Raw genomic sequence first — 55,140 nt, 5'->3', positions numbered from 1 at the left:
AACATGCGCTCGGCCGCCCCGGACATGGACCTGGTCGCCATCCGCAAGACGCTGGGCTCCTTCCTCTTCTCGGGCGACGACGTCGACAAGCCCGCCGGGGTCCTCTCCGGCGGCGAGAAGACCCGCCTCGCCCTGGCCACGCTGGTGGTCTCCTCCGCCAACGTCCTGCTGCTCGACGAGCCCACCAACAACCTCGACCCGGCCAGCCGCGAGGAGATCCTCGGCGCGCTGCACACCTTCACCGGCGCGGTGGTCCTGGTGTCGCACGACGAGGGCGCGGTGGACGCGCTGGAGCCGGAGCGGATCATCCTGCTGCCCGACGGCGTCGAGGACCTGTGGGGCCAGGACTACGCGGACCTGGTCGCGCTGGCCTGATCGGCCCGGCGCGGCCTCCCGATCACGGCCGTCCTGGTGCGCCGATAGCGCTGCAGCCGTCGCGATCACGGCGGATGGATCATGCGGTCTGGATCATTCGGCCTACGCGTGATCCATCATCTGCGTGAGAACGGCTCGTACATCGGCGAGCCTGCGCGGTACGGCCGGGCCCCGGCGGGCCCGGCCGTCACCTTTTCGGCTGTATAGCCGGTCCTCCTCCCTGACCTGCCGTTTTGCGAAGAATCCGGCGCGCGGATCGCCTCCCGGGCGGGCGGAATCTGAAATTCCGGGCGGGGCGGCGGCGGATCGGGCGGCAATTCATGTCGTACCGACCTTGCGGAATGGGTGGCCAGGAAGCCGGGGAGGGGTGATCATGAGAGTCCAGAGCGCACTTCCCACGAGGAGGCACGGGTGGCCGAGACTCTGAAGAAGGGCAGCCGGGTAACCGGCGCCGCGCGCGAGAAGCTCGCGGCAGACCTGAAGAAGAAGTACGACTCCGGAGCGAGCATCCGGGCGCTGGCCGAAGAAACCGGTCGCTCCTATGGATTCGTGCACCGGATGCTCAGCGAATCCGGTGTGGTCCTGCGCGGTCGAGGCGGAGCCACCAGGGGCAAGAAGGCCGCTTCGGCCTGACGCCCGCGACTCCGGGTGGCAACGGTTGTCCCCCCGGCCGATCGAGCAGTCGGCCGGGAGGTTACCGTTCAGTCACTTACGCACGCAGGTGCGGTCGGCTGACCCGGAGGCGCTCATGACTCTGCTCGACAAAGACGGTGTGCGGCTCACCGTGGACGACACCATCGCCACGGTGACCCTCGCCAACGGGGCCAAGCGCAATGCGCAGTCGCCGGCCATGTGGCGGGCGCTGGCCGAGGCGGGTTCGCTGCTGCCGGGAAATGTACGGATCGTGGTGCTGCGCGGCGAGGGCAAGTCCTTCTCCGCGGGTCTTGACCGGCAGGCGTTCACGCCCGAGGGGTTCGACGGTGAGCCGTCGTTCCTCGATCTGGCGCGCGGTGCGGACAGCGAACTGGACGCCACGATTGCCGAGTACCAGGAGGCGTTCACCTGGTGGCGGCGCACGGACCTGGTGTCCATCGCCGCCGTACAGGGGCACGCCATCGGTGCGGGCTTCCAGCTCGCCCTCGCCTGCGATCTGCGGGTCGTCGCCGAGGACGTGCAGTTCGCCATGCGCGAGACCAGCCTGGGCCTGGTCCCCGACCTGACCGGCACGCATCCCCTGGTCGGGCTGGTGGGTTACGCCCGTGCACTGGAGATCTGCGCCACCGGTCGGTTTGTGCACGCCCAGGAGGCCGAGCGGGTGGGCCTCGCCAACCTGGTGGTGCCCGGCGAGGAGCTCGACGGCGCGGTGGCCGACCTGGCGGCCGCGCTGATTGCCGCGCCGCGGGACGCCGTCATCGAGACCAAGGCCCTGCTGGCCGGGGCCGCGGGCCGTACGTACGAGGAACAGCGCACCGCGGAGCGGGCAGCCCAGGCGCGCCGGCTGCGCGATCTCGCCGGGCTGGGGGAGTAGCCCCGACGGCGGTACGGAACCGGGCGGCGCCCGGTCGGCGGACGTCGTGAGCGTCCGGCGGCCGGGCGCTCATCCGTTGTGGGCGACCGCGGTGACCAGTACCGCGACCGTCTCCGGGGCGTCCGGAGCGGCCGCCACCGCGGCGCGTACCGCCCGTGCGACGTCCAGTGCGCGGTGGCCGGCCGCCGTCGCCAGCTGGACGAGGGCGTGGCCGTCGTCCAGCCGCAGCGGGCGGGACAGCCCGCCGAGCGCGGGGGCGAGGCGGGCGACGCCCGGGACGCTCCGGACGATGGCGGCGATGCCTTCCGGGCTGTCCTGGGAGGATCCCGTACGGCCGTCCGGCGCGTCGGCGCTCTCCGGGGGCGCCGGCGTCGCGGGGGCCCCGCCCGTTTCCAGGAGCCCGCTGACCCGTAGATCCACCGGGCCCACCACCAGCCCCAGTTCCCGGTCCGCCGCCTCGAGCAGGGCCGCGCGGAGCCGGTCCGCGGTGTCCGGCAGCGGACGGTCGGCGGGTGCGGCGAAGTCCGCCGTGATGCGCAGCGGGCCCGGCGGGAGCGCGCTCGGGGGCGGCGGAACGGCCGGTTCCGGGGCGGTGTCGGGGTCCGCGACGGCCAGCCGCAGGGCGCCGAGGAGGGCCCCGGCCGGTGTGCCGACGGCCGCCCGCAGCACCCCGACCGCCGCCCGCTCGATGATCCATGAGCCGTCCGCGGGCCCGCCCAGCGGCAGCACCCGGCCGATGCCGAGCTGCTGCCGTACTGCCGGCGCCAACTGGTTCGCGGCCACCGCGTCACCCCTTTTCCGGACGGTGCCTCCAGCCTGCCCCAGTCCGGGGCGTACGGGCGGGTGGTGCGGCGCACGACGCCGTATGGAGCACTCCCCTGCCGCATACCGGGGCAAGCCGGTGAAAGCCGACCTACTGTGGAACTCCGATCCTCTCCGAAAGGGACGAACGGCGATGAGCGAGAGCCAGCAGATGTCGGACAGCCCGAAGACGCCGCTCAAGCGGGGCGGCGGCGACCCCGGCTCCCGTGGGCGTACCACCATCGCCGATGGCGTCGTGGAGAAGATCGCCGGGGTGGCGGCCCGCGATGTGGTGGGTGTCCATGCCATGGGCAGCGGCCTCGCCCGGACCCTGGGAGCCGTACGGGAGAGGGTGCCCGGCGGCGGCAAATCGTCCGCGACGCGCGGAGTGAAGGCCGAGGTCGGCGAAGTGCAGACCGCGCTGGACCTGGAGATCGTGGTGGATTACGGCGTCTCCATCGCCGATATCGCCCGCGCCGTCCGCGAGAACGTCATCTCCGCCGTGGAGCGGATGACGAGCCTGGAGGTCGTCGAGGTCAATATCGCGGTCAGCGACGTCAAGCTGCCCGATGAGGAAGACGAAGAGGAACAATCGGAGCCGCGCATCCAGTAACGGGGCCCGGCGCAGCAGCGGGGCCCGTCCGGAGTGGCAGCGAAGGAGCGCACGATGAGCATGGCCGTGGTCGGCCTTCTGGCAGGCATGGCGCTGGGCTTCGCCGGATACTTCGGCGGGTTCGGAGCATTTGTCGTGGTGGCGGCCCTGGGCGCCATCGGGTTCGTGGCCGGCAGATTCCTGGACGGGGATCTGGAGGCCGGCGATTTCTTCCGTACGCGGACCGGTGACCGCGACAGCCGGCGGCGGTGAGGCCGGGTGGCGACGGTGTCCCCGGCCGCCGCTGTCCCTGCCGTACCGGCGGGTGAGCGGGGCGCGACGAGAATCGCCGACCGGGTGGTGGCGAAGATCGCCGCACGGGCGGCGCGCGAGGCGCTGCGCGAAGCGGCCCCCACCGCACCCACCGATGCCCATGCGACGGTCACCGTCCACCCGCGCGAGGGCCGGCAGCAGTTCGGCGAGGCCCGCGTACGGGTCGCCGTCCAGCTGGGCTACCCCAGCGACATCGGCACGCAGTGCGCTGCGGTGCGTCGTCAAGTCACCGAGCGGGTAAGGACGTTGGCGAGCATGGAGGTGCCGGAGGTCGCGGTGGAGGTGGAGCGTCTGCACTCCCCGCTGCCGGCGGGCGCGGACCGGGGAAGGGTGCGATGAGCGACGACGAACCGGCGGACACCGGACGGCTGCCCACGCTCGACAAGGAGCCGGGCGGCGGCGGGCTGGAGCAGGCCGGATCGAGCGCGGCCTACACCAGCACGGGGGACGAGGACCGTTCCCGGCGGCGGTACTGGTCGGCCCGCCGGGTCCCGGCCGGGATCGTCGCCCTGCTGTTGCTCGGTGCCGTCGGTCTGCTGCTGTACGACGTGGCCGCGGTGCGCGCCGGCCGTCCCGCGATGGCCTGGCGCATCTGGCTCGCCCACCAGCTGGCCACCCGCCACCTGGACAGCCCCTGGGCACTGGGCGCCGCCGCGGCCGCGATGCTGATCGGGATCTGGCTTATCGCGCTGGCCGTCACCCCCGGCCTGCGCCAGGTGCTGCCGATGCGGCGCACCGCCCCCGGAATCCGGGCCTGCCTGGACCGCTCGGCCGCCGCCCTGGTGCTGCGTGACCGCGCCATGGAGGTCGCCGGGGTGCAGTCCGTACGGATGAAGGTCGGCCGCCGTAAGGCCAAGGCGCTGGCGTATGCGCACTTCCGTGAGCTGGACGAGGTCCGCGGCGACCTCGATACGGCGCTCGGTGACGGCCTCGCCCAGCTGGGGCTGGCCCATGGGCTGCATCTGATCGTCCACGTACGGCGCCCGAAGAAGAGGTGAGCGCGCGATGCGCACGGTACGCAGAGGCACCAACCGGGTGCTGCTGGGCCTGGCCGGTGCGGTCCTGCTGGGGACCGGGGGGACAGTGCTGATGGGCGGGCTCGACCTGCCCGTCAAATGGCACCTCGGACTGCCGGCCGGCTGGCCCTGGACCCGGCCCGGCGATGTGCTGCTGTCCGCGCACGACCGCACCCGGTGGACGGACCGCGGCTGGTGGTGGCCCGTCGTCATCGCCGTCCTGGCGGTGCTCGTCCTGCTGTTGCTGTGGTGGCTGGTGACCCAGCTCCGCAGGCACCGGCTGGACGAGATCCTGGTCGACAGCGGCGACGGCGAGGGCGCCCTGCTGCGCGGCCGGGCACTGGAGGGCGTGCTGGCGGCCGAGACGAAGGCGCTGGAGGGCGTTGACGGGGCCGCCGTGCTCCTGACCGGCCGCCGCACGGAACCGCGCCTGCGCGCCGTTCTGGCGCTCGCCCCGCACGCCGATCCCGGCACGGTCGTCCGGCGCTTCGCGGACGAGGCGGTGACGCATGCGCGCGGCTCGGCAGGTCTGGAGCGGCTGCCGGCGCAGGTGCGGCTGCGCGGGGTACGGCACCGGGCGGAGCGGGTCACCTAGGCCCTGTCGTCGAACTCCCGTCATTCGCCCGGAGGGCGGGCCTCGCGGGGTCCGGTGCACCCCCCGGGAACAGCTGGGGCGCGGCCGTACCGGCCCCGCCCCGTGGGCGCCGAAACCGCGTCAGAACCCGTGCCGCGCCCCGCCGTCCACCGGGACCATCACCCCGGTGACGTACGACGCCGCAGGCGAGAGCAGGAACGCCGCGGCGCGGCCGAACTCCTCGGGCGTGCCGTAGCGGCCCAGGGGGATCGTCGCGGAGTTGCGGGCGCGGGAGCCCTCGGGGTCGCCGGACAGGGCGTCGAGCTGGGTCATCCGGTCGGTGGCGATGCGGCCGGGCAGTACGCCGACGACGCGGATGCCGCGCGGGCCGAGTTCGTTGGCGAGGGACTTGGCGAAGCCGGCGAGGCCGGGGCGCAGGCCGTTGGAGATGGTCAGACCGCCGATGGGCTCGTGGACGGAGCCGGAGAGTACGAAGCCGATGACGCCGCCCTCGTCGAGTTCGGCGGCGGCCGTGCGGGCGAGGCGTACCGCGCCCAGGAAGACCGACTCGAAGGCGGACTGCCACTGTCCGTCGGTGTTGTCGGCGGTGGTGCCGGGGGCCGGGCCGCCGACGCTGATCATGACGCCGTCCAGGCGGCCGAAGCGCTCGCGGGCGGCGGCCACCAGGCGGGCGGCGGCCTCGGGGTCGCCGTTGTCGGCCGCGACGCCCAGGGCCCGTTCGCCCAGGGAGGCGGCCGCCGCGAGGGCGCTCTCCTCGGTGCGTCCGGTGATCACCACGTTGGCGCCGTCGGCGACCAGTTCGCGGGCGGTGGCGAGGCCGAGGCCGCGGGTGGCCCCGGTGACGAGGTATGTCCGGTCGGTGAGTCCAAGATCCATGGGCCCTAGTCTGCCTCCGCGGGCGCGTGCCCGAACAGCCCGAACGCGGTTCCCACCAGGCCGATGTGGCTGAAGGCCTGCGGGAAGTTGCCGAGCTGGCGCCCGGCCGCCGGGTCGTACTCCTCCGAGAGCAGGCCCACGTCGTTGCGCAGCGCCAGCAGCCGCTCGAACAGGGCGTGGGCCTCCGCACTGCGGCCGGTCAGCTCCAGCGCGTCGGCGAGCCAGAAGGAACAGACGAGGAAGGTGCCCTCGCCGCCGGGCAGTCCATCGACATTGGCGCCGCTGTCGGTGCTGTAACGCCGTACCAGACCGTCGTGCGAGAGCTCCCGGCGCACGGTGTCGACGGTCCCGTGGACCCGCGGGTCGTCGCCGGGGAGGAAGCCGACGCGGGGGATCAGCAGCGTGGCGGCGTCGAGTTCGGCGGAGCCGTAGTACTGGGTGAAGGTGCCGCGCTCCGCGTCGTAGCCCCGCTCGCAGACCTCGCGGTGGACGTCCTCGCGCATCGCCCGCCAGCGGACGATGTCCCCGCCGAGCTTCGGGTTGTTCTCCAGTGCCTGTACCGCGCGGTCCGCGGCGACCCAGGCCATGACCTTGGAGTGGACGAAGTGCCGGCGCGGCCCGCGGATCTCCCACAGGCCCTCGTCGGGGTCGCGCCAGGTGGACTCGAGGTAGTCCACCAGGGCGCGCTGGATGCTCCAGGCGTGTGCCTCGGACTCCATTCCGGCCGTGCGGCCGATGTGGAGGGAGTCCAGGACCTCGCCGTAGACATCGAGCTGGCGCTGTTGGACGGCGGCGTTGCCGATCCGTACGGGCGCCGATCCGGCGTACCCCGTCAGCCACGGAAGCTCGGCCTCCGGCAGGCGCCGTTCGCCCGCCAGGCCGTACATGATCTGCAGGTCGTCGGGGGCGCCGGCCACCGCGCGCAGCAGCCACTCCCGCCAGGCGGCGGCCTCGTCCAGATATCCGGCGGAGATCAGGGAGTTCAGGGTGAGGCTGGCGTCCCGCAGCCAGCAGTAGCGGTAGTCCCAGTTGCGGACGCCGCCCAGCTCCTCGGGCAGCGAGGTGGTGGGGGCGGCGACGATGCCGCCGGTGGGCGCATAGGTGAGGGCCTTGAGGGTGATCAGGGAGCGGATCACGGCGTCGCGGTGCGGGCCGTCGTAGCGGCAGCGCGCGGACCAGCTGTGCCAGTCCTCCAGGGTGGTGTCGAGGGCCTCGAACGCATCGATCTGGCGGGGGCGGGGCTCCTGGGAGGGGTGCCAGGTCAGCACGAAAGCGGTGCGTTCGCCCGCGGCGACGGTGAAGTCGGAGCGGGTGCTGAAGTCCTTGCCGTAGGTGGTGGCGCGGTCGGGGGAGCGCAGCCACACCGAGTCCGGTCCGGCGATCGCGACCCGGCTGCCCTCGGCGGCGCGCACCCAGGGAACCACCCGCCCGTAGTCGAACCTCAGCCGCAGCACCCCGCGCATCGCGACGCTGCCGTCAAGGCCCTCGATGATCCGTACGACATCGGGCGCGAGGTCGCGCTGCGGCATGAAGTCGGTGACCCGCACGGAGCCGTCAGGGGTCTCCCAGACGGTGTCCAGGACGAGCGAGTCGCCGCGGTAGGAACGCTCGGAGCGGGCATCGGGGGACGTGGGAGCCAGCCCCCAGTGGCCGTTTTCCTTGCTGCCGAGGAGGGCGGCGAAGCAGGCACCGGAGTCGAACCGCGGCAGGCACAGCCAGTCGATGGAGCCGCCGCGGCCGACGAGGGCGGCGGTCTGCAGATCGCCGATGAGCGCATAGTCCTCGATATGTGGGTGCACTCAGGGCGCTTTCCCGCCCGGCGCGGGTGCTAGTCGGTGAGCGCGGCTGTCCGGGCTACCGGCTCCCCGGCCGCCCCGGTGGCCTCCTCCGGCTCCCCGGCCGCCCCGCTCGCCTCCTTGGCCGCCGCCTCCGCCCGGTCGCGGCGTTCGCGGCGTACGAGGATGACCCAGCCGACCGGAACGGCCGCGGCGAACAGCCACCACTGGATCGCATACGCCATGTGCGGGCCGATGCTGTCGTGGTCCGGCTCGGGGACCGGCTCGGGGCTGCCGCCGGCCGGCCTGGGCGCGGTCTGCTCGATGTAGCCGCCGAGCACCGGCCGCGCCAGCCGCTTCGCCATCTGCGTGCTGTTGATCAGCATCACCTGGCGGGCGGGCAGGCCCTTGGTGTTCTTGATGCCGCTTTCCGCGGTGGTCTCGTCGGCCATGATCCGGCCGGTGACGGTGACCTTGCCCCTGGGGGCGGCCGGGACGTCGGGGAACCTGGTGAGGTCGTTGCCGGCCGAGATCCAGCCGCGGTTGACCAGGACGTCCTTGCCGCCCTCGAGCGCGAGCGGGGTCAGGACGTAATAGCCGATGCTCTGCTCGTCGGCGGCGGTGCGCTGGCGGACCACGACCTCATGCGCCGTGTCGTAGGTGCCGGTGGCGGTGACCGTACGCCACATGTCGTGCCGGGGGAGCGCCCGGCCGGGGACGGTCAGCCGGGTGACCGGGACCGGCTCGGCGGCCAGGCTGTCGGCGATGAGCTGGTTCTGCGCCACCTTGTGCTCGTGACGGTGCAGCTGCCAGAAGCCCAGCTCGATCATGACGGGGATCAGCACGAGACCCAACAGGGTGAGGATCACCCACTGCCGGGACAACAGGAAGCGGTACACGCCAACGACCGTACCTGGCGTGCGGCGGCCCCCGGCCAGGGGGTCCTGCCGGGGGCCGGAAGCCGCGTAGGGGCGGTGCCGGGCTCAGACTCTGTCGACGATGCCCACCTTCCCCTCCGAGCGCGCGCAATGGGCGCCGCAGTAGAAGTGCCCCTCGACCTCGACGCCCTGGCCGATGATCTGGCACCGGCAGTGCTCACAGATCGGCGCCATGCGGTGGATGGCGCAGGAGAAGCAGTCGAAGACATGCACCGCGCCCTGCGCGTGCACCTCGAACGTCATGCCGTATTCGTTTCCGCAGACCTCACAACGTGCCATGCGCCACAGGGTGCGGGCGGGGCCCCTGCGGAGCGAGGTGCGGGCGGGTGTGTTGGCCGGGCTTCACCCGGACGCAGGCGCCTGGTCAGCGGGGGCCGCCGGTTCTGCCGGTGCTGCGGGTTCTGCGGGTTCCACGTCTCGCAGCAGCTGCATGAAGGCCGCCTCGTCGACCACGACCGTGCCGAACCGGGCGGCCTTGGCGGTCTTGGAGGTCTGCGCGTCGGGGTCGTTGGTCACCAGCAGGCTGGTCAGCCGGGACATGCTGGTCGCGATGTGCAGCCCGGCCTCGATCGCCCGGTCCTCCAGCAGCTCGCGGTCCACGGACGTGTCCCCGGAGAACGCCACCCGCATCCCCTGGACCAGCCGCCCGCCCGCCGCATAGCGCCCCGGGTTGGGATACGGACACGCCGGGCGCTTGCGGGACGGACGCCAGGAGGACGGGCGGTAGGACGAGGCGGCGGCATGCTGCCGGGGGGCGGGGGAGTCCGACCACTCCGTCAGCGGCTGGCAGGTCAGCAGCGGCAGCCGCAGTTTCTCCCGCGCGGCCCGGCGCAGGCTGGGCGTGAAGGCCTCGGCCAGCACCCGGGCGTCGTCCAGGGCGTGGTGGGCGCGTTCCTGTACGACGCCGTAATGGGCCGCGAGGGATTCCAGTTTGTGGTTGGGCAGCGGCAGCCGCAGTTCCTTGGAGAGCGCGATGGTGCACAGCCGCCGGCGCACCGGGGCCACCGCGCCGGCGCGGGCGTACTCGCGGGCGATCATCGACCAGTCGAACATGGCGTTGTGCGCGACCAGCACGCGGTCCGCCAGACGCCGCGACAGCTCCGGGACGATCTCCGGGAAGAGCGGCGCATCGGCCAGCACCTCACTCGTCAGGCCGTGGATCCAGACCGGGCCCGGATCGCGCTGCGGATTGACGAGGGTGTACCAGTGGTCCTGGACCTCACCCCGGGCGTCGAGTTGATACACCGCGGCGGAGATGATCCGGTCGTCGCGGGCCAGGCCGGTGGTCTCCACGTCGACCACCGCGTACCCCTGGGGGTACCCGTCCGGCCAGGGAGCCGGCGGCGTCTGCGGGCCCGGCTGCTGCCCGATCTTCGGCGCGGTCTCCGGCGCGATCGAGTGAGCTGCTGCCATGCGGTCTTCGAGCATGGTCACTGAGGATACGGGCCGCCACTGACAGCCACCGCACCGCCGTCGTCCGCGGCCGGCGCATCCGGGCCCGTCGCGACCGCGGTCTCCAGGGCGGCGACGAGGTCGCCCGCGGCGATCCGGCGCAGCCCCGAGACACCGTCAGCGGGCCCCGGATAGAGCCGGTAGAGCGTCCCGGTCGCCTCGTCGGGCGCGACCGTGCCGTCCACCAGGACAAGCAGTACCCGCCGCCCGGCGGCGGTTTCGGCCGCCAGGGCGTCCGCGTCCTTGGCGGGCGTACGGGAGTCCGGCGCCGCGCCGGTACGGATCCGCGCCGCGAACGAGGCGTCGGTCTCGTCCGCCGCCCGCCGGTACGTCCATACCTCGTCGGGCGCGTCCGGCTCGCGCACGTTGTCCGATTCCTTGCGGTCGGTGGCCGGGGAACCGTGGACCGCGCGGCGCAGCACCGCGACCTCGTCGGTGCGGGCCGCGGCGTGCCACACCGACAGGTCCCAGAGAGTGACCCGGCCGGGGTCGGCGTACCGCTCGATGAGGTGACGGCCGAGGACCCCGAGCGGCCCGGCGTGCATGTCCACGTTGTGGTAGCCCCCGGACGGCGGCAGATGGACATCGGTCCACAGCGCGCTGCCGTCCTGGAGGTCGACCAGCATCGGGACGCACACACGGGAGTCACCGGTCAGGTCGAAGCGCTGGCGGACGGAGCGCGGGTCGTAGGCGGCGCCCAGCCGTAGACCGTCGGGCAGTTCCATGAATCCGGCGAACGCGTCGGGCAGGTCGTCGAACGGGATGTCGTTGTAGCTGAAGACGATGACCACGGCGTAGCGCGCCCGCCCGGCCGACGGTGCCGTCAGGTCGAGGTCGACGTACTCGTTGACGATTCCTCACCCCTCTGATCAGGGGCGATTCCCTTCGGCTACCCGTGGGTGGCCGGGAGGGTTTCACGCGTCCGCCTCCCGCGTTGGGCGGGGACTCGCACCGCGTGGGTGCTGCGCGTGCTGTTGATGACCGAGCCACCCGTCCGGCGGGCTCGGGCCTCGATCTCGATCGAGGCGTTGTGGTCGGCGTCGTCCTCGTGCCCGCAGTGGACGCAGGAGAAGAGCCTGCCGCAGCCTTGACGGCTGTCGGGGTCGACCGCGCCGCAGGCGGCGCAGGTCTGGGAGGTGTGGAACGCGGGCACCGCGACCAGCTCCGAGCCGTACAGCAGGCACTTGTACCCCAGCTGCCGACGCCGCTCGCCGGGGGTGTTGTCCAGGATCGACCGGTTCAGCCCGGCCTTCTGAGCAACGTTCTTGCCCGGTGCGTTCATGGTGCCCTTGGCCGTCGTGGTCATGTTCTTCACGCGCAGGTCCTCGATACCGACAATGCCGTGGTTTTTGGCCAGGTCGGTGGTGAGCTCGTGTGTGAAGTCCTGTCGACGGTTGGCCTGCCGGGTCCTGAGCTTGGCGATCTGGGCGATGGTCTTACGCAGGCGCCCCGAGTACCGGCCCCCGTTGCGCTTCTTGGCGTAGCTGAGCTGCCGAGCCTTCCGGTGTTCCAGGAACCGCAGCCGGGCTTGCTCGGTAGTGGTGAGGGCGGGCGGCATCGTCCGCGGCTCGGTCTCGGTGGAGACGTATGCCGACGCGCTCACGCCGAAGTCCACCCCGCACGCTGGTTCGCCGTTCGGCGCGGCGGGCCTGCGGCCGGTGTGTACGCCGAAGGAGATGTGCCAGCCCGTCCCGTCCCGGGACACGGTGGCGTTGCGGATCACTCCGCCCAGAGCGCGGGAGAGCCGGAAACGTACCCAGCCGAGCTTCGGCAGGCGTACTTCGCCCCAGTGCCGGCTGAGCTTGCGGACCTCGATCCGCTGGCCTTTGAAGGGGATGCTCATGCGGTGCCCGCGCTTCTTCCGCGCTGGGAACCCCGACGGATGGTCAGGGTTCCAGAAGTTGAGGAACGCTGCGTCCAGGTTCGCCAGCACCCGCTGGCCGCACTCGGACGGCAGATCAGCGATCCAGTCCAGCTCGGCGCGGGCCTGGGCGAGCTGCTTGCACTGCGCCGACCCCATCAGTGTCAGATCGCGCTGCCGGTACACGTACCGGCGCTGCTCCAGTGCAACGTTCCACAACGCCCGGCAGGTGTGCCCCCACGCAGTCAGCCGGGCCTCAGTTTCCGAAGTGGGGTACAGCCGGTACCGGCGTCCCATGTCGGCCTTGGACACGCGGGGCGCACCTCCCTCCTGACGTGCAGGCTTGCGGCGATCACTCTACCGTCCGGAGCATGCCAACCGGCCTGCTTCGGAGGTTTGTTGGGAGGTATCTGGAGCGACGCTGCGGACCTTCGGTGTGCAGGACCAAGAAGCCGGCTGAGCCCACCCGGCCGGTGGTGCGCAGCCCGTCCGACGCCAGGGCCGCGGGGGCGGAGAGTGGGCGCGCTGGAGTCATTTTTGAATAATGAGAAGGAAGCACGCCGCGGAGCCGCCCCCGCGACCGCGAGTCTAGGACGCCGGTGATCGCGGAAGCCAGTCGTTTTCCGGGTCCGTCCGCCCCGGATCCGTCTGCTGGGGGTCCGTTCGCCCCGGATCCGTCGGCTCCGGTTCCCCCGGCGCCAGCAGCGACGCCACCAGGGCGTCGAGCGAGACCAGGAAGAGCCGCTCGGCGTCGACCGGGCCGGCCAGCGCGCGGGCCAGCGCCGGATCGTGCCCGGCGGTGGGGGAGTCCCACAACTCGCCCTCGCTGGGGTGCTGCTCCGGCGCCCGCTCCCGGTTGCGCTCGATCAGGACGAAGCCGACCACCTGGAACTGCACCGCCCGTACCGCCTCGGCCGCGAGCTCGCCGCGCAGCCCGGCGGCGTGCGCCTCATGGACCAGCGCCTGCTGCGCGGGCAGGAACATCCGCTCCGTCAGGCCGCGTTCATGGACCATCGCGATCAGATGCGGGCGCTCGCGCAGCGCGGTGCGCAGCGCGCGGGCCACCGAGACGATCCGGGCGTGCGGGGTCTCGCCGACGGGGCGGATCTCGCCCATTTCCCGGACGGTGCGCTCCACCAGGGCGTCCAGCAGCGACTCGCGGTTGCCGACGTGCCAGTAGATGGAGGTGACGGCGGTGCCCAGCTCCGTGGCGAGCCGGCGCATGGTCAGCGCTGCGGGGCCGTGCGCCCGCACCAGCCGGGCGGCGCTCGTCAGAACCTCTTCGCCGGTCAGCGCGGTACGTGTCATGCCCTCCACCTATCCCGACAACTCCCTTGCGCGCAAGGCTCTTTACCCTTCGCGGCGCGCGGTGTAACAGTGTTACAGGCGCCTGGCACGACCCCCGCAAGTCAGCCACGACGAAGGGCGGTACGACATGGCACGCATACGCTACGGAGCGCGCACCGAGAAGGAGATCGCCGCCGCGCGCACCGCGAGTTCCAAGCTCCCCGACATCTGGTCCACCGGCGTGGTGGCCGTCTGGGAGAGCGACCCGGACGCGGTCGCGGCCGTTCTGCCGCCGCCGCTCAAACCCACCGGCCGCCCCCTGGTCCGGGCCACCATCTCCACCGTCGACCTGCCCGGCTACCCCCTGGGCGCGGGCTCGGTCGCCGTGGCGGCCGTGCACCACGGCGTCGAGGGCTGGTATCCGCTCGTCATGCCGATGACCCACGAGCGGGCCCTGATCGGCGGCCGCGAGGTCTTCGGCGAGCCCAAGAAGCTGGGCGAGGTCACCGTCGAACGCGACGGCCCCCTCGTCCGCGCCGCGCTCGCCCGGCACGGCATCGCCTTCGTCGAGGTCCGCGGCGCGGTCAGCGCCCCGCTCCCGGTGCCGGAGCCGGCCCGCAGGACCGACTTCTACTTCAAGTTCCTGCCCGCCGTGGACGGTTCGGGCTTCGACCTCGACCCCGTCCTGGTGCACTGCGTACGCAACGAGAAGGTCCGCAGGCTGGAGCGGATCACCGGGGACGTGGTCCTGCGCGAGTCGATGTACGACCCCGTCGCCGACCTCCCCGTACGCACCCTCGTCGGGATCACCCTCGGCGAGAAGACCACCGACCAGCAGGGCAGGGTCGCCGAGCGGGTCAGCGCCGAGGCCCTGCTGCCCTACCTCCACCAGCGCTACGACGACCCGCAGCAGATCCTCGACGGCCCGCCCGAGGGGAGCGTCTGATGCAGCTGCGTGCGGGACAGGTCGCGGTGGTCACCGGCGCCGCGAGCGGCATCGGGCTGGCCCTGGCGCGCCGCTTCGCCGCGGAGGGCCTGCGGGTCGTCCTCGCGGACGTCGAGGAGGAGCCGCTGCGCGCCGCCGCCGACGAGCTGATCGCGGACGGTGCCGAGGTGCTGGCGCGCACCGTGGACGTCGGCGTACGGGAGGAGGTCGTGGCCCTCGCCGACGCCGCGTACGACACCTTCGGCGCGGTGCATCTGCTGTGCAACAACGCGGGCGTGGGCTCGGGCGCCGAGGGCCGGATGTGGGAGCACGAACCCAACGACTGGAAATGGGCGTTCTCGGTCAATGTCTGGGGCGTCTTCCACGGCATCCAGGCGTTCGTACCGCGCATGATCGCGGCCGGCGAGCCCGGCCATGTCGTCAACACCTCCTCCACCGACGGCGGCATCGCGCCCCTGCCCACCGCCTCCGTCTACGCCGTCACCAAGGCGGCCGTGGTGACGATGACCGAGTCCCTGTACGCGCATCTGAAGGCGGAGCGCGCGCGGGTGGGCGCATCGGTGCTCTTCCCCGGGCCGCACATGCTGCGTACGGGCCTGTGGGAGTCGCACCGCAACCGGCCGGGCCGGTACGCCAAGCAGCGGCCCCGCAGGACGCCGTACCGCAGCCTCGAACAGTGGGAGGCCGCCATGAAGGAGGCCGGCCAGGACATCGCGTTCACGCCCGTCGAGCAGGTCGCCGACCTCGTTGCCGAAGGCCTCGCGGCCGACCGCTTCTGGCTGCTGCCCGGGAGCGAGCACAGCGACCGGCAGATCCGGGCCCGCTCACAGTCGATGCTCGACCGCGCCGACCCGTCGTACCTGGAGCACTTCATTCTCGACTGATGCCCGACCGAGGGACCAAGGGACATGCGATGACCGACCAGGACCCCTACCTGATCATCTCCTCCGACTGCCACGCGGGGCTCCCCACCGAGGAGTACCGCCCCTACCTCGACGCCCGCTTCCACCGCGCCTTCGACGGCTTCCTCGGCGAACGCGACGCCCGCCGCGCCGAGGCCACCCGCCTCGGCGTCCGTAACGACGCCTTCGCCGCCAAGTGGTTCCAGGACAACGAAGAGGGCCTGCGCGGCGGCTGGGACAGCGCGCAGCGCCTGAAGGAACTCGACGGCGACGGGGTGGCGGCGGAGGTCGTCTTCCCGGACGCGGACGCCGTCGACAGCGGTACGGCCGCCCCCTTCGGTGTGGGCCTGGGCCTGTCCGGCGACCAGGATCCGGAACTCGGCATGGCCGGCGCCCAGGCGCACAACCGCTGGCTCGCCGACTTCGTCTCCGCACACCCCGAACGGCACTGCGGCGTCGCCCTGCTGCCCGTCACCGCCGACCCGGACAAGGTCGTCGCCGAGATCCACCGCGCCAAGGCGTCCGGCCTCGGCGCCCTGATGATCCCCTCCATGTGGGTCGACAACGCGCCCTACCACGACCGCCGTTACGACCCCGTCTGGGCCGCGGCCGCCGAGTGCGCGATGCCGGTTCTCACCCACTCCGGGGCCGCGCCCCGCCACGAATACGGCGACCACCTCGGCATCTATGTCTCCGAGGTGACCTGGTGGCCGGCCCGCCCCCTGTGGTTCCTGCTCTGGTCCGGCGTCTTCGAACGCCACCCCGGCCTGACGTTCGGCGTCGCCGAATCCGGCTGCTGGTGGCTGCCGAACCTCCTCTGGTTCATGGACCGCCTCTACCTCGGCGCCCACGGCGGCAAGAAGCTTTCACCCTTCGCCGCCCTCAAGCGCCCCCCGCACGAGTACCTGGACCGCCAGGTCTTCCTTTGCGCCACCAACACCAAACGCCGCGAACTGGCCCAGCGCTACGAGATCGGCGTCGGCAACATCCTGTGGGGCAGCGACTTCCCGCACCCCGAGGGCACCTGGCCCGACACCCGCACCTGGCTGAAGAAGACCTTCCACGACATCCCGGTGGCCGAGACCCGCCGCATGCTCGGCCGGTCGGCCGCCGAGGTCTTCGGGTTCGACACCGCAAAGCTGGCCCCGCTGGCCCGCCGTATCGGCCCCACACCCGCCGAACTCGGCCAGCCCGCCGACCAGTCGGCCGTCGAGTCCTCCTGGGCCCGCTCCCGCGAGGCGGGCCGCCACTGGCTGACCGGCGACGACTTCCCGACCCTGGGAGTGACCCCGTGAACAACCGCGTGAACGACCCCGCGAGTGCCCCCGCAACCGACCGCTACACCGTCATCTCCGCCGACTGCCACGCCGGCGCCGACCTCCTCGACTACAAGCCGTACCTGGAATCCCGGTACCACGAGGCCTTCGACGTCTGGGCCGCCGGCTACGTCAACCCGCACGAGGACCTGCTCGCCGACACCGCCGACCGCAACTGGAACTCCGCCCGCCGGCTGGCCGAGCAGGAGGCCGACGGCATCGTCGCCGAGGTCGTCTTCCCCAACACCATCCCGCCGTTCTTCCCGAGCGCGTCCCTGATGGCCCCGGCCCCCACCGGTGAGGAGTTCGGCCTGCGCTGGGCGGGCCTGCGCGCCCACAACCGCTGGCTCGCCGACTTCTGTGCCGAGGCTCCCGGCCGCCGGGCGGGCGTCGCCCAGATCCTCCTCAACGATGTCGACGAGGCCGTGCGGGAGGTCCACCGCACCAAGGAGGCCGGCCTCACCGGCGGCATCATGCTCCCCGGCACCCCGCCCGGCTCCGGCCTGCCCGAACTCCACTCCCCCGTCTACGACCCCCTCTGGGCGGCCTGCGCCGACCTGGACGTCCCGGTCAACCACCACGGCGGCTCGGCCTCCCCGCCGCTGGGCGACGAACCCGCCGCCCGCGCCGTCTTCATGGTGGAGACGACGTGGTTCTCGCACCGCGCCCTGTGGCACCTCATCTTCGGCGGCGCCTTCCGCCGCCACCCCACCCTCAAGCTCGTCCTCACCGAACAGGGCTCCGGCTGGATCCCGGGCATCCTGGACATGCTGGACTACTACCACGACCGCCTGGTGGCGGCCTCCACCCGCGCGGCCACCGCCGAGGCCAAGTTCGGCGCCGGCCTCGCCGCGACCATGGGCGACACCCCGGCCGCCATCTGGCGCGACAACTGCTCCGTGGGCGCCAGCTTCATGCGCCCCCACGAGGTCCCGCTCCGCCACCGCATCGGCCTCGACAAGATCATGTGGGGCAGCGACTACCCCCACGACGAGGGCACCCCGCCCTACTCCCGCGAGGCCCTCCGCCTGGCCTACGCGGGCCTGCCCACGGACGAGATCACCGCCATGCTCGCCACCAACGCCGCCCGCGTCTACGGCTTCGACCTCGCCCACCTCGACGCCATAGCGGCCCGCGTCGGCCCGACGGTCGCCGAGATCGCCGCACCCCTGGAGAAGATCCCGGCGGACGCGACGAGCCCGGCGTTCGCGGCGGGCGGTTCCGTACGGGTGTGGTGAGAAGGGGACGAGCCGGACAACGTTACCGACGGTATGTTTCGCCCGGTAGCTGACATCAGGTCTCACATACTTCTGAGTAACAACCCCTAGCGGCATCCCCGTCACCCGCTTTATGGTGCGGGCATGCCGCACCTGCCCGATGTCGTGTTGTGGTCCGTACCCGCCTTTGTTCTGCTCACCGTCGTGGAGATGGTGAGCTATCGCCTCCATCCCGACGAGGATGCAAAGGGCTACGAAGCCAAGGACGCGGCCACCAGCGTCGGCATGGGGCTCGGCAGCCTCGTCTTCGACGCCCTGTGGAAGATACCCATCGTGGCGATCTACGCCGCGGTCTATGAACTCACTCCGCTGCGCGTCCCGGTGCTGTGGTGGACGCTGCTGCTGATGCTGCTCGCCCAGGACTTCTTCTACTACTGGTCGCACCGCGGCCACCACGTCATCCGCATCCTGTGGGCCTGCCATGTGGTCCACCACTCCAGCAAGAAGTTCAACCTCACCACCGCCCTGCGCCAGCCCTGGACGACCTGGACCGTCTGGCCGTTCTACGTCCCGATGATCGCCCTCGGCGTGCACCCGGCCGCGATCGCCTTTTGCTCCGGCGCCAACCTCGTCTACCAGTTTTGGGTGCATACGGAACGGGTCGACAAGCTGCCCCGCCCCTTCGAGTTCGTGCTCAACACGCCCTCCCACCACCGGGTCCATCACGCCTCGCAGGGCGGCTATCTGGACCGTAACTTCGGCGGGATCCTGATCATCTGGGACCGGATGTTCGGCTCGTTCGTCCCGGAGACCGAGCGGCCCGTCTACGGCCTCACCAAGAACATCGACAGCTTCAATCCGCTGCGGGTGGCCACCCATGAGTACGCCGCCATCGCGCGCGACATCAAGGCGGCGAACAGCTGGCGCGAGCGCGCGGGGCGGGTCTTCCGCGGGCCGGGGTGGCAGCCGGCCGCGGGGAGCCGGGCGGCAAAGGCCCCTGCGGCCGCCGTCGAGGAGACCGTCGCGTGACCGCTCGCCTGCCCAGGGCGGAACGGCCCCTGCTGGGCGCCTTCGGCGTGCTCACCGTCGTCCACCTCGGCGCGCTGCTCGCCGGCGCCGCCGGCCTCGCACACCTCACCAAGCCCGCCCTGATGCCGGTGCTCGCCGTCTACGTGCTGGCTCGCGGCGGCCCACCGCTGCTCGCCGGTGCGCTGCTGTTCGGCTGCGGCGGCGACACCTTCCTCCAGATCGGCGGAGCCGGCGGGGGCGCCGCCTTCCTGGTGGGGATGGGGTCCTTCGCCGCCGGGCACCTCTGCTATCTGGTGCTGTGCGCCCGGCACGGGGCGCCGCTGGGCGGCCGTGCCCGTACGGGAACGTTCGGCGGCGTCTACGCCGCGGTCCTGGCCGCGACCGTCGCGCTCCTGTGGGCGGACCTCCCGGCCGACCTGCGGATCCCCGTCGCCGGCTACAGCCTCCTGCTGACCGCGATGGCCTTCGGTGCGCTGCGGGCGGGGCCGTGGGCGGCGGTCGGCGGGCTGCTGTTCCTGCTCTCCGACACCCTGATCGCGAGCGGCATCGCCCACTGGCCGCAGCTGCCCGCCCCGCAGTTCTGGATCATGCTCACCTATGCGGCGGCGCAGCTCGCGCTGGCCGAGGGCGTGCTGCGGGCGGCCGCCGGGCCCGGAGACACGGAGGGGGCCGGGCGGCGAACCACCCGGCCCCGTAAGGCACTTAGCGCCTGAGTCAGCTCTTCACCGCGGCCAGCGCGTTGACGATGCCGTACCCGTAGTGGCTGTTGAGGTGCTTGGTGCCGGTGCAGGTGGCGTCACCGGTGGGGCAGCCGGGGTTGTCCGCCTGCTGCTTGAGCAGCCACTGGAGCTCCTGCGGGCTGGACTTGGGGTGCGTGGTCTTCAGCAGCGCCGCCACTCCCGCGACATGCGGGGTCGCCATGGACGTACCCGCCAGATAGGCCCAGTCGCCGCCCGGCATCGTGGAGAGGATGTTGCCGTTCTTGGCGGGCAGCTCGGGCACCTGCTTCGTGTCGCCGCCCGGCGCCGCCACATCGATCTGGCCCAGGCCGAAGTTCGAGTAGTACGACTTGAGCTTGTGCACCCCGGTCGCGGAGACCGTCACCGTGCCCGGCAGCTGGGTGGGCACGTCCCAGCAGGTCTTGGGATTGATGGTGCGCTCGACGGGCGTCGAGTCGTTGGGGCTCCCGCTGTCGGTGAGCTTCTCGGCCGCGAGGTCCAGGTTCGAGTTTCCCGCCGCGGCGACGTTGAGCACGCCCTTGCCCTGGGCGTACTTCGCGGCCCGGCCGACCGCGTCAATGATCGCCGCCTGATCGGCGTCGTCCTTGCAGTTGAACATCCACGGGTCGACGTCATAGCTGTTGTTGGTCACCTCGACGCCGTGGTCGGCCGCGAAGACAAAGGCGCACACCACGCTCTCGGCGTAGAACAGCGACGTCTCGGGCTCGCTGACCTTGAGGGCGGAGATCTTCACGCCGGGCGCGACGCCCGCCACGCCCACGCCGTTACGGGCCGCGGCGATCGTGCCCGCGACATGCGTGCCGTGGTAGTCGGCGTCCGCGTCCCAGGGCCGCCAGGCCCCTTTGGACGTATCGGCCACGCCGCCCACACAGTTGGCGGACTGCTTTGCGGAGAAGTTCGCCTTCAGGTCCGGGTGGGTGTCGTCCACACCGGTGTCGATGATGCCGACGGTGACGTTCCGGCCGCCGGGGTTCACCTTCGCGGCCTTGTCGGCCTTGATGGCGGGCAGGTCCCACTGCAGCGGTTCGAGCGGCTCCTTGCCGTTCGCCTTCGCCGCCGTGGCCGCCGCCTTGAGCCGGTCCTTCGCCAGGCGGTCGATCTTCTGCGGTTTGCCGACGTCGGTGGTGCCGGACGCCTTGAGCGGCGCGGTACGGGACGCACCCGCCGACTGCACGCCCGCCACCGTGCGTATCGTCTCGGCGAACTTCGGGTTGGCCGAGTGGACGACGATCACGCCTATCTGCTCATGGGCGACGATCACCTTCCCGCCGGCCTTGGCTATCGCCTTCTTCACCTTGCCGACCGTGGCGTGGTCCGGCGCGGCGTTCACGACGTACGAAAGGAGCGGGCCGTCGGTCGTGACCGCGGCGGCGGGGGCGGCGTCCTGAGGCGCGGCGGTGGCCGCGGTCGAAAGGAAGCCGAGGGACGCCGTCAGAGCCAGTCCGAGTGGCAGGGCCAGGGCCCGCGTCTGGATCGGGGATGAGCCATGGGTACTCCACATCATCCGTGAGACCGCCCGTGCACGGGTTTGCGCACGGGCGGATGCAATGAGACGTGAAGTTAGCGGCGATCACCGGCGCTCAGCAATGGAACCGGGAAAAAACCCGTCAGGGATGGCAAATTGACGTCACGTCAAAGCCGTGGTGCGGGGCGGCGTCAGGTGCCGCGCCGCAGCGTGCCGATGCTCAGCGGGGGCAGGGCGACCCGCGGGCCGTACCAGCGGGGGGGCCGTCGTACCACCGGGGCGGCGGGTGGGGGCACCTCCCGCTCGAGCGAAGCCGAGAGTGGGGGAGGGGCGGGCAGCCGGATGCTGCCGTAGGGGTGCCGACGGGGACCGGAGGGCTGCGGGGCCTGCGGGGGCGGCGGAGTCACACCGGGCTCAACGAAGCGCCCGCGCAGCGGTGGCGGCCGGGCCGGCATTCCTGCGATTTTCTTCGCGGTTTCAACCATCCGCCCCCTGTCGCATCGCTGCCGGCGGTTCTACGATGCGCGTGATCCACATCACTTATCCGGGCCTTATTGTCGGCCTCAGTACCAGCCCTACGTGTCAGGAGAATCCGTGAGCGCCGCACCCACTACCGACACCGGGACGCACGAGCCGCCCGACTACAGCCAGGTGCAGTCGAGCGCGGAATTCGCCGAACTGCGCCGCACCCACCGCTCGTTCGCCTTCCCGCTCACCCTCGCCTTCATCCTCTGGTACCTGGTGTACGTACTGCTGTCGAGCTACGCCGGCGGCTTCATGGCCACCAAGGTTGTCGGCCACCTCAATGTCGCCTTCGTCCTCGGCATCGCCCAGTTCGCCACCACGTTCCTGATCGCCTGGTGGTACTCCCGGCACGCCGCCGCCAAGCTCGACCCCAAGGCCGAAGCCATCAAGTCCCGCCTGGAGGGCGTCACCCTCCGCAAGGAAGGTGGCGCATGAACCTCACCCAGCACCTCGCGGCCGGCGGCGCGGGCGAGCACCGCACCCTGATCATCACCCTCTTCGCGGTCTTCGTCGCCGCCACCCTCGGCATCACCGTCTGGGCCGGCCGGCAGACCAAGGGCGCCGAGGACTTCTACGCCGGCGGCCGCCAGTTCAGCGGCTTCCAGAACGGCCTGGCCATCTCCGGCGACTACATGTCCGCCGCGTCCTTCCTCGGCATCGCCGGCGCCATCGCCCTCTTCGGCTACGACGGCTTCCTCTACTCCATCGGCTTCCTCGTCGCCTGGCTGGTCGCCCTCCTCCTGGTGGCCGAACCGCTGCGCAACTCCGGCCGGTTCACCATGGGCGACGTCCTCGCCTACCGGATGCGCCAGCGCCCGGTCCGTACGGCCGCCGGCACCTCCACCATCATCGTCTCGATCTTCTACCTGCTCGCCCAGATGGCGGGCGCCGGCGCCCTGGTCACCCTGCTCCTCGGCATCACCAGCGAGGTCGGCAAGATCCTCGTCGTCGTCCTCGTCGGCATCGTGATGATCCTCTACGTCACCATCGGCGGCATGAAGGGGACCACCTGGGTCCAGATGGTCAAGGCGGTGCTGCTGATCGCCGGCACCCTGCTGATCACGTTCCTGGTGGCGCTCAAGTTCCACTTCAACCTCTCCGAGCTGCTCGGCGCCGCCGCGGAGAACAGCGGCAAGGGCGCCGCCTTCCTGGAGCCCGGCCTGAAGTACGGAGCCACCGCCACCTCGAAGATCGACTTCATTTCGCTGGGCCTCGCCCTGGTGCTGGGCACCGCGGGCCTGCCGCACATCCTCATCCGCTTCTACACCGTCCCCACCGCCAAGGCCGCCCGGAAGTCGGTGAACTGGGCGATCGGGATCATCGGCGTCTTCTACCTGATGACCATCGCGCTCGGCTTCGGCGCCGCGGCCCTGATCAAGCCCGAGGCGATCACCGCCGCCAACAAGGCGGGCAACACCGCGGCCCCGCAGCTCGCCGAGGTGATCGGCGGTGGCGCCGGATCCACCGGCGGCGCGGTGCTGCTCGCCGTCATCTCCGCGGTGGCCTTCGCGACGATCCTCGCGGTGGTCGCCGGGCTCACCCTCGCCTCGTCCTCGTCCTTCGCCCATGACATCTACGTCAATGTCATCCGCAGGGGCAAGGCCACGGAGAAGGAAGAGGTCGCCTCGGCCCGCTGGGCGACCGTCGGCATCGGCGCCGTCGCCATCGCGCTCGGCGTCTTCGCCCGCGGCCTGAACGTCGCCGGCCTGGTGGCGCTCGCCTTCGCGGTCGCCGCCTCCGCCAACCTCCCGACCATCCTCTACAGCCTGTTCTGGAAGCGCTTCACCACCCAGGGCGCCTTGTGGTCCATCTACGGCGGCCTCACCTCCTCCGTCCTGCTGGTCCTCTTCTCCCCGGTCGTCTCCGGCAAGGAGACCTCGATGTTCCCCGGCGCCGACTTCGCCCTCTTCCCACTGGAGAACCCCGGCCTGATCTCCATCCCGCTGGGCTTCCTCCTCGGCTGGCTGGGATCCCTGCTCTCCAAAGAGGAGCCGGACACCAAGAAGTACGCCGAGCTCGAGGTCCGCTCGCTGACCGGAACCGGGGCCCACTAGCCCTCCCCGATGGCGGCTTGAGCCGTCCCTACAGCCAACGGGCGGGGTGGCATCGTAGAGATCTACGACGCCACCCCGCCCACCTCGTGCTTCTGCGCCCTGCTCACCGCCGGACCCATCGCGTAGGCTCGAACACGTACCGAACTGATCCACTGCCGAAGCAATTGATCTACCCCTGTCGGGGAGGGGGCCCAGTGCTCATCGACACTTACGGTCGCGTGGCCACCGACCTGCGCGTTTCGCTGACGGACCGCTGCAATCTGCGGTGTACGTACTGCATGCCCGAAGAAGGGCTGCAATGGCTCGCCAAGCCCGATCTGCTCACCGACGACGAGATCGTCCGGCTGATCACCATCGCCGTACGGGACCTCGGCATCGAAGAGGTCCGCTTCACCGGCGGTGAACCGCTGCTCCGCCCCGGCCTGGTCGGCATCGTCGAGCGCGTCGCACAGCTCACCCCGCGCCCCCAGATGTCCCTGACCACCAACGGCATCGGCCTCCAGCGCACCGCCACCGCGCTGCGCGACGCCGGCCTCGACCGGGTCAATGTCTCCCTCGACACCCTGCGGCCGGACGTCTTCCAGGCCCTGACCCGCCGCAAGCGGCACGAGGACGTCCTGCGCGGCCTGGAGGCGGCCCGCGCCGCCGGCCTCACCCCGGTCAAGGTCAACACCGTCCTGATGCCCGGCCTCAACGCCGACGAGGCCCCCGACCTGCTCGCCTGGGCGGTCGAGAACGACTACGAGCTCCGCTTCATCGAGCAGATGCCCCTGGATGCCCAGCACGGCTGGAAGCGCGACGGCATGATCACCGCCGGTGACATCCTCGCCTCGCTGCGCACCCGCTTCGAGCTCACCCCCGAGGGTCAGGAGGCGCGCGGCGCCGCGCCCGCCGAGCGCTGGACCGTCAACGGCGGCCCGCACCGCGTCGGCGTCATCGCCTCCGTCACCCGCCCGTTCTGCCGCGCCTGCGACCGTACGCGGCTGACGGCCGACGGCCAGGTCCGCACCTGCCTGTTCGCCACCGAGGAGACGGACCTGCGGGCCGCCCTGCGCTCGGACGCCCCCGACGCCGAGATCGCCCGCATCTGGAAGCTCGCGATGTGGGGCAAGAAGGCGGGCTCCGGACTGGACGACCCGTCCTTCCTGCAGCCCGAGCGTCCGATGTCCGCGATCGGCGGCTGAGCCGGGCGCCGGGCGCGCGCCGGGGTCACTGCCCGGCGGCCGACGCCTCCCACTCCTCGAGCGTCACCACGTCCTTCAGGAAGCCGCGTACGCCGAGGAACTGCGACAGATGCTCCCGGTGTTCCTCGCACGCCAGCCAGGTCTTGCGGCGGTCCGGGGTGTGCAGCTTCGGGTTGTTCCAGGCCAGCACCCACACCGCGGCCGCGCGGCAGCCCTTGGCGGAGCAGATGGCGGCGCCCGCATCGGCGCCGGGACCGGTCAGGAAATTCGGGAGATCCGGGGAGTTCACGGCCTCAACCCTACGTGCCGCACCCGGCAGCGGACATGGCGACGCCGGGCAGCCACGGGGGGAGCCGCCCGGCGTCGGTCCGTCGCTCCGACGGGGGATGCGGAGCGCGTACGCAGTATGTCACGGGGAATGGTGCGCGGTGCACCGGATCCGCACGATTGATCTGAGCTTTTCTTGAGCTTTGCGGACGCGTGCCGCTCAGCTTCGCTCCCGCCCGGGGTCCGGAGCGTCCGCCTCCGGTGCCTCCGGAACGGATTCCGCGGGCCCGTCCTGGCCGCCCGGCTCCCCGCTGCCCGGTCCCAGCACGGGCCGCGACGGCGGCGGGACGAACGTCGACGGAAGCGAAGGGGCGTTCTCCCGGCCCGCGTTGGCGATCACCACCGCGACGTACGGCAACCCTATGCCCAGCACCAGCATCGCAATGGCAATCGGCCGCTCGATGTTCCACAGCACGGTGGCGAGCACGACCGAAACGCTCCGGATCGCCATCGAGATCACATAACGGCGCTGCCGTCCCCGCACGTCCTCGGACAGCCCCTGCCGCGCCCCGGTGATCCGGAAGGACTGGGCACTGCTCTGCTTCCGCATCACGTTCCACCACCTGCTGTCGTATGCCGGATTCTCCCCGCTTTCCGGGCAGATCCCACGGTACGCCGCGGCTGGGCCGCCTACGAGAGCGGGTCATGCCCAGGGACGCCGGGGCCGGCCGGAGCGATCTGTGGAGACGCCGCTCCGGCATGCGGCGTAGGAGATGCGGAGCGACACTGGCGGGGCACGGTTACCTGCGCGGTGGCCGGCTCCGCGCCGTAAGAGGAGGCGACATGAGTTGGTTGTGGGCCATCATCCTCGGCCTGATCCTGGGTCTGATCGCCAAGGCCGTCATCCCCGGCAAGCAGCAGATCCCCCTCTGGCTGACCGTGATCTTCGGCATGCTGGGCAGCGTCCTGGGCAACTGGGCGGCCACCGGGCTCGGCGTCAACGAGACCTCGGGCATCGACTGGATCCGGCATCTGCTGCAGTTGGCCGGCGCGGTGCTCATCGTCGGCGTGGGCGACCGGTTCTGGGTCGGCACCCGCGGCAAGAAACCCACCGCCTGAGCGCTGCGGACGGACAACGGCGGCCGGTGCGCACAGTGTGCACACCGGCCGCCGCCGGGCCGCCGGGGCTCAGCGCCCCTCGAGCTGCGCGAGCTTGCGCCCGGCCTTGAGGTACGCGGTGCCCGGCGCACCGGCCAGCTTCTCGGCCAGCACCTCGGCCAGCGGCCGTACCGACTCCGCCTCGGCGAGCACCACGGTCTGCTGACCGCCCTCGCCCTCCACGACCAGCCGCAGCGCGTTCTGCTTGGCCAGCCGCCGCGCCGCAGAGGCGCTCGGCGTGAACTCCAGAACCTTCGTCAGCACCGCCGCGACGGTCTCGCCGCCGTGCTCGGCGACATCGACGACCGGCAGCGACTCGACGTCGGCGAAGGACTTCTTGGAGAACTGGGCGACGAACCCGGCCCGCGCGGCCATCGCCGCCTCCAGCCCGTACAGCGCCGCCACGACCTCACCCGCGAGGACCTTCTTGAGGTCCATCGGGTGCAGCGACCGGTCACCGATCCGGCCCAAGGCGAGCGTGATCTCCTCGTCCGTCCACTCCGTCCAGGCCTTCAGGTACGGCTCCATCAGCCGGTCCGGCACCGACATGATCTTGCCGAAGACATCGTCGGCGGGCGCGCCCAGACCGACGTAATTGCCCTTGGACTTGGACATCTTGGCGCCGGTGCCGTCCGTGCCCTCGATCAGCGGCATGGTGACGACCAGCTGCGGCCGCTGCCCGCGCAGCTCCATCAGCTTGCGGCCCATCTGCAGGTTGAGCAGCTGGTCGGAGCCGCCCAGCTCCACATCGCACTCCAACGCCACCGAGTCCAGGCCCTGCGCGATGGGGTACAGCAGCTCCGTCATGGTCAGCCCGGAGCCGGCCGCCAGCCGGTTGCGGAAGTCCTCGCGCTGCAGCAGCTGCGAGGCCGGCACCTGGGCGAGCAGCCCCAGCAGCTCCGGGAAGGTGTACGGCGACAGCCACTCGCTGTTCTGCCGGAAGCTGACCTTCTCGAAGTCGAAGAAGGGGCGCACCTGTTCGCGGTAGGTGGCGAGGTTGTGCGCGATGTCCTCGTCGGTCAGCGGCGGGCGCTCGGCGGTACGGCCCGACGGGTCACCGATCTTGGCCGTGAAGTCGCCGATGATCAGCGTGACGTCGTGCCCCAGCCGCTGGAACCGGCTCAGGATGATCAGCGGGACCGCGTGCCCCAGGTGCACATCGGTCGCCGTCGGGTCGATGCCCAGCTTGATGTGCAGGCCCGTGCCCGCCGCCCGGCGCTCCTCGATCCGCTCGGCCAGCTTGTCCACGCCCGGCAGGACCTCGACCGTACGGGCCGCGATCAGTTCGGCCTGCTCCTTGGCGGGCAGGTCCGTCAGGTCGAGATAGCGCCGGGCGCCCGTCTCCTCGAGCAGCTCCTGGACGGTGGCGTCCGAGGAGAGGTCGGCGGAGAGCAGCGTGCTGGCGCGGGCGACGGATTCGCCGAGGCGTGTCATGGCGTTCCTGATCGATCGTGGGTCCCCAAGGGCGGATCCCCGAGGGGGAAGCAAGAGGCCAGTCTATTCGGTGTCCGCACACCGGCCCCCGCCTCCCCGGCCGGGCAGGCGCGCTCAGCCCCCCGCGTTCACACCCCCTGGCTGACCGAGCTCATGTGGAAGTCCGGGATCCGCAGCGCCGGCATCGCCGCCCGGGTGAAGTAGTCGCTCCACTCGCGCGGCAGGGTCCGCTCCGTACGGCCCGCCTCCACCGCCCGCGACAGCAGATCCACCGGCGACTCGTTGAAGCGGAAGTTGTTGACCTCGCCGACCACCTCGCCCCCCTCGACCAGATAGACGCCGTCGCGGGTCAGCCCGGTCAGCAGCAGCGTGGCCGGGTCGACCTCGCGGATGTACCACAGGCAGGTCAGCAGCAGCGCCGGACCGTCGTGCCCGCTCGCCGCCACCATCTCGTCCAGGGAACGCGAACCGCCCGCCTCCAGAACGAGGTTGTCGATCCCCGGCGCCACCGGAAGACCGGTCAGCGCCGCGCTGTGCCGGGTGGTCGGCAGCCGGTTCAGCACACCGTCGCGCACCCAGTCGGTGGCCGTCAGCGGCAGCCCGTTGTCGAAGACGGACGCATCGTCGCCGGAGGCATGCGCCAGGACGAACGGCGCGCACTCCAGCCCCTGCGCCGCCGGGTCGCTGCGCAGCGTCAGCGGCAGCTCGGAGAGCCGCTCACCCAGCCGGGTACGCGACGCCCCCGCGCCCTCGCCCGTCCTGGAGAAGACCGTACGGCCCTCCGCGGCATCCCGCGCCGACGACGACCACAGCTGGTAGATCAGCAGGTCGGCCACGGCGGTCGGCGGCAGCAGCGTCTCGTACCGCCCGGCCGGCAGCTCGATCCGCCGCCCGGCCCAGCCCAGCCGCCGCGCCAGCTCCGCATCCAGCTCCCGCGGATCGACATCGCCGAAGTCACGGGTGGCACGCCCGGCCCAGGCCGAGCGCGTACGGTCCGGCGACTTGGCGTTCAGCTCCAGCGTCCCGGTGGGCTGGTCGTGCCGCAGCCGCAGCCCGGCCGAGGTGCCCAGGTAGGACGAGACGACCCCGTGGTGCGCGAAGCCGTACAGCTCCCGGCCGCCGGACCGGGCCTGCTGAAAGGCCTCGCCGAGGGCCGGCGCGAACTGCGCGAAGACGTCCGAGGACGTCTCGCCGGGTGCCTCCGTGAAGTCCGCCGACGCCTTCGCCCCGGCCACCAGCGGCTGCGCGTCCTCGGCCGGCCCCGCATCCCGCGCGGCCGCCTCCGCGGCCCGCACCAGCGGCTCCAGCTCGTCCGCGGTCACCGCCGACCGCGAGACCACCCCCGACGCGGTGCCCTGCCCGCCGTCCACCGTCGCCATGACGGTCAGCGTCCGGCCGCGGGTGACGCCGTTGGTGGTGAGCGCATTGCCCGCCCAGCGCAGATTGGCGCTGGAGTGCTCATCGGCGATCACCACACACCCGTCGGCACGGGACAGCTCGAGAGCCCGCTCGACGATCTCGTGCGGTGCGTTGCGTCGGCTCGTACGAGGCGTACGCGTGCTCATCGACCGGCCTCCTGCGTCGTGTTGAGGATGTTGACGCCCTCGAACAGGGCCGACGGGCAGCCGTGCGACACCGCCGCGATCTGCCCCGGCTGCGCCTTGCCGCAGTTGAAGGCCCCGCCCAGGACGTAGGTCCCCGGGCCGCCCACCGCGGTCATCGAGCCCCAGAAGTCGGTGGTGGTCGCCTGATAGGCGACATCGCGCAGCTGCCCGGCCAGCCGGCCGTTCTCGATGCGGAAGAACCGCTGGCCGGTGAACTGGAAGTTGTAGCGCTGCATGTCGATCGACCACGACCGGTCGCCGACGACATAGATGCCGCGCTCCACCCCCGCGATCAGCTCCTCGGTGGACGGCCCGTCCGGCGCCGGACGGAGCGAGACATTGGCCATCCGCTGCACCGGCACATGGCCCGGCGAGTCCGCGAACGCGCACCCGTTGGAGCGTGCAAAGCCCGTCAACTTGGCGATTCTGCGGTCGAGTTGATAGCCGACCAGGGTCCCGTCCCGGACCAGGTCCCAGGACTGCGCGGCCACGCCCTCGTCGTCGTAACCGATCGTCGCCAGGCCGTGCTCGGCGGTGCGGTCACCCGTCACATTCATGATCTCCGAGCCGTACGCCAGCTTCCCCAGCTGGTCGAAGGTGGCGAACGAGGTGCCCGCGTACGCCGCCTCGTACCCCAGCGCCCGGTCCAGCTCGGTGGCGTGCCCGATCGACTCATGGATGGTCAGCCAGAGGTTCGACGGGTCCACCACCAGGTCGTACGCGCCCGGCTCGACGCTCGGTGCGCGCATCTTCTCGGCGAGATGGTCCGGGATCCGCGCCAGCTCGCCGTCCCAGTCGTACGTGTCGCCGGTGAGGTACTCCCAGCCGCGGCCCACCGGAGGGGCGAGGGTGCGCATCGAGTCGAACTCGCCGCTGGCCTCGTCCACCGCGACCGCCGTCAGCTGCGGATGCAGCCGGACGCGCTGCTGGGTGGTGCTGGTCCCCGCGGTGTCCGCGTAGAACTTGTTCTCCTGGACGGTCAGCAGCGAGGCATCCGCATGTGCCACTCCGGGCGCCGCCAGCAGCCGCGCGCTCCACTCGGCCAGCAGCCCGGTCTTGTCCGCATCCGGTACGCCGAACGGATTGATCTCGTACGAGGAGATCCACGTCCGGTCCGGGTACGCGGGCTCGGCGGCCAGCTCGACCCTCTCGCCCACCCGTCGCCCACCACCACCCTTCGAGGGAAGCGCTTCGCGCCCTTTGTTTGCGGCCTCGATCACCTTGGCGGACAGCTTCGCCATCGCCACCGCCTGCGACGCCACCCGCGCCGCCGCGTCCATCGTCAGATCCACCCCGGAGGCAAACCCCCAGGCACCGCCGTGCACCACCCGCACCGCATAGCCGAGGTCGGTGGTGTCGGAGGTCCCGGAGGTACGGGCGTCGCGCAGCCGCCAGGCCGCGCTGCGCACCCGCTCCAGGCGGAAGTCGGCGTGTTCGGCGCCCAGCGCGCGGGCCCGCGCCAGCGCGGCGTCGGCCAGCGCGCGCAAGGGCAGCGCCAGGAAGGTCTCATCCAGGGCATGGGGTGCAGCAGGCACGTCTTCCTCCCGTAGTCGGCGCCTAGATCATGCCTGGTTCTGTGGGGACCCGACAGTGACCGGCGCAAGCCCCTGTGCGGGCTCGATTCCTCGGAAAGCCCTCGTGACCGATAGTTTCGTAGCGAACTCAGGACGGATCAGGAAACGGAAAGGGTGATCTTTTGAGCCGCTCGGTTCTGGTCACCGGAGGCAACCGCGGCATTGGCCTTGCCATTGCCCGTGCCTTCGCCGAGGCAGGCGACAAGGTCGCCATCACCTACCGCTCGGGCGAGCCCCCCGCGGGATTTTTGGCCGTGAAGTGCGACATCACGGACAGCGAGCAGGTCGAGCAGGCGTACAAGGAGATCGAGGAGAAGCAGGGCGCGGTCGAGGTGCTGGTGGCCAACGCCGGCGTCACCCGCGACCAGCTGCTGATGCGGATGTCCGAGGAGGACTTCACCTCGGTCATCGAGACCAACCTGACCGGCACGTTCCGGGTCGTCAAGCGCGCCAACCGGGCGATGCTGCGGGCCCGTAAGGGACGGGTCGTGCTGATCTCGTCCGTGGTCGGCCTGATGGGCGGCCCGGGGCAGGCGAACTACGCCGCCTCCAAGGCGGGCCTGGTGGGCTTCGCCCGCTCGCTCGCCCGGGAGCTGGGCAGCCGCAACATCACCGTCAACGTCGTCGCCCCCGGCTTCGTCGACACCGACATGACCCGTTCGCTCACCGACGAGCAGCGGGACAACATCATGAAGCAGGTACCGCTCGCGCGTTATGCGCAGCCCGAGGAGATCGCCGCCTCGGTCCGCTTCCTGGCCTCCGACGAGGCCGCGTACATCACTGGAGCCGTCATTCCCGTCGACGGCGGATTGGGCATGGGTCACTGATCAGCATGAGTGGAATCCTTGCAGGCAAGCGCATCTTGGTGACCGGAGTCCTCACCGAGGGGTCCATCGCCTTCCACGCGGCGAAGGTCGCGCAGGAGCAGGGCGCGGAGGTCGTTCTCACCGGCTTCGGACGGGTCTCGCTCGTGGAGCGCATCTCCAAGCGGCTGCCCGAGCCGACCGCGGTCATCGAGATGGACGTCACCAACCAGGAGCACCTGGACGGTCTGGCCGCCAAGGTCGGCGAGTACTTCGGTGACGACGAGGGCATCGACGGCATCGTGCACTCGATCGCTTTCGGTCCGCAGGGCGCCTTCAACTTCCTGGAGGCGGGCTGGGAGGACGTCTCGACCGCGCTGCAGGTCTCCGCGTACTCCCTGAAGTCGCTGACCATGGCACTGCTGCCGCTGATGGAGAAGCGCGGCGGCGGCTCGGTCGTCGGCATCACCTTCGACGGGTCGATTGCCTGGCCGAAGTATGACTGGATGGGCGTCGCCAAGGCCGCCCTGGAGTCCACCGGGCGTTACCTGGCCCGTGACCTGGGCGGGCGGAACATCCGCGTCAACATGGTCTCGGCCGGCCCGATCAAGTCGATGGCCGCCAAGTCCATCCCGGGCTTCGAGGAGCTGGCGGACGTCTGGAACCACCGCGCGCCGATCGGCTGGGACCTGGCCGACCCGGAGCCGGCGGGCCGCGGCGTCGTCGGTCTGCTGTCGGACTTCTTCCCGAAGACGACGGGTGAAGTCGTGCACGTCGACGGCGGTGTGCACATGATGGGCGCCTGACGCCGATCCCGCATCCGTACTGCCCGTCCCGGTCCGCCGGGGCGGGCAGAACGCGTTTTCGAGTCGAGAAGCGGCGGCCCCCGCCACACACTGGATGAGGCGTCCGGGACGAGCCCGGCGCCTCGTTCCCGGCGCATCGTGGGGAGGTCCGGCATGCCTGCATCCCACCGCCGTACGGCAGCCTTTGCCGTCACCCTCGCCGCCCTCCTGGGCGCCACCGCCTCGGCCGCGCGGGCCGTGCCGCCCGCCCCCGCCGACGATCCCCGGGACATGCCGCGCGCCCAGTGCCGTACCGCCGTCGTGGGCAGCACCGGCACCGCCCGCTGCTTCAACCCCAACGGGACCATCAGCCGGGTGCGGCTGCACATCGAGTGCAGCCGCTGGTACGACCCGGACGTGGACACCCGCGCCGTGCCGGTCGGCCCGGCCGGGCAGATCACCGTGGCCGGGCGCTGCTGGCAGGAGATCGAGGACCTCTGGGTCAGCCAGGATCCGGGGTGAGCGGCCGGAGCGCCACCCACCTGGTGCCCGCCCGGGAATACGGCCCCGGGAATACGGCCCCGGGAATACGGCCCCGGGAATACCGCCCCGCCCCCGCCACGTTCTGGCCCCGCAGGGGGCGCCCGCAACCCCTAGGGGATCTGTTCCCCCGCCCCTTAGGGATCAGCCCCGACGCCCCGGCCCACCCGCCCCCGGCCAGGGCCCACCCGCCCCCGGCCCGTGATCAGCCCCGCTTCAGCGCCGGGAACCGGCAGCCGAAGGAGTGCCCGCTCGCCTCGGAGGCGGCCAGGTCGGCGTCGCCGGCGCGGATCGCCTCGACCAGGCGGGCATGGTCCAGATGTGCCTCGGGCCGCAGCACCTTGCCGACGTCGGCCCGCAGGAAGTCGCGCAGTACGCCCCCGAGGTCGGCGTAGATCTCGGCGAGCACCTCGTTGTGCGAGGCCGCCACCACCGCCATGTGCAAGGTCGCGTCCGCCTCCACGAACGCCTCGGCCGCCCCGGAGTCCCAGGCCGCCTCGCGCCGCTCCAGCAGGGTGTCGAGCTGCCGCAGGTCCTGCTCCGTACGGCGCTGCGCGGCGAGCCGGGCGGCCTCGGCCTCCAGGGCGCTGCGCAGCTCGGCGACATGGCGCGGGTCGGCCTCCGCGAAGCGGCGGTTCATCACCCCGGCCAGCTCGCTGGTGGCGACCACATAGGTGCCCGAGCCCTGCCGGATGTCCAGCAGCCCGTTGTGCGCCAGCGCCCGTACGGCCTCGCGGACGGTGTTACGGGCCACCCCCAGCTCCTCGACGAGCTCCGGCTCGGTCGGGATGCGGGCGCCCACCGGCCACTCGCCGGATGTGATCTGGGCGCGCAGCTGCGCAATCACCTGGTCGGCCAGTGCGGACCGGCGGGGCGAGGTCAGGGGCATGACGGTGCTCCGGAGGGTGGGGCGGACGGACGGCTGCGCGGACGCCGGCGGGGCCTTGCGGCCCGCGGCGTGGTGATGCGCGACGGCAGAGGCTATCCATAACCGCCCTCCTCACGCGGGGTCACGAGTGATCACGAGTGGACAAATATTCATCCCATGATTCTATGATGGCGCCCATGGCAGACGACGACCTCGCGACCCTCGGCCCCACCGCCGAGCCCGCCACGACCCCGCGCCCCCTCGAGACCAGCGACAACGCCTCCGGCGCTCCCAAGCCCGGCGGCGCAGGATCGAGCTGGCTGCCCCGGATCGTGATCGCCGGGATCGTCCTTGCCGCGCTCAACCTCCGCCCCGCCGTCACCAGCCTCGGCGCGCTCCTGGAGGAGGTCCGCGACGGCCTCGGCATGAGCGGCACCGTCGCCGGGCTGCTGACCTCCGTACCGTCCCTGTGCTTCGCCGTCTTCGGTTTCGCGGCACCCCGGCTGGCCAGGCGTTTCGGTCCCGGGGCCATCGTCTGCGGCGGCATGGCCGCGATCGCCGTCGGCATCGCGGTACGGCCGTTCACCGGCGGCACCACGGGCTTTCTCGCCGCCAGCGCGCTGGCCCTGGCCGGTATCGCGCTCAGCAATGTCCTGATGCCGGTCGTCATCAAGAGCTGGTTCCCCGACCGGGTCGGTCCGATGACCGGCCTGTACTCCATGGCGCTGGCCCTGGGCACCTCGCTCGCCGCGGCGGCCACCGTCCCCATGACGTCCGCGCTGGGCGGCAGTTGGCAGAGCGGACTGGCGGTGTGGGCGGCGCTCGCCGCCGTCGCCGTACTGCCCTGGCTCGCGGTGGTCCGCCGCCGTTCCGCCGCCGCGGGGCCGCCCACGGGCGGTGCGGCGCCCGCCGCGGAACCCCCCGTACGGATCACCTCGTCGCCGACCGCCTGGGCGCTCGCCGTCTTCTTCGGCCTCCAGGCCACCGCCGCGTACATCACCATGGGCTGGATGCCGCAGATCTTCCGCGACGCCGGGGTCTCCGCGGGCACCGCCGGTGTGCTGCTCGCCGTCACCATGGCGATGGGCGTGCCGCTCTCGTTCGTCCTGCCGCGGGTGGCCTCCCGGATGCGGCACCAGGGTCCGCTCGCGGTGGGCCTCGCCGCCTGCGGCCTGGCCGGTTACGCCGGGCTGTGGCTGGCCCCGGCCGCCGGTGCCTGGGCCTGGGCGGTGCTGATGGGCATCTCCAACTGCTCCTTCCCGCTGGCCCTGACCATGATCGGGATGCGGTCCACCAGCTCGGCCGGCGTCGCCAAGCTCTCCGCCTTCGCGCAGTCCGTCGGCTATCTGATCTCCATCCCCGGGCCGCTGCTCGTCGGCACGCTCTACCAGCACAGCGGCGGCTGGGGCCTGCCGATCGCGCTGATGGCCGGGCTGCTGGTGCCGCAGATGGTGGTGGGCGTACTGGCAGGCCGGGACCGCCGCATCGAGGACGAGAAGTGAGTGCGACACTGGGCGCATGCCAGTGCTCGAACCGAACCCGCAGGGCGGCCAGAAGAAGCTGCTCCTCGTCCTGGGCCTCATGCTCGGCGTGACCGTCGTCGTCGCGGTCATCGCGAGTATCGCCGCGCCCTGACGGGCCCCGTGGGTGGGGCAGGCCCCCCGGTCCCCTAGGGGACGGGCATCAGGGGTCAATGGGTGGCTTCCCGGATAGGCACGGCCGCCGGAGATCCGTAGCTTCGAGGCACACCGCCCGGCGCGGTGGGCGCGCCGCACCCCGCGGCCGCGCAGCCCCCCGATCCGCCACGGAGGCGATCCCCATGTCCGCCGCATTCCGCAGGCCGCCCGCCACCAAGGCCCCCGGACTGCGGATACGGCTGCCGTGGTGGGCGGTGGCCCTGCCGGTGGTCTCCTTCATCACCCTGCTGGCGCTGATGGCGAGCCCGTCGGAGGCGAGCGCGGCCGGGGCGTCCCGGAGCGGGCTTGCGGCGTTGCTGGACCTCCTGGCGAGGCTGGTGGGAGTGGGGGTCTGATGATCTTGCGGGCCCGCCCGTCACCCGCCAGGGGGGAGCCCCTCAACACCCCGCGCCCCGTGCTGCTTTTCATGCGAAGCTGGGACGCATGAGCGTCGATACACCTCGCCGTATTGTCCTCCTCCGACATGCAAAGGCCGAATGGTCGCAGGAGAGCGACCATGAGCGCCCGCTCGCCGACCGCGGCCGCCGGGACGCCCCGGCCGCCGGACGCTGGCTGGCCGGAACGGGAATCACCCCCGATCTGACCCTCTGCTCGACGGCCGCACGTACCCGTGAGACATGGAAGCTCGCCGTCCACGAGCTCCCGCAGCGGCCCAGGACCGTCTACGAGGAGCGGCTGTACGAAGCCTCCCTCGGCGAACTGATCGCGCTGCTGAACGAGACCTCCGACGACGTCGACGACCTGCTGCTCATCGGGCACAACCCGGGGATGCACGCCCTGGCCGACGCGCTGTCGGGCGAGGCGGAGGGCGACCTGCTGCCCCGGATGAACCGCAGCGGCTTCCCGACGGCCGCCGTGGCCGTGATCACCTTCGACGGCTCATGGAAGTCGGTCGAGCACGGCGTCGGCCGGCTGGCCGCGTTCTGGACGCCGCAGAGCTGAGACCACCGGCCGCGCGACAAGCCGTACGAGAAGGGCCCCGGAGCGTTACCGCCGGGGCCCTTCCGTCATGTCAGGAAACCTGCCCTTGACGCGTACCGGGCGCAGCCCGCAGCCCGCGTCACTCGGCGTGCGTGTCCGCCGCCTCGACCTCTTCGCGGGTGACGCCCAGCAGATAGAGCACGGTGTCCAGGAACGGCACATTCACCGCGGTGTGCGCCGCCTCCCGTACGACCGGTTTGGCGTTGAAGGCGACCCCCAGGCCCGCCGTATTGAGCATGTCCAGGTCGTTGGCGCCGTCGCCGATCGCCACGGTCTGGTCCAGCGGCACCCCGGCCTCCTGCGCGAAGCTGCGCAGCAGCCGCGCCTTCCCGGCCCGGTCCACGATGTCGCCGGTCACCCGGCCGGTGAACTTGCCGTCCGCGATCTCCAGGGTGTTGGCGGAGGCGAAGTCCAGCCCCAGCTCTTCCTTGAGCGCGTCGGTGACCTGCGTGAATCCGCCCGATACGACGCCGACTTGATAGCCGAGCCGCTTGAGGGTCCGCACCAGGGTGCGGGCCCCGGGGGTGAGCCGTACCTCCTTGCGGACGGTCTCCACCACGGAGGCGTCCAGCCCGGCGAGCAGCGCGACCCGGGCGTGCAGCGACTGCTCGAAGTCCAGCTCACCGCGCATCGCGGCGGCGGTCACCTCGGCGACCTCGGCCTCGCACCCGGCGTGCGCCGCGAACAGCTCGATGACCTCGTCCTGGATGAGTGTGGAGTCCACATCCATCACGACCAGCCGCTGCGCCCTGCGCTGCAGCCCCGCCGCGACCACCGCGACATCCACGCCCAGCCGTGCGGCCTCCGGGGCCAGCACCGTGCGCAGCGCATCGGTCGCCGCACCGGACACCGCGAATTCGACGGCGGTCACCGGATACTTCGCAAGCCGGAAAATACGGTCGATATTGCCGCCCGAGGACGTTATGGCGGCGGCGATGGCGGCGGTCGACTCCGCGGTGAGCGGGTGCCCCAGCACCGTCACGTGCGAGCGGCCGACACCGCGCGGCCGGTTGTCGCCCCGGCCGGAGATGATCTCCGCCTGGAGGTGCAGCGACTCGGCCCAGCTGTGCACGGTGGCGCGGAGGTCGCCCTCGGACGAGCCGGTGGTGCCCTGGCCGGGGGAGGGGGCGGTGACCAGCGCACACAGCGTGATCCGGCCCCGGGTCACCACCTGCTCGATGTCCACGACATCGACGGAGTAGGCGGCGAGGGTGTCGAAGAGACCTGCGGTGATGCCGGGCCGGTCCTTCCCGAAGATCTTCACGAGGAGGGTCGGTACGTCATCGCCCGGTACGGCGGTGGCAGGCGGGATCTGCGATGCGCTCATGGTGGTCATACGGTAACCGGCGGCCGGGCACGCCCGTACAGGTGTCCGTGCCTCGGACCGCGCGTCCGCCCGACTGCCGCGCCCGCACCGCACCGCGCCCCGCCCGCCGGGCCGCGGGCGATCGTTATGGACTCGTGTCCGGTCCGTCCCGCAGGGTTGCCCCGTAAGGGTGAGGCGACGCCCCAACTCCCCTTTTGTTGCGACCATTTCGGATCATCGGCGGTACGCAGAACCGCTGTGACCACCCGCAATACGGCGATCCCCGGTCATCTACGGGCCCTTCCGGCCCTCGGGGAGGCATTGCCGGACGTCGCCGCGAGGCCGATGCGCCCCGCTCCCCTCCCGGTTTCCGGTCGGCGGGCCGAGCCTGAAATAGTTCCTCACGATGATTCGCCATCCCTGACTTCCCATCCAGGGTGTCGCTCGGGGGACTATGTAATGGGGCATGGAGTGCCTGAACTCGTACTCGAATTGAACGGAAGGACCTGGACGCTCGATCCGTCCCGGTCGTACAACGTGGGGCGTGATCCGCAGGGCGACATGGTGCTCGACGACGCCAGGGTCTCCTGGCGGCATGCCACCGTCCGGTGGTCCGGTCGTAGCTGGATCATCGAGGACCACGGCAGCACCAACGGCACCTATGTGCAGGGCCAGCGGATCCATCAGATGGAGATCGGCCCCGGCTCGGCGGTGCACCTGGGCAATGCGACCGACGGCCCGCGGATCAGCCTCTCGGCCGCCGCCGCGCCGGCCGCCGGCGGCTTCAACGCGCCGCCCGCGATGGCACCGCCCCAGCAGGCCCAGCAGGCCCAGCAGGGCTGGCAGGCCCCGCCCGCGCAGCAGCCCGCCCAGCAGGGCTGGCAGGCGCCGCCGCAGGGCCAGCAGCCGCCGTACATCCCGCCGCAGCAGGCCGTGCCCCCGCAGCAGCCCGCGCCGCAGCAGCGCCCCGCCCAGAAGGCGGGCGGCCCGGCCCCGCAGGCCCAGGGCGACCGCAGCCCGACCAGCTTCCACCGTCTCGACTCGGGACGGGTGATGCGCATCGGCCGTGCGCTGGAGAACGAACTGGTCGTCTCCGACCTCCAGGTCTCCCGCCTCCACGCCGAATTCCGGGTCACCCCCGACGGCCGCTTCGAGATCCATGACCTCGGCAGCCACAACGGCACGTACATCAACGGTCAGCCGGTCCCCAAGTCCGGCAAGGCGCCCGTCGGCCCGAACGACATCATCGGCGTCGGCCACTCCACCTTCCGGCTGGTCGGCGACCGCCTCGAGGAGTTCGTCGACACCGGCGAGGTCTCCTTCTCGGCCCGCCACCTCACGGTCACCGTCGACGGCGGCAAGCAGATCCTCAAGGACGTCTCCTTCGGCGTCCCCGAGAAGTCGCTGATCGGCGTCATCGGCCCGTCCGGCTCCGGCAAGTCCACGCTGCTCAAGGCGCTGACCGGCTACCGGCCCGCCAACCAGGGCGATGTCCTCTACGACAACCGGAACCTCTACAAGGAGTTCGCCGCGCTCCGCCAGCGCATCGGTCTGGTCCCGCAGGACGACATCCTGCACAAGGAACTGACCGTCCAGAAGGCGCTGCGCTACGCCGCCAAGCTCCGCTTCCCCGGTGACACCGCCGAGGCCGAGCGCGAGGCCCGGATCAACGAGGTCCTGCACGAGCTCAAGCTGCATGTGCACAGGGAGAAGAAGGTCACCTCGCTCTCCGGTGGCCAGCGCAAGCGCGTGTCGGTGGCCCTGGAGCTGCTGACCAAGCCGTCGCTGATCTTCCTGGACGAGCCGACCTCCGGCCTCGACCCGGGCATGGACCGCGATGTCATGCAGCTGCTGCGCGGCCTCGCCGACGACGGCCGCACCGTCCTGGTCGTCACCCACTCGGTCGCCGAACTCGGCATCTGCGACAAGCTGCTGGTGATGGCGCCGGGCGGCGGCGTGGCCTACTTCGGCCCGCCCGAGGAGGCGCTGAACTTCTTCCAGTACGACACCTGGGCGGATGTCTTCTCGGCCTTCGAGAACTACCGCGACTACGACTGGATGGGCCGCTGGCGCGGCTCCCCGCACTACCAGATGTACGCCGCGGACATCGACGCCGTCGCCCCGCAGTCGGTCAACGTCCAGGCGCCGCCGGCCCGGATGCAGAAGTCCCAGAGCTGGGGCTCGCAGCTGTGGACGCTGATGCGGCGCTATGTCTCCGTGCTCGCCTCCGACCGCGGCTTCCTCGGGCTGATGGTGATCCTGCCCGCGGTGCTCGGCATCGTCTCGATGCTGATCCCCAGTGACTTCGGCCTCGGTTACGGACCGGACGAGAAGCACCGCACCAACCGCGATGCCAGCACGATCATGCTGATCCTTGCGGTCGGTATGTGCTTCTCCGGCGCCGCCAACTCCGTCCGTGAGCTGATCAAGGAACGGGTCATCTACGAGCGCGAACGGGCCACCGGCCTGTCGCGGTCGGCGTATCTGATGTCCAAGATCATCGTGCTCGGCGTGGTCACCGCCTTCCAGGGCGTGATCATCGCGGCGATCGGCTTCTCGACCCGCAACATGCCCACCCAGGGCCTCATCGTGAAGAACCTCCCGGCCATCGAGATGGCGCTGGCGATCATCGCGCTGGGCTTCACCTCGATGATGTTCGGCCTGGTCATCTCCTCGCTGGTCAAGACCTCCGAGAAGACCATGCCGCTGCTGGTCATGTTCGCCATCGTCCAGGTCGTCTTCACCGGCGTGCTCTTCCAGCTCTTCGACACCCCCGGCGTCGCCCAGGTCGCCTGGCTGATGCCGTCGCGCTGGGCCGTCGCCGCGATGGGCGCGACCGCCGACATGAACACGCTGCTCCCGTGGGATCCGGGCAACCTCGACAAGGGCATCCCGCCGAACCCCGACCCGCTGTGGAAGCACCAGACCGGCGTCTATGTGATGGACATGATCATCATGATTGCGCTGGGCGTGCTGCTCGCCTTCGTCGTCGCCCGCCTGCTGCGCCGCCACGAGCCGGAGGTCATGCGCAAGTAACGGTCACCGGAAAACGGCACGCCCGAGGGGCGGCACCCGACAGCGGGTGCCGCCCCTCGGCGGTGTGCAAGCGGGAACCGGCGGCTCAGTAGGCCGAGTTCACGTTGTCCATCGAGCCGTAGCGGTGCTGCGCGTAGTGGCAGGCCGTCACGATGTTGGCGACCGGGTCGTAGCTGTCCCAGGACGTGCCGGCGATGTGGTACTGCTTGAAGGTCGGGTCGATGACCTGCAGCAGACCCTTGGACGGGATGCCGTTCTGGGCGTTGATGTCCCAGAGGTTGATGGCCTTCGGGTTACCGGACGACTCCCGGATGATGTTCCGGTAGATGCCGTTGTAGGTGCCCGGGATGTCGTGCTGGTCCATGACGTGCAGCGCCTCGCGGATCCAGCCGTCCAGGTTGTTCGGGTAGACCTTCTTGGCGGGCTGCGGCGCGGCGGTGCGTACCGCGGACCGGCTCGCGACGACCTTCGCCTTGCGCGCCTTGTCGGCCTTGGCCTTCGCCGCGGCGGCGGCCTTGGCCTTGGCGGCCTTCTCGGCGGCGGCCTTCTTCGCGGCGGCCTCGGCCTTGGCCGCGGAGGCGGTGGTGGAGGCCTGCTTGGCGACGGTGGCCTGCTGGCTCTTCGCCGCGGTGGCGACCTCGCTGAACGCGACCGGCTTGACGTTGATGTTCTCGGCGGCAGCGGCCTGCCCCGAGCTCTCCCCCTGGTCGGCGCCCGGGACGATCGAGAGGACCAGGGCGGCGGCACCGGCCGCGGCCACACCGGCCACGGAAATCTTGTGAGTACGGGTGAAGCGGGTGAATCCAGGAATGGCGTGCTTAGGCATGGCTGGGTTGACCTCTCCAATGGGGGACATCGCAAGGGCCATCGGCGGCGGATTACGCCGAGTTCTGATCACGGCGCCTTGCGACGGGAGCCATTGTTAGCGGCCGAAAATTCGCCCGGCAATGGTGTGACGTACGACCCGGGTTAGTGGAACCGGGGGGCCGAGAATTGCATCGGGCCCAGACAGCGCCCAGCTCACACCGTCTTTACGGACCACTAACCCGACTCGTAAGTGACCTGCGTCCTATGCGCGGCGTCACATTGCCGAAGCGTTTATCTCGCCAGTGGTAATTGCAAACGCACAGCCCGTATCCGTCAGATTTCCACTATCACTTGATTTAGCCTTTTTCGGGTCAAATCGGGCACTTCGCATTCCGCTGCCGGATACCCCACCGGAATCACGGCAAAGGCCTTCTCGTTGGCCGGCCGCCCCAGTACCTCCTGGAGAAACCGCATCGGACTCGGCGTGTGCACCAGCGCCGCCAGCCCCGACAGATGCAGCGCCGACAGCAGCATGCCGACCGCGATCCCGACCGACTCGTCCACGTAGTAGTGCTTGCGCCTGCTGCCGTCCGCGCCCAGCCGGTACCGCTGCTGGAAGACCACGATCAGCTGCGGTGCATCGGTCAGATGCGGCTTGACCTCATCGGTGCCCAGTGGCCGCAGCGCCGCCAGCCACTCCTCGCCCAGCCGCCCCGCGTACGAGACGCGCTCCTCCCCCTCGGCCGCCGCCCGGATCCTGCGCCGTACCTGGGGGTCCTTGACCAGCACGAACGTCCACGGCTGCTGATGCGCCCCGGACGGCGCGGTGGCCGCACAGGCGATCGCGTCCTTCACCACCTGCTCCGGCACCGGGTCGCCGGCGAACTGCCGTACCGTCCGCCGCCGGCCCATCCGCTCCCGCAGCTCGGCGGCGCGCGCCAGCGACTCCTCGGCGGGTATCCGCTCCGGCCGGTACGGCACCGGCCGGTACGGCTGCCCATGGACCGGCGTCCAGCTCCTGGCGTCCCGCGGCTCCTGCGGCCTGTTCATCGAGTGCGACATGCGCCGAGTCTGGAACTCACCCGGGCAGTACGAGATGCAGGTCGCCGAATTCATGCCACAGACAGCGCCGTTCGACCGCCGCCGCATACGCCCGCTCCAGCACGTCCCTGGCCGCCACCGCCCCCAGCATCAGCAGATGCGAGGCCGTCGGCTCGTGCAGCCCCGTGAGCAGCCCGTCCACCGCCCGCACCCCGCGCTGCGGGGTCACCACCAGATCCGTCCAGCCGGTCGCGGCCCGCACCCGCCCGTCCGCCCCGGTGGCCGACTCCAGGGCCCGTACGGCGGTGGTGCCGACGGCAATGATCCGGCCGCCGCCCGAGGCGCGCGGCCCCGCACGGCGCCGCGCCCGCGCCGCGTTCACCAGCCACGCCGTCGCCGCCGGCACCACGAACCGCTCCGCATACGGCGGCTCGAAGGCCTCGGCCGACGCCACCCCCGTATGCAGCGAGATCGGCGCGAACTGCACCCCCGCACTGACCAGCCGCGCCACCAGCCCCGCCGTGAAGGGCCGGGCCGCGCTCGGCATCTCCGCGCTGCCCACGCCGGGGGAGTCCACCGCGAACACCGTCTGATACGCGGACAGCGGCTGGTCCCGGTCCGTATAGCCGTACCGGATCGGCCGCCCGTACCGCCGCATCACCTCCGCCGCGGTGCCACCGGTCACCCGCCCCCACCACAGCCGTACGCCCCCGGGGGCCACCGGCGCTTCCAGGGCCAGCCGCGCCCCGCCCGGCAGCCGCACCACCGCGCCCTGGGGGCCGCCCGCCCGCGGCCGGGTGCTGCCCCGCCCGTCCGGGGACCGCAGCTCCACCGCCCAGCACCCGGCCACCGTCCGGCCCGCCGGATGCCACCGGTCGCCCCGCGTCGAGAAGTGCACCACCACCGGCTCGCCGCGCCCCCGCCCGTCCCCGACCCGGCCGTCCACCGCCGCCGGCAGCGTCCGCGAGGTGTTCACCACCAGCACGTCCCCCGCCGTCAGCAGCCGGGGCAGCTCCCCGAACGCGTGATGCCCGGCCTCGTCCGCACCCCGGCTCACCAGCAGCCGTACGGCATCGCGGCCCAGCCCCGGCCCCCGCTGCTCGGCCGGCACCCTGGCCGACAGCTCCTCCGGGACCCGCAGCGCATCCGCGATCACCGGATGCCGTCCAGCAGCTCCGCCGCCACATACCGTCCGCTCGGCGCCGAACCGTCCAGCAGCCGCAGCAGCGCGGGTACGACGCTCTCGGGCAGCGGGCGCCCCGAGTCGTCCTCGACCGGGATGGCCGCCGCATACAGATCCGTCCGCATGTCGCCCGGATCCACCCACCACACCCGCAGCTCCGGCTCCTCCACCGCCAGCACCGCCGACTGCTGGTCCAGCGCCGCCTTCGTCGCTCCGTAACCGCCCCACGTCCCGTACGCCGCGACGGCCGCATCCGAGCTGATGGAGAGAACAGCCCCGTATGCACCTATTGCACCCTCTGCCCCTATATAGGGAGACGACTCCCTGTGGGGAGACGACTCCGAGGGCGCGCGCAACAGCGGCAGCGCCTCCTGTACGAGCCCCAGCGGCGCCACCACATTCACCTCCAGCGCCGCCCGCAGCCCGTCCAGCGGCTGGTCCGCCAGCCGCACCAGCGGCTCGGCGCCCAGCACGCTCGCGTTGTTCACCAGCAGATCGAGCCCGCCCAGTCCGCGCGCCGCGGCCACCAGCGCCGCCCGGTGCCGGCCGTCCACCACATCCCCGGGCAGCGCCACGACGCGCGCCCCCGCCGCCCGCAGCCGATCCGCCGCCTCCTCCAGCGGCCCGGCCGACCGGGCATCCACCACCAGGTCCCAGCCCCGCCCGGCCAGCGCCGCGGCCAGCGCCCGGCCCAGCCCCTTCGATGCTCCCGTGATGATCGCCACCGGCATGATCGCGTCCCCTTTTCCGGACCGGATGCGGACCGGGACGGCTCTCCCGGTCCTTCGCCCCCAACGTAGGAACGCGGCGCAACCGAGGGCGTCGGGCATCCGACGGGCCCTGGTCAGGGCATTCGGCCTAGGCCCCGGGACGTAGGCGGGGGACGTCGCGGGACCGATACGGGCCGGTCACCGCGCCGGTACGGTGAAGCCATGAGCAACGGTCCGGGGGACGGGATCCCCGCGGTGAGCACCGCGATCCTGGCGATGAGCAGGCATCTGGAGGTGCGCGACGTCCTCAAGACGATCGTCGCCTCGGCCCGCGAGCTGCTGGACGCGGAGTACGCCGCCCTCGGCGTGCCCGACGACCACGGCGGCTTCGCCCAGTTCGTGGTGGACGGCGTCAGCGCCGAGCAGTGGAAGGCCATCGGACCGCTCCCGCGCCAGCACGGCATCCTCGCCGCGATGCTGCACAACGCCACCCCCGAGCGCCTCGCCGACGTCCGCGAGGACCCCCGCTTCGGCGGCTGGCCCGCCGCCCACCCGGACATGTCCGACTTCCTCGGCCTGCCGGTCGCCGACGGCGACGAGATCCTGGGCGCCCTCTTCCTGGCCAACAAGCGCTGCCCCAAACCGGAGGGCACCTGTGGCTTCACCGAGGAGGACGAGCATCTGCTCGGCATACTCGCCCAGCACGCCGCCATCGCCCTGACCAACGCCCGCCTCTACGAGCGCAGCCGCGAGCTGACCATCGCCGGAGAGCGCGCCCGGCTCGCCCACGAACTGCACGACGCGGTCGCCCAGAAGCTCTTCTCCCTCCGGCTGACCGCCCAGGCCGCCACCGCCCTGGTGGACCGCGACCCGGCCCGCGCCAAGGACGAGCTCCACCAGGTCGCCGCGCTGGCCGCCGAGGCCGCCGACGAACTGCGCGCCGCCGTCGTCGAGTTGCGGCCCGCGGCCCTGGACGAGGACGGCCTGGTCGCCACCCTGCGCTCCCAGGCGCAGGTCCTCGACCGCGCCCACACCGCCCGCGTCACCTTCGCCGCCCAGGGCGTCCGCGCCCTCCCGGCCGCCCAGGAGGAGGCGCTGCTCCGGGTCGCCCAGGAGGCGCTGCACAACGCCTTGCGGCACTCCGGGGCCGGTCAGGTCGAGGTGACCCTCACCCGCCGCGGCCAGGGCGCCCTGCTGCGCGTCGCCGACGACGGCCGCGGCTTCGACACCGGCCTGGTCCGCCGGGCCGGCCGGCACCTGGGACTCGTATCGATGCGGGACCGCGCCGGCGGCGTCGGTGGCAGGCTCAGGGTGGAGTCGGAGCCCGGCAAGGGCACCGCTGTGGAGATGGAGGTACCCGGTGGCTGAGACCGGCTCAATCCGCGTGCTGTTGGTGGACGATCACCAGGTCGTACGCCGGGGACTGCGCACGTTTCTCGAGGTCCAGGAGGACATCGAGGTCGTGGGGGAGGCCTCCGACGGCGCCGAGGGCGTCGCCGCCACCGAACAGCTGCGCCCGGACGTGGTCCTGATGGACGTGAAGATGCCCGGCATGGACGGCATCGCGGCGCTCCGGAAGCTGCGCGAACTGGCCAACCCCGCACGGGTGCTGATCGTCACCAGCTTCACCGAACAACGCACGGTCGTCCCCGCGCTGCGGGCCGGCGCCGCGGGCTATGTCTACAAGGACATCGACCCCGAGGCGCTGGCCGGCGCCATCCGGTCCGTCCATGCGGGTCATGTCCTGCTCCAGCCCGAGGTGGCCGGCGCCCTGCTCTCCCAGGAGGAGGGCAACAACGGCCAGGGGCGCGGCACTTCACTGACCGAGCGGGAGCGCGAGGTCCTCGGCCTGATCGCGGACGGGCGCTCCAACCGCGAGATCGCCCGCGCGCTGGTGCTGTCGGAGAAGACCGTCAAGACCCATGTCTCCAACATCCTGATGAAGCTCGACCTCGCCGACCGGACGCAGGCCGCGCTGTGGGCGGTCCGGCACGGGATCGGGGCCTGACGGCGATCGGAGCCCTCTACCGCGGCGTCGAAGCGGAGCGTCGTCTCCCCATACGAGATTCATACTGTCGTGTAGACGTAGCCCATTTGGCGTATCCCTCGCAGTGCCCCGGCGTTGTCCAGTGCAGCCGCGGCGGCTGGCCGCGGCATCGGCAACGAGGAGCAAGAGAAGTGAAGAACATCAAGCGGGTAGCGGCCATCACGATGGTGGCGGGCGGTCTCGCCGTCGCGGGCGCCGGAGTCGCCTCCGCTCACTCCGGCCCGCAGGCTCAGGGCGTCGCGGTGAAGTCCCCCGGCGTCGGCTCCGGCAACCTCGTCCAGGCGCCGATCCACGTGCCCGTGAACGCCTGCGGTAACACCGCCACCGTCATCGGGGCCCTCAACCCGGTCTTCGGCAACGACTGCATCAACCTCTGATCGCAGGCCTGCCCGCACGATCTGCACGACCCGCGTGACGCCATGGTCCGCGCGGGCCGTGCCGGACCGGCCCCGCCAGCTCCTGGACGCGCAACCGGTCGCCCTCCACACAGTCCCGTCATCGCGGCCCCGCGCCGCCAAGTGAGGAACTCGCTCTCATGAACACCGCCAAGAAGGCCGCCTTCGTCCTCGCCACCGCCGGTCTCGCCGCCGGTGCCGCCGCCGGCTCCGCGTTCGCCACCGGCGGCCCGCAGGCGCACGGCCAGGCCGTCTCTTCCCCCGGCGTCGGTTCCGGCAACCTCGTCCAGGCCCCGGTGGACGTCCCCGTGAACGCCACCGGCAACAGCGTCAACGTCGTCGGCCTGCTCAACGCCGCCTTCGGAAACCACGCCGTGAACCACTGACGCCATCCGGTCCGGGACCCAACAGTCCGGGCCACCCCCGGCCACCGAGGCCCGCTCTCTTACGGCCCCGCCGACCACGCCATGGTCCGGCGGGGCCTTCCCCGTTCACCCCCCGCCCCGGTTCACCCCCGCTCCCGCTCCTCCACCGCGGAGTTGTAGGCCGCCACCTGCGCCCGCCGGGCCGTCCGCTCCACCGGCCGCAGCGCCTCGGACCGCGCCGCGATCTCCGACGAGCTCACCGCCCCGCCGTGCTCCCCGCCCGCCATGGGGGGACCCCCACCCATGCCCTTGAGGCTGTGCGGGAGGGCGATGTCGATCAGCGCGCCCACCCGCTGCGCCAGCTCCAGGACCCGTACCGCACGCGGCGGATAGCCCGGCGCCAGCATCCGCCGCCCGGCCTCGGCCCGCGCCCGGTACGCCTCCAGCGCGGCCTGGGCGACCGGGCCGGCCCCGGCCACATCCAGCTTCGAGAGCACCTCGGTCGCCTCCCGCAGCGCCTCCGCCAGCTCCCGCTCCGCCTCGCCCAGCGAGGGCACATCGGCCGGGGGCGCCTCCCGTACCGGCAGGCAGTGCCAGACCACCTCCACATGTACATCGGGCCCCGAGCCGCCCTCGGGCCCGGCCTCGTACGTCTCCGGCACCAGCCCCAGCCCGGCCCCGGTGGCGAGCACCGCCTCCTCGGCCTCCAGCGCCCGCGCATTGAACTCCGGCGGTCCGGTCAGCCCCAGCGGATGCCCCGGCACCGGGAGCGCCAGCCGCAGGCCGATGGCGCCCAGGGCCCGCAGTCGCCCCAGCGCAAGGGTCAGCCCGACCGGCGCCTCCTCCCCGGGCAGGCCTTCCACGCGGTGCACCGCGTCATCGTCCGCGATGCGGTGCGCGGCTTCATCGGGTGAGACAAGTCCGGCCAAAAGGGCATTTCCCCATGACGCCAGCCGTCCTGATCGTGGTTCATCGAGCATGCCCCCCAGCCTAGGGAACGGCACTGACATCGAGTGGCGTAGGTTTGCTGGGGGGATGCGCCCGCAGGTGCACAAGACGACCGAGAAGCAATGGGAGACAACGCGCTCATGAGCGATGTACTGGAGCTGGTGGACGTATCCGTGGTCCGCGAAGGACGGGCTCTGGTGGAGCAGGTCTCCTGGTCGGTGAAGGAGGGGGAGCGCTGGGTGATCCTCGGCCCCAACGGCGCCGGCAAGACCACCCTCCTGAATGTCGCCTCCAGCTACCTCTTCCCGAGCGCCGGCACCGCCACGGTCCTCGGCGAGCAGCTCGGCCGCGTCGACGTCTTCGACCTGCGCCCGCGGATCGGCATCGCCGGCATCGCCCTCGCCGACAAGCTGCCGCGCAGCCAGACGGTCCTGCAGACCGTGCTCACCGCCGCGTACGGCATGACCGCCACCTGGCAGGAGAACTACGAGGAGGTCGACGAGCTGCGCGCCCGCGCCTTCCTCGACCGCCTCGGCATGAACGCCTACCTCGACCGGAAGTTCGGCACCCTCTCCGAGGGCGAGCGCAAGCGCACCCTGATCGCCCGCGCGATGATGACCGACCCCGAGCTGCTCCTCCTGGACGAGCCCGCCGCCGGCCTCGACCTCGGCGGCCGTGAGGACCTGGTCCGCCGCCTCGGCCGCCTCGCCCGCGACCCGTTCGCCCCCTCGATGATCATGGTCACCCATCACGTCGAGGAGATCCCTCCGGGCTTCACCCACGTCCTGATGATCCGTCAGGGCAAGGTGCTGGCCGCCGGCCCCCTCGAGCTCGAACTGACCTCCAGCAACCTCTCCCACTGCTTCGGCCTCCCCCTGATCGTCGAGCGCAACGGCGACCGCTGGACCGCGCAGGGCCTGCCCCTGACCTGAGTCCCCGGCGGACCGATCGCACCCTGTCCCGCGCCGCCCCGCGGATCTACCATGAAGCCGTGGATTCATGGGTGTGGTGGCTGATCGCCGCCGTAGGACTGGGCATTCCTCTCGTCGTGACCGCGATGCCCGAATTCGGGATGTTCGCGGTCGGCGCCGTCGCCGGTGCCGTCACCGCTGCGCTCGGTGGCGGCGCCGTCCCGCAATTCCTCGTCTTCGCCGCCGTATCGGTCGCACTGCTCGCCGTCGTACGCCCCATCGCCAAACGCCACCGTGGCCAGAGCCCCCAACTCGCCTCCGGAATCGATGCGCTCAAGGGCCGCACCGCCACGGTCCTGGAGCGCATCGACACCACCGGCGGCGGCCGCATCAAACTCGCCGGCGAGGTCTGGTCCGCCCGCGCCCTCGACAGCGGCCAGGTCTACGAGCCGGGCCGGCAGGTCGACGTCGTGGAGATCGAGGGCGCCACCGCCGTCGTCATCTGACCTGAACACGCTGCACGACGCGCCACGTCTCTGAAAGACTGATCAACAGCACGGACTGCACGACTGATTGACAGCCACGCCGACGCCGGTCACCGGCCGGCACGGACCAGAAACGAAGGGCACGGGAGCCGCTGTGGAACCGATCATCATCGTCCTGATCATCCTGGTGGTGCTCGTGTTCATCGCACTCATCAAGACGATCCAGGTCATTCCTCAAGCCAGCGCCGCCATCGTCGAACGCTTCGGCCGCTACACCCGCACCCTCAACGCCGGCCTGAACATCGTCGTCCCGTTCATCGACTCCATCCGCAACCGCATCGACCTGCGCGAACAGGTCGTGCCGTTCCCGCCGCAGCCGGTGATCACCCAGGACAACCTCGTCGTCAACATCGACACGGTCATCTATTACCAGGTCACCGACGCCCGCGCGGCGACCTACGAAGTCGCCAGCTACATCCAGGCCATCGAGCAGCTCACCGTCACCACCCTGCGCAACATCATCGGCGGCATGGACCTGGAGCGGACCCTGACCTCCCGCGAGGAGATCAACGCGGCGCTGCGCGGCGTCCTGGACGAGGCCACCGGCAAGTGGGGCATCCGCGTCAACCGCGTCGAGCTCAAGGCCATCGAGCCGCCGACCTCCATCCAGGACTCGATGGAGAAGCAGATGCGCGCCGACCGTGACAAGCGCGCTGCCATCCTCCAGGCCGAAGGTGTCCGGCAGTCCCAGATCCTCACCGCCGAAGGCGAGAAGCAGTCCTCGATCCTGCGCGCCGAGGGTGAGGCCAAGGCCGCCGCCCTCAGGGCCGAAGGTGAGGCCCAGGCGATCCGGGTGGTCTTCGAGTCCATCCACGCCGGCGACCCCGACCAGAAGCTGCTCTCCTACCAGTACCTCCAGATGCTCCCGAAGATCGCCGAGGGCGACGCCAACAAGCTCTGGATCGTGCCCAGCGAGATCGGCGACGCCCTCAAGGGCCTCGGCGGCGCCCTCGGCAACTTCAACCCCGCGGGCGGCGGCACCATCCCCAAGCCCAGCTCGCCGAACCGCGAAGCACCCCCGATCGACTGACACCCGCGCGCCCCTGGTGCATGATCGGCAAGGACCACACCGATCATGCATGGGGGATCCGCGTGACCATCTGGGAAGCCGTCGCCGTCTTCGTCGCGGGGCTCGGCGCAGGCACCATCAACACCATCGTCGGCTCGGGAACACTGATCACCTTCCCCGTACTGCTCGCCACCGGCCTGCCCCCGGTCACCGCCACCGTCTCCAACGGCCTCGGTCTGATCCCCGGTTCGATCAGCGGAGCCATCGGCTACCGCAAGGAACTCACCGGCCAGCGCCGCCGCATAGTGCGCCTGGGCATCGGAGCGGCGATCGGCGGCTTCACCGGAGCCACCCTGCTCCTCGCGCTGCCCTCCACCGCCTTCGAGACGATCGTCCCGATACTGGTCGGCCTCGCGCTCGTCCTGGTGATCCTCCAGCCGTACATCTCCAAGGCGGTCCAGCGCCGCCGCGAGCGCCACGGCACCCAGGCCAAGGCCGACGGCGGACCGCTCCTCTTCGTCGCGATCATGATCGCCAGCGTGTACGGCGGCTACTTCACCGCGGCCCAGGGCATCATCTACGTCGCCCTGATGGGCATGCTGCTCCAGGACTCGATGCAGCGCATCAACGCCACCAAGAACGTCCTCGCCGCCCTGGTGAACAGCGTCGCCGCGCTCTTCTTCGTCTTCGTCGCGGACATCGACTGGCAGGCTGCCGGGCTGATCGCCGTCGGCTCGACGATCGGCGGCCAGATCGGCGCACGGGTGGGCCGCCGCCTGCCGCCCACCGCCCTGCGCATCGTCATCGTCCTCGTGGGCCTCGCAGCCATCGCCCAACTCGTCCTCAAGTAAAGCGAGTTGGACGATGGCCCGGGATCGTTACGCCGGCAGGGCCGCCAGCCACTCCGGCAGCTCCTCGCGCACGGACACCCCGAGAGCCGAGAGCAGCGCATCCGCCGGCGTCGGCTCGAACGGCCTCCGCAGCAGCCGCATCCCCGCCTGCTCGGGCGTACGGTCCGCCTTACGGTGATTGTCCTCCGCGCACGAGGCGACGGTGTTCAGCCAGGTGTCCGCACCACCCTGCGCCCGCGGCACCACGTGATCCACGGTCGTCGCCCGCCGCCCGCAGTACGCACACCGGTGCTGGTCCCGCACCAGCACCCCCCGCCGCGACCACGGCGCCCGTCTTCGGAACGGCACCCGTACGTATCTGCTGAGCCTGATCACCCGCGGCACCGGCACATCTACCGAAGCGGCCCGGATGAGCAGCCCCGGGTGTGCGTTCTCGACCACGGCCTTGTCCTGCATCACCAGCACCACCGCACGCCGCAGTGACACCGTCGACAGCGGCTCGAAGCTCGCATTGAGCACCAGAGTCTCGCGCATCCCGTCCACCTCCCGGACCCGCTCCGCCCCCGCGGCGAAGTTGCTCCACTGTGCAGTGGCAGGTATTCCCCGAACAACGCAATTTCCGTGCCCCACAGGGGAAATGGCGAGCGAGGGGAAGATGAAGAAGAGGTGAGTCGGCGGCGCCCGGAACGGGACCGCACGGCAAAGAAAAACGCTCCGGATCCCGCCCCCGTGACACACACGGGACCCGGAGCGAACGGCAGCCGGCGAGGACGCCCGGCACAAGTGCGGACTCCGGCGAACAGCGGGGCGACACACCTGCGCCCCGGCGCTCCCGCCACTGCGGTACCGGCTGCCCGACGGCCCTTGCAGGCCGTCAGCCAGGTACCACTGTGCGTGCGGGAAGCGCCGGGGCGCAACGGAATTACGGGGCTCAGCCCTGTGCCGGCACCTCGTACTCGGCGATCAGCTGGGCCCGCCCGATCGCATGGAACCGCAGGTTGAACCCCACCACCGCGGGCGAGGCATCGGCGTCCGGACCGAGCTTCTCCTTGTCCACCGCGTACACCGTGAACACATAGCGGTGCGGACCGTCCCCGGGCGGCGGCGCCGCGCCCCCGAAGTCCCGCGTCCCGTAGTCGTTCCGCACATGAACGGCCCCGTCGGGAAGCCCCTTCATGTCACCGCTCCCGGCACCGGTCGGCAGCTCGGTCACCGATGCCGGGATGTCGAACAGCGTCCAGTGCCAGAAACCACTGCCCGTCGGCGCGTCCGGGTCGTAGCAGGTGACGGCGTAGCTCCTGGTCCCCGCGGGCGCCCCCGTCCACTGCAGCTGCGGCGAACGGTTCCCCTTGGCGAAGACCTGCTCCGGCCGCAGCGTCCCGCCCGGCTCCACCTCATCGCTCGACACCGTGAACTCCGGCACCGGCGGATGGAAATCGTGCGGGAGCGGCCGCCGCTTCAGCTCGGACACCGCAACACCTCCTGGTCGCTTGCTGACACTCTGTCCGGCCAGGTTAGAGCCAGTTCCGCTTACCGCCGACCTCCGCCAGCCACTGGTTGAGGTACCCCGCCCAGTCGGTCGATTCGTAGTCGTTCAGCGCGACCGTGAACGAACGGTAGGAGTCCGACCCACCGGTGAACAGCCCCGGCTTCTTGTCCATCTCCAGGACGACGTCCATCTCCCGGTCGTCCGCCACGAACGACAGCTCGACCTGGTTCAGCCCGCGGTACTGCTGCGGCGCGTGGAACTCGATCTCCTGGTAGAACGGCAGCGTCTGCCGCGTCCCCCGGATCTTCCCCTGCTCCAGGTCGGCGGACTTGAACCGGAACCCGAGCCGCCCGAACGCATCCAGAATCGCCTGCTGCGCGGGAATCGGGTGCACATTCACCGGGTCGAGGTCACCGGAGTCCACCGCCCGCGCGATCGCCAGCTCCGTCGTCACGCCCACGCTCATCCCGCGCAGATGCGTCCCCATGAAATTGGTGATCGGCGTCTCCCAAGGAATCTCCAGCCCGAACGGCACCGTGTGCGCGGCACCCGCCTGCACCTGGAACGCCCCGCCCAGCTGCACCTTGGTGAACTGGATGTCCCGCTTGACCTCTCCGTCGCTGGTCTCGACCTCGACCTTCGCCTGCAGCCCCACGGAGACGCCCTGGATGTCCTGCGCCACGGACCCGCCCTGGATCCGCACCTCACCCTGCACGACGCCACCCGGGACGACGTTCTCCTCGAAGAGCACCGTCTCCACCGACGCGCCCCCGGCCCCCATGCTCGCCAGCAGCTTCTTGAACCCCATGTTCGTCCTCCCCAGGCACCCACGCCTGTGCTCAGTGCAACTTCACCGGGATCTCGACTCCTCGTCCGCCCCGGCCCGATACCTACGAAGAGTCCTTCGAACTCCTACGAACGCGGAACGGCGCAGGCCGGTTCCGCGAGCCACACCTTCCCAACCCCGACGCCCCCATGGCCAGTCGCCCACCCATTTCCCTGCACTACCCTCGGTGCGCATGACCGACGTACCGGAACGTATGCCGCTCTCCCGCGCCTTCTTCGACCGCCCGGTGCTCGACGTCGCCCCCGATCTCCTCGGCCGCACCCTCGTACGCCACACCCCCGACGGCCCGATCGAACTCCGCCTGACGGAGGTCGAGGCCTACGACGGCGAGACCGACCCCGGCTCCCACGCCTACCGCGGCCGCACCGCCCGCAACGCCTCGATGTTCGGCCCGCCCGGCCATGCGTACGTCTACTTCATCTACGGTATGTGGTTCAGCCTCAACCTGGTCTGCGGCCCGAAGGACAAGGCAAGCGGCATCCTCCTGCGCGCCGGCGAGATCATCACCGGCACCCACCTGGCCGCCGGCCGCCGCCCCAAGGCCCGCAACACCAACGAACTGGCCAAGGGACCGGCCCGCCTGGCCACCGCCCTCGACATCGACCGCACCCTGGACGGCACCGACGTCTGCCACGGCGCCGACCCCACCGCCCCGCTCTCCGTCCTGTACGGCACCCCCGCGGCCCCCACCCGGGTACGCAACGGCCCCCGCGTCGGCGTCGGCGGCGACGGCGCCGACCACCCCTGGCGCTACTGGATCGCCGACGAGCCCACCGTCAGCCAGTACCGCCCGCACACCCCGCGCCGCCGCACCACTTCCACCACGTGACCGTCCAGAACCATGTGGCACCCCATGGCTACTTGACTCTCCAGGGCCAAGCGCCTAACGTAGCCCGAGCCGCTGGAGACGGGCAGCGCTATCTGCGCAGACCGCCAGGCGGCGCAACCAACCACTACGTACACTTCCCTAACGGGTCGTCTTTGGCGTTGCCCAAATTCGATCCTGAGCGGCCCGATTATGAGCCGCCCCGGAAAGTCGCTAAAGTAGTTGCTGCGCTGAAAGGCGTGAACAACCCCTCCGACGGGAAATCGGAACCGAAATTCGACCGGAAACGGCGAGTCCCGGATCTGC

General features: G+C 71.3%; 60 protein-coding genes and 1 pseudogene (1 of these 61 only partly in view). 35 read left to right on the top strand and 26 right to left on the bottom strand.

Features of this window, described 5'->3' with window-relative positions; genetic code table 11:
* The 3 genes from AB0D04_RS21465 to AB0D04_RS21455 all read left to right on the top strand — a co-directional run.
* Positions 1–375 carry the 3' portion of an ABC-F family ATP-binding cassette domain-containing protein gene (locus AB0D04_RS21465; protein WP_362705529.1) on the top strand. Its footprint begins 1,224 nt before the window's first position, so 375 of the gene's 1,599 nt are visible here — the last part of the coding sequence; its start codon lies beyond the left edge, outside the window; its stop codon occupies positions 373–375.
* Positions 376–786: 411 nt separating this feature from the next.
* Complete coding sequence (locus AB0D04_RS21460) at positions 787–1,008, top strand: helix-turn-helix domain-containing protein (protein WP_006606369.1); 222 nt, start codon at positions 787–789, stop codon at positions 1,006–1,008.
* 115 nt (positions 1,009–1,123) lie between these two features.
* Positions 1,124–1,903 (top strand): enoyl-CoA hydratase/isomerase family protein, encoded by a 780-nt coding sequence (locus AB0D04_RS21455; RefSeq protein WP_362705527.1) that lies wholly within the window; start codon positions 1,124–1,126, stop codon positions 1,901–1,903.
* A gap of 69 nt (positions 1,904–1,972) precedes the next feature.
* Here AB0D04_RS21455 and AB0D04_RS21450 read toward each other — a convergent pair whose 3' ends face one another.
* Positions 1,973–2,686: a hypothetical protein gene (locus tag AB0D04_RS21450; RefSeq protein ID WP_362705524.1), complete on the bottom strand. Its 714-nt coding sequence runs from the start codon at positions 2,684–2,686 to the stop codon at positions 1,973–1,975.
* A gap of 172 nt (positions 2,687–2,858) precedes the next feature.
* Between AB0D04_RS21450 and AB0D04_RS21445 the strand changes: the two genes are divergently transcribed.
* From AB0D04_RS21445 to amaP, 5 genes are read left to right on the top strand one after another with little or no spacing between them, the layout of a single operon-like run.
* Positions 2,859–3,317 (top strand): Asp23/Gls24 family envelope stress response protein, encoded by a 459-nt coding sequence (locus tag AB0D04_RS21445; protein ID WP_362705521.1) that lies wholly within the window; start codon positions 2,859–2,861, stop codon positions 3,315–3,317.
* A 54-nt stretch (positions 3,318–3,371) separates the two neighbouring features.
* Complete coding sequence (locus AB0D04_RS21440) at positions 3,372–3,569, top strand: hypothetical protein (protein WP_362705518.1); 198 nt, start codon at positions 3,372–3,374, stop codon at positions 3,567–3,569.
* Positions 3,570–3,575: 6 nt separating this feature from the next.
* Entirely contained in the window at positions 3,576–3,968 is a 393-nt protein-coding gene (locus AB0D04_RS21435; RefSeq protein ID WP_362705515.1) for a hypothetical protein, read from the top strand.
* A complete protein-coding gene (locus AB0D04_RS21430) occupies positions 3,965–4,627 on the top strand; it encodes a DUF6286 domain-containing protein (protein ID WP_362705513.1) in 663 nt (220 codons plus the stop codon). The genes AB0D04_RS21435 and AB0D04_RS21430 overlap by 4 nt, the downstream gene beginning before the upstream one ends.
* A 7-nt stretch (positions 4,628–4,634) precedes the next feature.
* Positions 4,635–5,240 (top strand): alkaline shock response membrane anchor protein AmaP, encoded by a 606-nt coding sequence (amaP, locus tag AB0D04_RS21425; RefSeq protein WP_362705511.1) that lies wholly within the window; start codon positions 4,635–4,637, stop codon positions 5,238–5,240.
* Between the two features lie 120 nt (positions 5,241–5,360).
* Here the strand turns inward: amaP and AB0D04_RS21420 are convergent, their stop codons facing one another.
* From AB0D04_RS21420 to AB0D04_RS21385, 8 genes are all read right to left on the bottom strand, one after another.
* Entirely contained in the window at positions 5,361–6,116 is a 756-nt protein-coding gene (locus AB0D04_RS21420; RefSeq protein ID WP_362705509.1) for an SDR family oxidoreductase, read from the bottom strand.
* A gap of 5 nt (positions 6,117–6,121) precedes the next feature.
* Positions 6,122–7,915, bottom strand: coding sequence for a glycoside hydrolase family 15 protein (locus tag AB0D04_RS21415; protein WP_362705507.1), 1,794 nt, complete (start codon positions 7,913–7,915; stop codon positions 6,122–6,124).
* Positions 7,916–7,944: 29 nt separating this feature from the next.
* The gene (locus AB0D04_RS21410) at positions 7,945–8,790 is read right to left on the bottom strand and encodes an SURF1 family protein (RefSeq protein ID WP_362705504.1); all 846 of its coding nucleotides are present in this window, start codon (positions 8,788–8,790) and stop codon (positions 7,945–7,947) included.
* Between the two features lie 84 nt (positions 8,791–8,874).
* The gene (locus AB0D04_RS21405; protein ID WP_362705502.1) at positions 8,875–9,108 is read right to left on the bottom strand and encodes a hypothetical protein; all 234 of its coding nucleotides are present in this window, start codon (positions 9,106–9,108) and stop codon (positions 8,875–8,877) included.
* Between the two features lie 63 nt (positions 9,109–9,171).
* On the bottom strand, positions 9,172–10,257 hold the full coding sequence (locus tag AB0D04_RS21400; RefSeq protein WP_362705500.1) for a DEDDh family exonuclease: 1,086 nt from the start codon (positions 10,255–10,257) through the stop codon (positions 9,172–9,174).
* A 2-nt stretch (positions 10,258–10,259) separates the two neighbouring features.
* Positions 10,260–11,072: a hypothetical protein gene (locus AB0D04_RS21395; RefSeq protein ID WP_362705497.1), complete on the bottom strand. Its 813-nt coding sequence runs from the start codon at positions 11,070–11,072 to the stop codon at positions 10,260–10,262.
* A gap of 98 nt (positions 11,073–11,170) precedes the next feature.
* Positions 11,171–12,454, bottom strand: a complete 1,284-nt coding sequence (locus tag AB0D04_RS21390) for a transposase (RefSeq protein ID WP_362705494.1) — start codon at positions 12,452–12,454, stop codon at positions 11,171–11,173.
* 276 nt (positions 12,455–12,730) lie between these two features.
* Positions 12,731–13,450, bottom strand: coding sequence for a TetR/AcrR family transcriptional regulator (locus AB0D04_RS21385; RefSeq protein ID WP_362705491.1), 720 nt, complete (start codon positions 13,448–13,450; stop codon positions 12,731–12,733).
* Between the two features lie 127 nt (positions 13,451–13,577).
* Here AB0D04_RS21385 and AB0D04_RS21380 point away from each other — a divergent pair, with 127 nt between their 5' ends.
* From AB0D04_RS21380 to AB0D04_RS21355, 6 genes are all read left to right on the top strand, one after another.
* Entirely contained in the window at positions 13,578–14,375 is a 798-nt protein-coding gene (locus tag AB0D04_RS21380) for an acetoacetate decarboxylase family protein (protein ID WP_362705488.1), read from the top strand.
* Positions 14,375–15,259 (top strand): SDR family NAD(P)-dependent oxidoreductase, encoded by an 885-nt coding sequence (locus tag AB0D04_RS21375; RefSeq protein ID WP_362705486.1) that lies wholly within the window; start codon positions 14,375–14,377, stop codon positions 15,257–15,259. The genes AB0D04_RS21380 and AB0D04_RS21375 overlap by 1 nt, the downstream gene beginning before the upstream one ends.
* A 29-nt stretch (positions 15,260–15,288) precedes the next feature.
* Positions 15,289–16,572 carry an amidohydrolase family protein gene (locus AB0D04_RS21370; RefSeq protein WP_362705484.1) on the top strand — a complete coding sequence of 428 codons (1,284 nt, stop codon included), beginning with the start codon at positions 15,289–15,291 and terminating at the stop codon, positions 16,570–16,572.
* Complete coding sequence (locus AB0D04_RS21365) at positions 16,569–17,831, top strand: amidohydrolase family protein (protein WP_362705482.1); 1,263 nt, start codon at positions 16,569–16,571, stop codon at positions 17,829–17,831. The genes AB0D04_RS21370 and AB0D04_RS21365 overlap by 4 nt, the downstream gene beginning before the upstream one ends.
* A 123-nt stretch (positions 17,832–17,954) precedes the next feature.
* Positions 17,955–18,839 carry a sterol desaturase family protein gene (locus AB0D04_RS21360; protein WP_362705479.1) on the top strand — a complete coding sequence of 295 codons (885 nt, stop codon included), beginning with the start codon at positions 17,955–17,957 and terminating at the stop codon, positions 18,837–18,839.
* The gene (locus tag AB0D04_RS21355; RefSeq protein ID WP_362705476.1) at positions 18,836–19,552 is read left to right on the top strand and encodes a lysoplasmalogenase; all 717 of its coding nucleotides are present in this window, start codon (positions 18,836–18,838) and stop codon (positions 19,550–19,552) included. The genes AB0D04_RS21360 and AB0D04_RS21355 overlap by 4 nt, the downstream gene beginning before the upstream one ends.
* Before the next feature lies 1 nt (position 19,553).
* On the opposite strand, the pseudogene AB0D04_RS21350 reads toward AB0D04_RS21355, so the two are convergent.
* Positions 19,554–21,067: pseudogene (locus AB0D04_RS21350) on the bottom strand (S8 family serine peptidase).
* A gap of 168 nt (positions 21,068–21,235) precedes the next feature.
* The gene (locus AB0D04_RS21345) at positions 21,236–21,499 is read right to left on the bottom strand and encodes a hypothetical protein (RefSeq protein WP_362705473.1); all 264 of its coding nucleotides are present in this window, start codon (positions 21,497–21,499) and stop codon (positions 21,236–21,238) included.
* A gap of 139 nt (positions 21,500–21,638) precedes the next feature.
* Here AB0D04_RS21345 and AB0D04_RS21340 point away from each other — a divergent pair, with 139 nt between their 5' ends.
* From AB0D04_RS21340 to moaA, 3 genes are all read left to right on the top strand, one after another.
* The gene (locus AB0D04_RS21340; RefSeq protein ID WP_362705470.1) at positions 21,639–22,004 is read left to right on the top strand and encodes a DUF485 domain-containing protein; all 366 of its coding nucleotides are present in this window, start codon (positions 21,639–21,641) and stop codon (positions 22,002–22,004) included.
* Positions 22,001–23,623 (top strand): cation acetate symporter, encoded by a 1,623-nt coding sequence (locus AB0D04_RS21335; RefSeq protein WP_362705467.1) that lies wholly within the window; start codon positions 22,001–22,003, stop codon positions 23,621–23,623. Before AB0D04_RS21340 ends, AB0D04_RS21335 begins: the two co-directional genes overlap by 4 nt.
* A 194-nt stretch (positions 23,624–23,817) precedes the next feature.
* Positions 23,818–24,807 carry a GTP 3',8-cyclase MoaA gene (gene moaA / locus AB0D04_RS21330; RefSeq protein ID WP_362705465.1) on the top strand — a complete coding sequence of 330 codons (990 nt, stop codon included), beginning with the start codon at positions 23,818–23,820 and terminating at the stop codon, positions 24,805–24,807.
* A 25-nt stretch (positions 24,808–24,832) separates the two neighbouring features.
* On the opposite strand, the gene AB0D04_RS21325 is transcribed toward moaA, so the two are convergent.
* On the bottom strand, positions 24,833–25,069 hold the full coding sequence (locus tag AB0D04_RS21325) for a hypothetical protein (RefSeq protein ID WP_362705551.1): 237 nt from the start codon (positions 25,067–25,069) through the stop codon (positions 24,833–24,835).
* A 225-nt stretch (positions 25,070–25,294) separates the two neighbouring features.
* Positions 25,295–25,684, bottom strand: coding sequence for a DUF3099 domain-containing protein (locus AB0D04_RS21320; RefSeq protein ID WP_362705463.1), 390 nt, complete (start codon positions 25,682–25,684; stop codon positions 25,295–25,297).
* 233 nt (positions 25,685–25,917) lie between these two features.
* On the opposite strand from AB0D04_RS21320, the gene AB0D04_RS21315 reads away from it, so the two are divergent.
* Complete coding sequence (locus tag AB0D04_RS21315) at positions 25,918–26,193, top strand: GlsB/YeaQ/YmgE family stress response membrane protein (RefSeq protein ID WP_362705460.1); 276 nt, start codon at positions 25,918–25,920, stop codon at positions 26,191–26,193.
* A 69-nt stretch (positions 26,194–26,262) separates the two neighbouring features.
* Here AB0D04_RS21315 and tyrS read toward each other — a convergent pair whose 3' ends face one another.
* The 3 genes from tyrS to AB0D04_RS21300 all read right to left on the bottom strand — a co-directional run bounded on the left by tyrS (position 26,263) and on the right by AB0D04_RS21300 (position 30,805).
* On the bottom strand, positions 26,263–27,666 hold the full coding sequence (gene tyrS, locus AB0D04_RS21310; protein ID WP_362705457.1) for a tyrosine--tRNA ligase: 1,404 nt from the start codon (positions 27,664–27,666) through the stop codon (positions 26,263–26,265).
* A gap of 128 nt (positions 27,667–27,794) precedes the next feature.
* Positions 27,795–29,231, bottom strand: coding sequence for a metallopeptidase TldD-related protein (locus AB0D04_RS21305; RefSeq protein WP_362705455.1), 1,437 nt, complete (start codon positions 29,229–29,231; stop codon positions 27,795–27,797).
* Positions 29,228–30,805 carry a TldD/PmbA family protein gene (locus AB0D04_RS21300; RefSeq protein WP_362705452.1) on the bottom strand — a complete coding sequence of 526 codons (1,578 nt, stop codon included), beginning with the start codon at positions 30,803–30,805 and terminating at the stop codon, positions 29,228–29,230. The genes AB0D04_RS21305 and AB0D04_RS21300 overlap by 4 nt, the downstream gene beginning before the upstream one ends.
* A 161-nt stretch (positions 30,806–30,966) precedes the next feature.
* On the opposite strand from AB0D04_RS21300, the gene fabG reads away from it, so the two are divergent.
* The 3 genes from fabG (at position 30,967) to AB0D04_RS21285 (ending at position 32,954) form a co-directional block, all read left to right on the top strand.
* Positions 30,967–31,671 (top strand): 3-oxoacyl-[acyl-carrier-protein] reductase, encoded by a 705-nt coding sequence (gene fabG / locus AB0D04_RS21295; protein ID WP_362705450.1) that lies wholly within the window; start codon positions 30,967–30,969, stop codon positions 31,669–31,671.
* 5 nt (positions 31,672–31,676) lie between these two features.
* Positions 31,677–32,453: an enoyl-ACP reductase FabI gene (gene fabI / locus AB0D04_RS21290; RefSeq protein ID WP_362705448.1), complete on the top strand. Its 777-nt coding sequence runs from the start codon at positions 31,677–31,679 to the stop codon at positions 32,451–32,453.
* A 153-nt stretch (positions 32,454–32,606) separates the two neighbouring features.
* Positions 32,607–32,954: a hypothetical protein gene (locus AB0D04_RS21285; RefSeq protein ID WP_362705447.1), complete on the top strand. Its 348-nt coding sequence runs from the start codon at positions 32,607–32,609 to the stop codon at positions 32,952–32,954.
* Positions 32,955–33,177: 223 nt separating this feature from the next.
* Here AB0D04_RS21285 and AB0D04_RS21280 read toward each other — a convergent pair whose 3' ends face one another.
* Positions 33,178–33,861 carry an FCD domain-containing protein gene (locus AB0D04_RS21280; protein ID WP_362705444.1) on the bottom strand — a complete coding sequence of 228 codons (684 nt, stop codon included), beginning with the start codon at positions 33,859–33,861 and terminating at the stop codon, positions 33,178–33,180.
* A 176-nt stretch (positions 33,862–34,037) separates the two neighbouring features.
* On the opposite strand from AB0D04_RS21280, the gene AB0D04_RS21275 reads away from it, so the two are divergent.
* The 4 genes from AB0D04_RS21275 to AB0D04_RS21260 all read left to right on the top strand — a co-directional run bounded on the left by AB0D04_RS21275 (position 34,038) and on the right by AB0D04_RS21260 (position 36,479).
* Positions 34,038–35,342 carry an MFS transporter gene (locus tag AB0D04_RS21275; protein WP_362705442.1) on the top strand — a complete coding sequence of 435 codons (1,305 nt, stop codon included), beginning with the start codon at positions 34,038–34,040 and terminating at the stop codon, positions 35,340–35,342.
* 16 nt (positions 35,343–35,358) lie between these two features.
* Positions 35,359–35,475 (top strand): SGM_5486 family transporter-associated protein, encoded by a 117-nt coding sequence (locus tag AB0D04_RS21270; protein WP_362705439.1) that lies wholly within the window; start codon positions 35,359–35,361, stop codon positions 35,473–35,475.
* A 184-nt stretch (positions 35,476–35,659) separates the two neighbouring features.
* Complete coding sequence (locus AB0D04_RS21265; protein WP_362705436.1) at positions 35,660–35,872, top strand: hypothetical protein; 213 nt, start codon at positions 35,660–35,662, stop codon at positions 35,870–35,872.
* 88 nt (positions 35,873–35,960) lie between these two features.
* Entirely contained in the window at positions 35,961–36,479 is a 519-nt protein-coding gene (locus tag AB0D04_RS21260; protein ID WP_362705434.1) for a histidine phosphatase family protein, read from the top strand.
* 118 nt (positions 36,480–36,597) lie between these two features.
* On the opposite strand, the gene serB is transcribed toward AB0D04_RS21260, so the two are convergent.
* On the bottom strand, positions 36,598–37,845 hold the full coding sequence (gene serB, locus AB0D04_RS21255; protein ID WP_362705431.1) for a phosphoserine phosphatase SerB: 1,248 nt from the start codon (positions 37,843–37,845) through the stop codon (positions 36,598–36,600).
* Between the two features lie 438 nt (positions 37,846–38,283).
* Here serB and AB0D04_RS21250 point away from each other — a divergent pair, with 438 nt between their 5' ends.
* Complete coding sequence (locus AB0D04_RS21250) at positions 38,284–40,860, top strand: FHA domain-containing protein (protein ID WP_362705429.1); 2,577 nt, start codon at positions 38,284–38,286, stop codon at positions 40,858–40,860.
* A gap of 85 nt (positions 40,861–40,945) precedes the next feature.
* Here AB0D04_RS21250 and AB0D04_RS21245 read toward each other — a convergent pair whose 3' ends face one another.
* The 4 genes from AB0D04_RS21245 to AB0D04_RS21230 form a co-directional block, all read right to left on the bottom strand.
* Positions 40,946–41,686: a transglycosylase SLT domain-containing protein gene (locus tag AB0D04_RS21245; protein WP_362705426.1), complete on the bottom strand. Its 741-nt coding sequence runs from the start codon at positions 41,684–41,686 to the stop codon at positions 40,946–40,948.
* 314 nt (positions 41,687–42,000) lie between these two features.
* Positions 42,001–42,729: a nitroreductase family protein gene (locus tag AB0D04_RS21240; RefSeq protein WP_362705423.1), complete on the bottom strand. Its 729-nt coding sequence runs from the start codon at positions 42,727–42,729 to the stop codon at positions 42,001–42,003.
* Between the two features lie 16 nt (positions 42,730–42,745).
* Positions 42,746–43,861 carry an S-adenosylmethionine:tRNA ribosyltransferase-isomerase gene (locus AB0D04_RS21235; protein ID WP_362705548.1) on the bottom strand — a complete coding sequence of 372 codons (1,116 nt, stop codon included), beginning with the start codon at positions 43,859–43,861 and terminating at the stop codon, positions 42,746–42,748.
* Positions 43,861–44,622 (bottom strand): SDR family NAD(P)-dependent oxidoreductase, encoded by a 762-nt coding sequence (locus tag AB0D04_RS21230; RefSeq protein WP_362705420.1) that lies wholly within the window; start codon positions 44,620–44,622, stop codon positions 43,861–43,863. Before AB0D04_RS21230 ends, AB0D04_RS21235 begins: the two co-directional genes overlap by 1 nt.
* Before the next feature lie 201 nt (positions 44,623–44,823).
* Between AB0D04_RS21230 and AB0D04_RS21225 the strand changes: the two genes are divergently transcribed.
* The 4 genes from AB0D04_RS21225 (at position 44,824) to AB0D04_RS21210 (ending at position 47,429) form a co-directional block, all read left to right on the top strand.
* Positions 44,824–45,969, top strand: a complete 1,146-nt coding sequence (locus tag AB0D04_RS21225) for a GAF domain-containing sensor histidine kinase (protein ID WP_362705417.1) — start codon at positions 44,824–44,826, stop codon at positions 45,967–45,969.
* Positions 45,962–46,609 carry a response regulator transcription factor gene (locus tag AB0D04_RS21220; protein WP_362705414.1) on the top strand — a complete coding sequence of 216 codons (648 nt, stop codon included), beginning with the start codon at positions 45,962–45,964 and terminating at the stop codon, positions 46,607–46,609. The genes AB0D04_RS21225 and AB0D04_RS21220 overlap by 8 nt, the downstream gene beginning before the upstream one ends.
* A 170-nt stretch (positions 46,610–46,779) precedes the next feature.
* Positions 46,780–47,025, top strand: a complete 246-nt coding sequence (locus AB0D04_RS21215; RefSeq protein WP_362705411.1) for a chaplin — start codon at positions 46,780–46,782, stop codon at positions 47,023–47,025.
* A gap of 158 nt (positions 47,026–47,183) precedes the next feature.
* Positions 47,184–47,429, top strand: coding sequence for a chaplin (locus tag AB0D04_RS21210; protein ID WP_362705408.1), 246 nt, complete (start codon positions 47,184–47,186; stop codon positions 47,427–47,429).
* Between the two features lie 122 nt (positions 47,430–47,551).
* On the opposite strand, the gene AB0D04_RS21205 is transcribed toward AB0D04_RS21210, so the two are convergent.
* Positions 47,552–48,388, bottom strand: a complete 837-nt coding sequence (locus tag AB0D04_RS21205; RefSeq protein WP_362705406.1) for a hypothetical protein — start codon at positions 48,386–48,388, stop codon at positions 47,552–47,554.
* A 90-nt stretch (positions 48,389–48,478) separates the two neighbouring features.
* On the opposite strand from AB0D04_RS21205, the gene AB0D04_RS21200 reads away from it, so the two are divergent.
* The 4 genes from AB0D04_RS21200 (at position 48,479) to AB0D04_RS21185 (ending at position 51,672) form a co-directional block, all read left to right on the top strand.
* Positions 48,479–49,288, top strand: a complete 810-nt coding sequence (locus AB0D04_RS21200) for an ABC transporter ATP-binding protein (RefSeq protein ID WP_362705403.1) — start codon at positions 48,479–48,481, stop codon at positions 49,286–49,288.
* A gap of 71 nt (positions 49,289–49,359) precedes the next feature.
* Entirely contained in the window at positions 49,360–49,773 is a 414-nt protein-coding gene (locus tag AB0D04_RS21195; RefSeq protein ID WP_362705546.1) for an NfeD family protein, read from the top strand.
* A 133-nt stretch (positions 49,774–49,906) separates the two neighbouring features.
* A complete protein-coding gene (locus tag AB0D04_RS21190; protein ID WP_362705401.1) occupies positions 49,907–50,842 on the top strand; it encodes an SPFH domain-containing protein in 936 nt (311 codons plus the stop codon).
* A 62-nt stretch (positions 50,843–50,904) separates the two neighbouring features.
* Positions 50,905–51,672, top strand: coding sequence for a sulfite exporter TauE/SafE family protein (locus tag AB0D04_RS21185; RefSeq protein WP_362705398.1), 768 nt, complete (start codon positions 50,905–50,907; stop codon positions 51,670–51,672).
* Between the two features lie 27 nt (positions 51,673–51,699).
* Here AB0D04_RS21185 and AB0D04_RS21180 read toward each other — a convergent pair whose 3' ends face one another.
* From AB0D04_RS21180 to AB0D04_RS21170, 3 genes are all read right to left on the bottom strand, one after another.
* Positions 51,700–52,206 (bottom strand): HNH endonuclease, encoded by a 507-nt coding sequence (locus tag AB0D04_RS21180; protein WP_362705395.1) that lies wholly within the window; start codon positions 52,204–52,206, stop codon positions 51,700–51,702.
* A gap of 397 nt (positions 52,207–52,603) precedes the next feature.
* A complete protein-coding gene (locus tag AB0D04_RS21175) occupies positions 52,604–53,143 on the bottom strand; it encodes a YbhB/YbcL family Raf kinase inhibitor-like protein (RefSeq protein WP_362705393.1) in 540 nt (179 codons plus the stop codon).
* Between the two features lie 43 nt (positions 53,144–53,186).
* Entirely contained in the window at positions 53,187–53,969 is a 783-nt protein-coding gene (locus AB0D04_RS21170) for a sporulation protein (protein ID WP_362705390.1), read from the bottom strand.
* A 211-nt stretch (positions 53,970–54,180) separates the two neighbouring features.
* On the opposite strand from AB0D04_RS21170, the gene AB0D04_RS21165 reads away from it, so the two are divergent.
* Entirely contained in the window at positions 54,181–54,837 is a 657-nt protein-coding gene (locus tag AB0D04_RS21165; protein ID WP_362705387.1) for a DNA-3-methyladenine glycosylase, read from the top strand.
* The last annotated feature ends 303 nt before the right edge of the window (positions 54,838–55,140 follow it).

It is taken from the genome of Streptomyces sp. NPDC048483 (genome assembly GCF_040651455.1).
Lineage (GTDB): Bacteria > Actinomycetota > Actinomycetes > Streptomycetales > Streptomycetaceae > Streptomyces.
The sequence above is the reverse complement of the archived record's forward strand: the minus strand, read 5'-3'. Positions and strand labels throughout refer to the sequence as shown.

Coding starts and splice junctions, on each gene's coding strand:
- AB0D04_RS21455 (WP_362705527.1), top strand. CDS start 1,124: ATGACTCTGCTCGACAAAGACGGTGTGCGGCTCACCGTGGACGACACC.
- AB0D04_RS21445 (WP_362705521.1), top strand. CDS start 2,859: ATGAGCGAGAGCCAGCAGATGTCGGACAGCCCGAAGACGCCGCTCAAG.
- AB0D04_RS21440 (WP_362705518.1), top strand. CDS start 3,372: ATGAGCATGGCCGTGGTCGGCCTTCTGGCAGGCATGGCGCTGGGCTTC.
- AB0D04_RS21430 (WP_362705513.1), top strand. CDS start 3,965: ATGAGCGACGACGAACCGGCGGACACCGGACGGCTGCCCACGCTCGAC.
- amaP (WP_362705511.1), top strand. CDS start 4,635: ATGCGCACGGTACGCAGAGGCACCAACCGGGTGCTGCTGGGCCTGGCC.
- AB0D04_RS21420 (WP_362705509.1), bottom strand. CDS start 6,116: ATGGATCTTGGACTCACCGACCGGACATACCTCGTCACCGGGGCCACC.
- AB0D04_RS21405 (WP_362705502.1), bottom strand. CDS start 9,108: ATGGCACGTTGTGAGGTCTGCGGAAACGAATACGGCATGACGTTCGAG.
- AB0D04_RS21400 (WP_362705500.1), bottom strand. CDS start 10,257: ATGCTCGAAGACCGCATGGCAGCAGCTCACTCGATCGCGCCGGAGACC.
- AB0D04_RS21385 (WP_362705491.1), bottom strand. CDS start 13,450: ATGACACGTACCGCGCTGACCGGCGAAGAGGTTCTGACGAGCGCCGCC.
- AB0D04_RS21380 (WP_362705488.1), top strand. CDS start 13,578: ATGGCACGCATACGCTACGGAGCGCGCACCGAGAAGGAGATCGCCGCC.
- AB0D04_RS21375 (WP_362705486.1), top strand. CDS start 14,375: ATGCAGCTGCGTGCGGGACAGGTCGCGGTGGTCACCGGCGCCGCGAGC.
- AB0D04_RS21370 (WP_362705484.1), top strand. CDS start 15,289: ATGACCGACCAGGACCCCTACCTGATCATCTCCTCCGACTGCCACGCG.
- AB0D04_RS21360 (WP_362705479.1), top strand. CDS start 17,955: ATGCCGCACCTGCCCGATGTCGTGTTGTGGTCCGTACCCGCCTTTGTT.
- AB0D04_RS21345 (WP_362705473.1), bottom strand. CDS start 21,499: ATGCCGGCCCGGCCGCCACCGCTGCGCGGGCGCTTCGTTGAGCCCGGT.
- AB0D04_RS21335 (WP_362705467.1), top strand. CDS start 22,001: ATGAACCTCACCCAGCACCTCGCGGCCGGCGGCGCGGGCGAGCACCGC.
- AB0D04_RS21320 (WP_362705463.1), bottom strand. CDS start 25,684: ATGCGGAAGCAGAGCAGTGCCCAGTCCTTCCGGATCACCGGGGCGCGG.
- AB0D04_RS21315 (WP_362705460.1), top strand. CDS start 25,918: ATGAGTTGGTTGTGGGCCATCATCCTCGGCCTGATCCTGGGTCTGATC.
- tyrS (WP_362705457.1), bottom strand. CDS start 27,666: ATGACACGCCTCGGCGAATCCGTCGCCCGCGCCAGCACGCTGCTCTCC.
- AB0D04_RS21305 (WP_362705455.1), bottom strand. CDS start 29,231: ATGAGCACGCGTACGCCTCGTACGAGCCGACGCAACGCACCGCACGAG.
- fabI (WP_362705448.1), top strand. CDS start 31,677: ATGAGTGGAATCCTTGCAGGCAAGCGCATCTTGGTGACCGGAGTCCTC.
- AB0D04_RS21285 (WP_362705447.1), top strand. CDS start 32,607: ATGCCTGCATCCCACCGCCGTACGGCAGCCTTTGCCGTCACCCTCGCC.
- AB0D04_RS21280 (WP_362705444.1), bottom strand. CDS start 33,861: ATGCCCCTGACCTCGCCCCGCCGGTCCGCACTGGCCGACCAGGTGATT.
- AB0D04_RS21275 (WP_362705442.1), top strand. CDS start 34,038: ATGGCAGACGACGACCTCGCGACCCTCGGCCCCACCGCCGAGCCCGCC.
- AB0D04_RS21270 (WP_362705439.1), top strand. CDS start 35,359: ATGCCAGTGCTCGAACCGAACCCGCAGGGCGGCCAGAAGAAGCTGCTC.
- AB0D04_RS21265 (WP_362705436.1), top strand. CDS start 35,660: ATGTCCGCCGCATTCCGCAGGCCGCCCGCCACCAAGGCCCCCGGACTG.
- AB0D04_RS21260 (WP_362705434.1), top strand. CDS start 35,961: ATGAGCGTCGATACACCTCGCCGTATTGTCCTCCTCCGACATGCAAAG.
- serB (WP_362705431.1), bottom strand. CDS start 37,845: ATGAGCGCATCGCAGATCCCGCCTGCCACCGCCGTACCGGGCGATGAC.
- AB0D04_RS21250 (WP_362705429.1), top strand. CDS start 38,284: ATGGGGCATGGAGTGCCTGAACTCGTACTCGAATTGAACGGAAGGACC.
- AB0D04_RS21245 (WP_362705426.1), bottom strand. CDS start 41,686: ATGCCTAAGCACGCCATTCCTGGATTCACCCGCTTCACCCGTACTCAC.
- AB0D04_RS21240 (WP_362705423.1), bottom strand. CDS start 42,729: ATGTCGCACTCGATGAACAGGCCGCAGGAGCCGCGGGACGCCAGGAGC.
- AB0D04_RS21230 (WP_362705420.1), bottom strand. CDS start 44,622: ATGCCGGTGGCGATCATCACGGGAGCATCGAAGGGGCTGGGCCGGGCG.
- AB0D04_RS21225 (WP_362705417.1), top strand. CDS start 44,824: ATGAGCAACGGTCCGGGGGACGGGATCCCCGCGGTGAGCACCGCGATC.
- AB0D04_RS21210 (WP_362705408.1), top strand. CDS start 47,184: ATGAACACCGCCAAGAAGGCCGCCTTCGTCCTCGCCACCGCCGGTCTC.
- AB0D04_RS21205 (WP_362705406.1), bottom strand. CDS start 48,388: ATGCTCGATGAACCACGATCAGGACGGCTGGCGTCATGGGGAAATGCC.
- AB0D04_RS21200 (WP_362705403.1), top strand. CDS start 48,479: ATGGGAGACAACGCGCTCATGAGCGATGTACTGGAGCTGGTGGACGTA.
- AB0D04_RS21180 (WP_362705395.1), bottom strand. CDS start 52,206: ATGCGCGAGACTCTGGTGCTCAATGCGAGCTTCGAGCCGCTGTCGACG.
- AB0D04_RS21170 (WP_362705390.1), bottom strand. CDS start 53,969: ATGGGGTTCAAGAAGCTGCTGGCGAGCATGGGGGCCGGGGGCGCGTCG.
- AB0D04_RS21165 (WP_362705387.1), top strand. CDS start 54,181: ATGACCGACGTACCGGAACGTATGCCGCTCTCCCGCGCCTTCTTCGAC.